At 52.4% G+C, this 55761-nt stretch carries 57 protein-coding genes; 28 read left to right on the forward strand and 29 right to left on the reverse strand.

The genetic code is table 11. The annotated features are described in order from the left end of the window. Positions 1 to 400 precede the first annotated feature (400 nt). Both KQI64_RS01760 and KQI64_RS01765 read right to left on the reverse strand, forming a co-directional pair. Positions 401 to 1546, reverse strand: coding sequence for a tyrosine-type recombinase/integrase (locus KQI64_RS01760; protein ID WP_216523056.1), 1146 nt, complete (start codon positions 1544 to 1546; stop codon positions 401 to 403). Next, positions 1530 to 2135: a helix-turn-helix domain-containing protein gene (locus KQI64_RS01765; protein ID WP_216523057.1), complete on the reverse strand. Its 606-nt coding sequence runs from the start codon at positions 2133 to 2135 to the stop codon at positions 1530 to 1532. Before KQI64_RS01765 ends, KQI64_RS01760 begins: the two co-directional genes overlap by 17 nt. A gap of 144 nt (positions 2136 to 2279) precedes the next feature. Here KQI64_RS01765 and KQI64_RS01770 point away from each other — a divergent pair, with 144 nt between their 5' ends. The 6 genes from KQI64_RS01770 (at position 2280) to KQI64_RS01795 (ending at position 4883) form a co-directional block, all read left to right on the forward strand. Then, positions 2280 to 2456 carry a hypothetical protein gene (locus KQI64_RS01770; RefSeq protein WP_216523058.1) on the forward strand — a complete coding sequence of 59 codons (177 nt, stop codon included), beginning with the start codon at positions 2280 to 2282 and terminating at the stop codon, positions 2454 to 2456. Between the two features lie 15 nt (positions 2457 to 2471). After that, on the forward strand, positions 2472 to 2708 hold the full coding sequence (locus KQI64_RS01775; protein ID WP_216523059.1) for a hypothetical protein: 237 nt from the start codon (positions 2472 to 2474) through the stop codon (positions 2706 to 2708). Then, positions 2692 to 3234: a hypothetical protein gene (locus tag KQI64_RS01780; protein ID WP_216523060.1), complete on the forward strand. Its 543-nt coding sequence runs from the start codon at positions 2692 to 2694 to the stop codon at positions 3232 to 3234. The genes KQI64_RS01775 and KQI64_RS01780 overlap by 17 nt, the downstream gene beginning before the upstream one ends. Before the next feature lie 101 nt (positions 3235 to 3335). Continuing rightward, positions 3336 to 3650 carry a hypothetical protein gene (locus KQI64_RS01785; RefSeq protein ID WP_216523061.1) on the forward strand — a complete coding sequence of 105 codons (315 nt, stop codon included), beginning with the start codon at positions 3336 to 3338 and terminating at the stop codon, positions 3648 to 3650. Beyond that, positions 3637 to 3990, forward strand: a complete 354-nt coding sequence (locus KQI64_RS01790) for a helix-turn-helix domain-containing protein (protein WP_216523062.1) — start codon at positions 3637 to 3639, stop codon at positions 3988 to 3990. The genes KQI64_RS01785 and KQI64_RS01790 overlap by 14 nt, the downstream gene beginning before the upstream one ends. Positions 3991 to 4163: 173 nt before the next feature. After that, positions 4164 to 4883: a hypothetical protein gene (locus KQI64_RS01795; protein ID WP_216523063.1), complete on the forward strand. Its 720-nt coding sequence runs from the start codon at positions 4164 to 4166 to the stop codon at positions 4881 to 4883. A 266-nt stretch (positions 4884 to 5149) separates the two neighbouring features. On the opposite strand, the gene rpsI is transcribed toward KQI64_RS01795, so the two are convergent. Both rpsI and rplM read right to left on the reverse strand, forming a co-directional pair. Further along, positions 5150 to 5551, reverse strand: a complete 402-nt coding sequence (rpsI, locus tag KQI64_RS01800) for a 30S ribosomal protein S9 (protein ID WP_216523064.1) — start codon at positions 5549 to 5551, stop codon at positions 5150 to 5152. 17 nt (positions 5552 to 5568) lie between these two features. After that, the gene (rplM, locus tag KQI64_RS01805; protein WP_201427664.1) at positions 5569 to 5997 is read right to left on the reverse strand and encodes a 50S ribosomal protein L13; all 429 of its coding nucleotides are present in this window, start codon (positions 5995 to 5997) and stop codon (positions 5569 to 5571) included. Positions 5998 to 6245: 248 nt separating this feature from the next. On the opposite strand from rplM, the gene KQI64_RS01810 reads away from it, so the two are divergent. Beyond that, complete coding sequence (locus KQI64_RS01810; protein ID WP_216523065.1) at positions 6246 to 6665, forward strand: hypothetical protein; 420 nt, start codon at positions 6246 to 6248, stop codon at positions 6663 to 6665. A gap of 188 nt (positions 6666 to 6853) precedes the next feature. Here the strand turns inward: KQI64_RS01810 and KQI64_RS01815 are convergent, their stop codons facing one another. The 9 genes from KQI64_RS01815 to hrcA form a co-directional block, all read right to left on the reverse strand. Beyond that, entirely contained in the window at positions 6854 to 11254 is a 4401-nt protein-coding gene (locus KQI64_RS01815) for a dockerin type I domain-containing protein (protein WP_216523066.1), read from the reverse strand. A gap of 181 nt (positions 11255 to 11435) precedes the next feature. Beyond that, positions 11436 to 11996 (reverse strand): DUF5684 domain-containing protein, encoded by a 561-nt coding sequence (locus tag KQI64_RS01820; protein WP_216523067.1) that lies wholly within the window; start codon positions 11994 to 11996, stop codon positions 11436 to 11438. 4 nt (positions 11997 to 12000) lie between these two features. Next, the gene (locus KQI64_RS01825; protein WP_216523068.1) at positions 12001 to 12651 is read right to left on the reverse strand and encodes an HAD family hydrolase; all 651 of its coding nucleotides are present in this window, start codon (positions 12649 to 12651) and stop codon (positions 12001 to 12003) included. Next, complete coding sequence (locus KQI64_RS01830) at positions 12644 to 13087, reverse strand: hypothetical protein (protein ID WP_216523069.1); 444 nt, start codon at positions 13085 to 13087, stop codon at positions 12644 to 12646. Before KQI64_RS01830 ends, KQI64_RS01825 begins: the two co-directional genes overlap by 8 nt. Positions 13088 to 13164: 77 nt before the next feature. After that, positions 13165 to 14094 carry a 50S ribosomal protein L11 methyltransferase gene (prmA, locus tag KQI64_RS01835; protein ID WP_216523070.1) on the reverse strand — a complete coding sequence of 310 codons (930 nt, stop codon included), beginning with the start codon at positions 14092 to 14094 and terminating at the stop codon, positions 13165 to 13167. 9 nt (positions 14095 to 14103) lie between these two features. Continuing rightward, the gene (gene dnaJ / locus KQI64_RS01840) at positions 14104 to 15237 is read right to left on the reverse strand and encodes a molecular chaperone DnaJ (RefSeq protein ID WP_216523071.1); all 1134 of its coding nucleotides are present in this window, start codon (positions 15235 to 15237) and stop codon (positions 14104 to 14106) included. A gap of 187 nt (positions 15238 to 15424) precedes the next feature. Next, positions 15425 to 17275 (reverse strand): molecular chaperone DnaK, encoded by a 1851-nt coding sequence (gene dnaK, locus KQI64_RS01845; protein ID WP_216523072.1) that lies wholly within the window; start codon positions 17273 to 17275, stop codon positions 15425 to 15427. A gap of 90 nt (positions 17276 to 17365) precedes the next feature. After that, complete coding sequence (gene grpE, locus KQI64_RS01850) at positions 17366 to 17917, reverse strand: nucleotide exchange factor GrpE (RefSeq protein WP_216523073.1); 552 nt, start codon at positions 17915 to 17917, stop codon at positions 17366 to 17368. Positions 17918 to 17937: 20 nt separating this feature from the next. Then, entirely contained in the window at positions 17938 to 18972 is a 1035-nt protein-coding gene (gene hrcA, locus KQI64_RS01855; RefSeq protein ID WP_216523074.1) for a heat-inducible transcriptional repressor HrcA, read from the reverse strand. A 263-nt stretch (positions 18973 to 19235) separates the two neighbouring features. Between hrcA and KQI64_RS01860 the strand changes: the two genes are divergently transcribed. The 7 genes from KQI64_RS01860 to KQI64_RS01890 all read left to right on the forward strand — a co-directional run bounded on the left by KQI64_RS01860 (position 19236) and on the right by KQI64_RS01890 (position 22302). Beyond that, positions 19236 to 19571: a hypothetical protein gene (locus tag KQI64_RS01860; protein WP_216523075.1), complete on the forward strand. Its 336-nt coding sequence runs from the start codon at positions 19236 to 19238 to the stop codon at positions 19569 to 19571. 157 nt (positions 19572 to 19728) lie between these two features. Then, the gene (gene rpsT / locus KQI64_RS01865; protein WP_216523076.1) at positions 19729 to 19989 is read left to right on the forward strand and encodes a 30S ribosomal protein S20; all 261 of its coding nucleotides are present in this window, start codon (positions 19729 to 19731) and stop codon (positions 19987 to 19989) included. A gap of 138 nt (positions 19990 to 20127) precedes the next feature. After that, complete coding sequence (locus KQI64_RS01870) at positions 20128 to 20277, forward strand: hypothetical protein (RefSeq protein ID WP_216523077.1); 150 nt, start codon at positions 20128 to 20130, stop codon at positions 20275 to 20277. A 59-nt stretch (positions 20278 to 20336) separates the two neighbouring features. Then, the gene (locus tag KQI64_RS01875; protein ID WP_216523078.1) at positions 20337 to 20621 is read left to right on the forward strand and encodes a hypothetical protein; all 285 of its coding nucleotides are present in this window, start codon (positions 20337 to 20339) and stop codon (positions 20619 to 20621) included. 157 nt (positions 20622 to 20778) lie between these two features. After that, complete coding sequence (locus KQI64_RS01880) at positions 20779 to 21483, forward strand: MIP/aquaporin family protein (protein WP_216523079.1); 705 nt, start codon at positions 20779 to 20781, stop codon at positions 21481 to 21483. A 115-nt stretch (positions 21484 to 21598) separates the two neighbouring features. Further along, positions 21599 to 21856, forward strand: a complete 258-nt coding sequence (locus tag KQI64_RS01885) for a TIGR03905 family TSCPD domain-containing protein (RefSeq protein WP_216523080.1) — start codon at positions 21599 to 21601, stop codon at positions 21854 to 21856. Between the two features lie 11 nt (positions 21857 to 21867). Further along, positions 21868 to 22302, forward strand: coding sequence for a MarR family winged helix-turn-helix transcriptional regulator (locus KQI64_RS01890; protein WP_216523081.1), 435 nt, complete (start codon positions 21868 to 21870; stop codon positions 22300 to 22302). Positions 22303 to 22392: 90 nt separating this feature from the next. Here KQI64_RS01890 and KQI64_RS01895 read toward each other — a convergent pair whose 3' ends face one another. From KQI64_RS01895 to KQI64_RS01905, 3 genes are all read right to left on the reverse strand, one after another. After that, positions 22393 to 24759, reverse strand: coding sequence for a glycogen/starch/alpha-glucan phosphorylase (locus KQI64_RS01895; protein ID WP_216523082.1), 2367 nt, complete (start codon positions 24757 to 24759; stop codon positions 22393 to 22395). A 2-nt stretch (positions 24760 to 24761) separates the two neighbouring features. Continuing rightward, a complete protein-coding gene (gene malQ, locus KQI64_RS01900; RefSeq protein WP_216523083.1) occupies positions 24762 to 26246 on the reverse strand; it encodes a 4-alpha-glucanotransferase in 1485 nt (494 codons plus the stop codon). Positions 26247 to 26632: 386 nt separating this feature from the next. After that, a complete protein-coding gene (locus KQI64_RS01905; protein ID WP_216523084.1) occupies positions 26633 to 28060 on the reverse strand; it encodes a hypothetical protein in 1428 nt (475 codons plus the stop codon). A gap of 328 nt (positions 28061 to 28388) precedes the next feature. On the opposite strand from KQI64_RS01905, the gene rsxC reads away from it, so the two are divergent. Genes rsxC through KQI64_RS01935 form a run of 6 tightly spaced genes read left to right on the forward strand, consistent with a single transcriptional unit; the run spans position 28389 to position 33252 of the window. Beyond that, the gene (gene rsxC, locus KQI64_RS01910) at positions 28389 to 29699 is read left to right on the forward strand and encodes an electron transport complex subunit RsxC (protein WP_253289152.1); all 1311 of its coding nucleotides are present in this window, start codon (positions 28389 to 28391) and stop codon (positions 29697 to 29699) included. After that, the gene (locus KQI64_RS01915) at positions 29699 to 30634 is read left to right on the forward strand and encodes an RnfABCDGE type electron transport complex subunit D (protein WP_330622925.1); all 936 of its coding nucleotides are present in this window, start codon (positions 29699 to 29701) and stop codon (positions 30632 to 30634) included. The genes rsxC and KQI64_RS01915 overlap by 1 nt, the downstream gene beginning before the upstream one ends. Then, complete coding sequence (locus KQI64_RS01920) at positions 30631 to 31146, forward strand: FMN-binding protein (protein ID WP_216523087.1); 516 nt, start codon at positions 30631 to 30633, stop codon at positions 31144 to 31146. Before KQI64_RS01915 ends, KQI64_RS01920 begins: the two co-directional genes overlap by 4 nt. Beyond that, positions 31146 to 31829: an electron transport complex subunit RsxE gene (gene rsxE / locus KQI64_RS01925; RefSeq protein ID WP_216523088.1), complete on the forward strand. Its 684-nt coding sequence runs from the start codon at positions 31146 to 31148 to the stop codon at positions 31827 to 31829. Before KQI64_RS01920 ends, rsxE begins: the two co-directional genes overlap by 1 nt. Next, entirely contained in the window at positions 31822 to 32412 is a 591-nt protein-coding gene (locus KQI64_RS01930) for an electron transport complex protein RnfA (RefSeq protein ID WP_216523089.1), read from the forward strand. Before rsxE ends, KQI64_RS01930 begins: the two co-directional genes overlap by 8 nt. A gap of 12 nt (positions 32413 to 32424) precedes the next feature. Beyond that, a complete protein-coding gene (locus KQI64_RS01935) occupies positions 32425 to 33252 on the forward strand; it encodes an RnfABCDGE type electron transport complex subunit B (protein WP_216523090.1) in 828 nt (275 codons plus the stop codon). Between the two features lie 49 nt (positions 33253 to 33301). Here the strand turns inward: KQI64_RS01935 and KQI64_RS01940 are convergent, their stop codons facing one another. Both KQI64_RS01940 and KQI64_RS01945 read right to left on the reverse strand, forming a co-directional pair. Then, entirely contained in the window at positions 33302 to 33439 is a 138-nt protein-coding gene (locus tag KQI64_RS01940) for a hypothetical protein (RefSeq protein WP_216523091.1), read from the reverse strand. A gap of 41 nt (positions 33440 to 33480) precedes the next feature. After that, positions 33481 to 34212, reverse strand: a complete 732-nt coding sequence (locus KQI64_RS01945; RefSeq protein ID WP_216523092.1) for an HAD family hydrolase — start codon at positions 34210 to 34212, stop codon at positions 33481 to 33483. A gap of 97 nt (positions 34213 to 34309) precedes the next feature. Here KQI64_RS01945 and nth point away from each other — a divergent pair, with 97 nt between their 5' ends. Both nth and KQI64_RS01955 read left to right on the forward strand, forming a co-directional pair. Continuing rightward, the gene (gene nth, locus KQI64_RS01950; RefSeq protein ID WP_216523093.1) at positions 34310 to 34957 is read left to right on the forward strand and encodes an endonuclease III; all 648 of its coding nucleotides are present in this window, start codon (positions 34310 to 34312) and stop codon (positions 34955 to 34957) included. Further along, entirely contained in the window at positions 34947 to 35762 is an 816-nt protein-coding gene (locus KQI64_RS01955; RefSeq protein WP_216523094.1) for an HAD-IIB family hydrolase, read from the forward strand. Before nth ends, KQI64_RS01955 begins: the two co-directional genes overlap by 11 nt. Here KQI64_RS01955 and KQI64_RS01960 read toward each other — a convergent pair. Then, positions 35754 to 36464: a DUF6062 family protein gene (locus KQI64_RS01960; protein WP_216523095.1), complete on the reverse strand. Its 711-nt coding sequence runs from the start codon at positions 36462 to 36464 to the stop codon at positions 35754 to 35756. The two genes, KQI64_RS01955 and KQI64_RS01960, sit on opposite strands and share 9 nt — an antisense overlap. Positions 36465 to 36542: 78 nt before the next feature. Between KQI64_RS01960 and KQI64_RS01965 the strand changes: the two genes are divergently transcribed. The 4 genes from KQI64_RS01965 to KQI64_RS01980 all read left to right on the forward strand — a co-directional run bounded on the left by KQI64_RS01965 (position 36543) and on the right by KQI64_RS01980 (position 40380). After that, a complete protein-coding gene (locus tag KQI64_RS01965) occupies positions 36543 to 37361 on the forward strand; it encodes a DNA-3-methyladenine glycosylase family protein (protein WP_216523096.1) in 819 nt (272 codons plus the stop codon). A 141-nt stretch (positions 37362 to 37502) separates the two neighbouring features. Beyond that, a complete protein-coding gene (locus tag KQI64_RS01970; RefSeq protein ID WP_216523097.1) occupies positions 37503 to 38870 on the forward strand; it encodes a DHHW family protein in 1368 nt (455 codons plus the stop codon). Between the two features lie 53 nt (positions 38871 to 38923). Continuing rightward, entirely contained in the window at positions 38924 to 39616 is a 693-nt protein-coding gene (locus KQI64_RS01975; protein ID WP_253289153.1) for a bis(5'-nucleosyl)-tetraphosphatase, read from the forward strand. Between the two features lie 128 nt (positions 39617 to 39744). Continuing rightward, positions 39745 to 40380 (forward strand): orotate phosphoribosyltransferase, encoded by a 636-nt coding sequence (locus tag KQI64_RS01980; protein ID WP_216523098.1) that lies wholly within the window; start codon positions 39745 to 39747, stop codon positions 40378 to 40380. 58 nt (positions 40381 to 40438) lie between these two features. On the opposite strand, the gene KQI64_RS01985 is transcribed toward KQI64_RS01980, so the two are convergent. The 8 genes from KQI64_RS01985 to KQI64_RS02020 all read right to left on the reverse strand — a co-directional run bounded on the left by KQI64_RS01985 (position 40439) and on the right by KQI64_RS02020 (position 48962). Beyond that, positions 40439 to 41083 (reverse strand): potassium channel family protein, encoded by a 645-nt coding sequence (locus KQI64_RS01985; RefSeq protein WP_216523099.1) that lies wholly within the window; start codon positions 41081 to 41083, stop codon positions 40439 to 40441. A 10-nt stretch (positions 41084 to 41093) separates the two neighbouring features. Further along, complete coding sequence (locus tag KQI64_RS01990; protein ID WP_216523100.1) at positions 41094 to 42437, reverse strand: TrkH family potassium uptake protein; 1344 nt, start codon at positions 42435 to 42437, stop codon at positions 41094 to 41096. 110 nt (positions 42438 to 42547) lie between these two features. Further along, entirely contained in the window at positions 42548 to 43027 is a 480-nt protein-coding gene (gene leuD / locus KQI64_RS01995) for a 3-isopropylmalate dehydratase small subunit (protein ID WP_216523101.1), read from the reverse strand. Between the two features lie 12 nt (positions 43028 to 43039). Then, positions 43040 to 44305 (reverse strand): 3-isopropylmalate dehydratase large subunit, encoded by a 1266-nt coding sequence (gene leuC / locus KQI64_RS02000; protein WP_216523102.1) that lies wholly within the window; start codon positions 44303 to 44305, stop codon positions 43040 to 43042. Positions 44306 to 44333: 28 nt separating this feature from the next. Then, positions 44334 to 45812, reverse strand: a complete 1479-nt coding sequence (locus tag KQI64_RS02005; protein WP_216523103.1) for a DUF4340 domain-containing protein — start codon at positions 45810 to 45812, stop codon at positions 44334 to 44336. Beyond that, the gene (locus KQI64_RS02010) at positions 45812 to 47296 is read right to left on the reverse strand and encodes a Gldg family protein (protein ID WP_216523104.1); all 1485 of its coding nucleotides are present in this window, start codon (positions 47294 to 47296) and stop codon (positions 45812 to 45814) included. Before KQI64_RS02010 ends, KQI64_RS02005 begins: the two co-directional genes overlap by 1 nt. A gap of 12 nt (positions 47297 to 47308) precedes the next feature. Then, positions 47309 to 48013: an ABC transporter permease gene (locus KQI64_RS02015; RefSeq protein WP_216523105.1), complete on the reverse strand. Its 705-nt coding sequence runs from the start codon at positions 48011 to 48013 to the stop codon at positions 47309 to 47311. Position 48014: 1 nt separating this feature from the next. Continuing rightward, entirely contained in the window at positions 48015 to 48962 is a 948-nt protein-coding gene (locus KQI64_RS02020) for an ABC transporter ATP-binding protein (protein WP_216523106.1), read from the reverse strand. Between the two features lie 158 nt (positions 48963 to 49120). Between KQI64_RS02020 and KQI64_RS02025 the strand changes: the two genes are divergently transcribed. Beyond that, positions 49121 to 49477: a SpoVA/SpoVAEb family sporulation membrane protein gene (locus tag KQI64_RS02025; RefSeq protein ID WP_216523107.1), complete on the forward strand. Its 357-nt coding sequence runs from the start codon at positions 49121 to 49123 to the stop codon at positions 49475 to 49477. Positions 49478 to 49569: 92 nt separating this feature from the next. Next, complete coding sequence (locus tag KQI64_RS02030; RefSeq protein ID WP_216523108.1) at positions 49570 to 50844, forward strand: dockerin type I repeat-containing protein; 1275 nt, start codon at positions 49570 to 49572, stop codon at positions 50842 to 50844. 121 nt (positions 50845 to 50965) lie between these two features. On the opposite strand, the gene nifJ is transcribed toward KQI64_RS02030, so the two are convergent. Both nifJ and KQI64_RS02040 read right to left on the reverse strand, forming a co-directional pair. Then, positions 50966 to 54526 (reverse strand): pyruvate:ferredoxin (flavodoxin) oxidoreductase, encoded by a 3561-nt coding sequence (gene nifJ, locus KQI64_RS02035; RefSeq protein ID WP_216523109.1) that lies wholly within the window; start codon positions 54524 to 54526, stop codon positions 50966 to 50968. 229 nt (positions 54527 to 54755) lie between these two features. After that, positions 54756 to 55706, reverse strand: a complete 951-nt coding sequence (locus KQI64_RS02040; protein WP_216523110.1) for an ROK family protein — start codon at positions 55704 to 55706, stop codon at positions 54756 to 54758. Positions 55707 to 55761 lie beyond the last annotated feature (55 nt).

The following is a 55761-nucleotide window of genomic DNA, read 5'->3' on the forward strand; positions in this document are numbered from 1 at the left end:
CGGAGCGGTCAGCCTGCCGATTATGTGAAGGGCAAACACATACCATACCGCCTGCATTCCCGGGAACATTACCCACGTCAGGTGGTCAATCGTCATCGCGATAATCGCGATGAGCTTGAGCTGATTGCCGTTGAGGTGTTTTTTTGCCAATGTCATTTCTGATCTCCTCCGGTTCCTCTTACAAGATGTTTATAAAAAACAAGGCTTCCCATAACGGAAAGCCTTGATAAAGTCAATAACGCGATGATTATCTCTTGGAGTGATAAACACATTGTTTATCTACGTTTAGCAATGTTCAAAAAAGTCAGATTTTATGCGGTTTTTCCAACTTCATTATAACATATCGTTTTATAAAATTCAATAGTAATAAACATCATTAAACATCAAATAAACATCAAATTTAAGCCAATCTCAGGGCGATTGTTTCAGCCATTTTGCGTTTGCTTTCCTCAATAACATCAGCGTAAATATCGCCTGTGGTTGAAATGTTAGAATGACCGAGGTGACCAGAAACCAGCTTTATATCATAGCCCTGCATAATTAGCAAGGTTGCATTTACATGACGTAAAGTATGGAGCGATATATAATTAAAATCCGTATTTTTAATAAAGCGTTTGAACTCTTTAAGAAGTCCCGAACGGTCTTTGAATCCACCTGTTGCAGAGGTGAAAACCATATTAAGAGGATTGTAACCTTTGCCCATTTTATCCATATTTACAGATTGCCTAAATTTCTGATTAAGCAAAATATTTTTCAAATCTTCCGACATAGCAATGCAACGCTTTGATTTTTTAGTTTTAGGTGTATCAAGCCAAGTGTCTTTGCCGTCATAAACGAGGTTGTGGTTAATATAAATAAGATTTTGGGTAAAATCAATATCTTTCCACTGCAAGCCTAGGCACTCGCCTGAGCGCATACCGGTATAAAGCAGTGTCAAAATGATTGCAGAAAACTGAGTATTTGCGACATCTTCACTTTTTAGCATTTTCACAAGCTCGTCAATCTGCTCAAATGTCATTGCAGTTTTTTCATTTTCTGCTTCCTTTGATTTCGGAAGAATCACGTTAACGCAGGGCGATTTTGTTAAAATATTCTGATTAACCGCGAAAGTAAAAATTGATTTTAATATAGTGTAGAGCTTGCGGCAACTGGCAGGATTTAACTCAAGATCGGCAAAGAAATTTGTAAAGCGCAAAGGCGTGAATTTTTTTAGTTTAACGTTAGCAAAGGCAGGCAATAAATACTTTTCGATTTGTAGGTCGTAGGTGTATTTCGTAACCGCTTTTAGCTCGTTCGGCATATAACTTTTGCGGTAGCGTTCAACCAATTCCGCGAAAGTTATGTTTTCATCAAGCGAGGCGTAGCCCTCGCATTTTTTCTGAAACTGAATAGCAAACTCTTTCGCGAGCTTTTCAGCTTTTTTTGGTGTCGTGCCCTCGGGCGGCACAAAAGTTGTTGTTTTTCGGATTTGTTTGCCGTTTTTGTCGTAGCCAAGCGAAGCGATAATTTGAAAGTTTCCGTTTTTGCGTTTAGAAATCTGAGCCATTTTCATTCTCCTTTTTTAGATTAACAAGGTCATTTTGAATTAGAGATACTAATACCGCTTTAATGTCAAGGGTGTTTAATGCGTATTCAGTTTTTCGATTCGGGTTGTAGAGGCTGAGGTTTTCTTCAAGCTCATTGCCTTTATATCGTAATGTGACATCATCAAAGAGGTAGTCCGAGAGATGATGAAGAAATTGTTTTCCTGTTTCGCTACAAAGCAGGAAGTCCACAACAACACCGAAATCAGGATAATTATTCTTAGGTATAGGGAAAAGTCCTGTTGTTTCTTTTCTCAGCGTTTTTATCGCTTTTGGTGAAAGCCCTGTGATTTCTGAAATCTTTTCAACAGCGGCACTTTGTGCGTCATATTCGCCAAGCAGATAACCGATATCGCAATTAAATAATTCAGACAATTTAATCAAGTGTGAAAGATTGAGCCGTTTATCCTTTCCGCTTTCCATTTTTGAAATTCTGTCTCGGCGAACCGAGAGTTCGTTTGCTAAATCCTCTTGCGTGAGTTTTGCAGTTTTTCGGGAATTTTTAATTCTTTCACCAATTGTTTTTAGGTCATAAATTGTATTGTTCTCCATTCGGTATCATTTCCTTTCTGGTCATAATCAAATCTGTGCTCGATTTGTTCTTGTTTCGGTGTCTTTTTTGTGTTAAAATTGTAACACGAAATCAAACAGTTGTCAACTTAATTTCGCAAAAAATAAAAATTGGAGGCAGAATCAATGGAAAAAAACAAAAAAATCGAATTTTTAACGATTCGTCAAACCGCTGCACGAGGTATTTTGCCCGAGCACGCACTCAGAATTTTATCAAAACAAAACAGGCTGCCCCAAATCAAAATCGGCAATAAAATTTTGATAAATTTTCCAAAGCTCATCGAGCAGTTGGAAAATGTATAGGAGGGCGATTTTGATTTGAGCTTTTTAACAACAAAATTTGGAAAAATTCCGCTCGTTCATCTCATCAATGTCACAAATGACGAACTGCGCACCATTTACGGCTTGCTGGAAGGTCTTGAATCCGTCGGCGTGAAGCTTGCAGTTGTCAAACCTTGTAAAACTGGACTTGCTGTTGAGCCGTTCAATCTGACAGAAAAAGAAGCTCAGGCAGCTTTGCGCGCGACAAAGATAATTTATGGAAATCAACATTGACGCTGTTCGGCGCTACACGCTGAGCGCCCCTGAACACTCAGAGCATAATTTTCAAATCGTTCTATCAGCACGAGAAAAAGACACCAATCTTCTGCCGGAAGCAACGGCTATTCGCCAATTTCTCGCCCGACAGCGGAAAATTTTTCCGCATTTAGTCTGGTATATGGGGTTGTCAAAAACAGAGTCGCGAGGTTATTGCGTGAAAACCTCATTAAAAACCGGCAGCAAAGGGCGACCAAAAACTACTGTTAAAGGGCGTCGAGCAATTCCGCATTTGCACATTTTTTTATTGAGTCGTAGCAAAACCATATCAGCCGAACCGTCTTTTGAAAATTTGAAAAAATTTATAATCAAACGGCGGCTCAGATTTCCGAACACAAAAACCCCGAAATACTCAAAAGTACACGGCTGCGGATTTGTGCCGTACATCTATCGTCAGAGCGAACACATTTTCGCAACGCCTGATTTTGATTTTGAGTATTTTCGCTCGCCTTACTATGACGATTCGCCCAGTATTTTTGAGTAAATTTTGCATGAAAAAACCCAGTAATAATCAGGGGTTTTAAGAATTGTACGTATTATATATATTATATTATATTTAGAGTATCTTATATAGGAGTTGATTAAATGACTAAAAAAACCGAATATGAACAAATCGTTAATGAAGATTTGTCATATCTGCAATATCATTATCTGATCTACGCGCTGGCGTTAAAAAAGCAAACACTTGTTTCAGTGACTATCATTAACAACCCGACTTCTGACACTGTAACATTTATTTTTTTCAAAGAATCCCGAAGCGGAGCTGTTTCAACAAAAACTTTTTACGTTCCAAAAGGCGAAGCGCCGTTTTTTAACGGCTGGATTTCGAGAGATTTTCCTGAGCTTGAGCGAACAGTTATCAACGGAAAAAAGAAGGCTGTTTCAAGTGAAAATCAGTGACGAGGAACTTTGCGCCGTCTTTCTTCAATGCGGCGGCAACCAAGCAGAAACAGCACGCACCCTCGGTATTTCAGCCCCGACTGTCTGCAAGCGATTGAAAAATCCAAAGGTTAAAAAGCTAATCTTTCAACAGCGGCGAAAAATTCTTGAAGCAAGCTCAAACAAACTGATTTCTCTCAATCTTGAAGCGGTCAACACTATAGAAAAACTTCTCAGAACAGCGGAAAGCGATTATATTAAAATGTCAGTTGCATTAAAAATCCTTTCATTCTCTAAGGACTTTTTGACGATCGAGGACATTATAAAACGGCTTGATAAGATAGAAGCAAAACAGCAGTAAATTTCTTTTAATGAATTTTAACACTTTCAGGGTATGATTTATTTTAACGAACTAAAGCGAGCCGAACAGCGGCTCAAAAAACTTGAAAACACGGCGATTGAGAACGAATTGGAAATAAAAATATATTTCCGTAGTGGAAAAATAAAAACAATTATAATAAAGGGGAAAATCTAATGACTAACGTCTATATTTCAAATTACAAGGAATTTTTGAAAAAATTTTACACCAAAATGACAGAGTATCACGCCGAGCGTGAACGAATTTCCGAACAGTATGCGCCGGAATTTGCAAAGTCAGCACTTTCAGACCTCGACCGCAAAGCAAATCGCGAACTCAAAGAATTGAAAAAGAAAATCCGCGAAATGCACAATCAGATTTGCGAACTTCTTTCTATTTCGTCCATACCTACGGTTGAAAGTTTGACCGCTGACAGGCTGTTTTTTGACGGCTCCGCAAAAGTTGAACTGACACCGGAAATTGTCGCGGTTTTCGTTGAGCGTTACAGCGAAAACCCGACAATGCTTAGCTTGATTTCTAAATGGATTGAGACAAAACATAAAAACGACACAAATTTTATCGCAGTGAAATCTTGCATTTGCACACCAAGAGAAAAAGCAAAGACTTACAAGGAGTTTGCCGATTCCGCGCTTTCACTTTGCGGAAAAATTTTCAGTGGCGATACCTCAGAACTTGAAATTGCTAGCTACGCAGACCCGACTTTTTCCGCTGACCTTTACACAAAAATCGGCTCCGGCTTGAACCTTGCAGACTACAAAAATGCGCGTGTTCCCGAACAAGCAAAACACCTGCTTGATGATTTCAAAATTGTCAGCGGCGAAAATCCGTTTGATTTCCATTTCAAATCAGTCAATCAGCGCACGGGCAGTGTCTAAAATGCCGAGAATTAGCTTGTATCGCGATTTATACTATTTGTAATATAATTACTATACTATGTGTATAAGTTGAATACAGGGCGATTCTGAGCGTTTTATAGGCTATTCCTTTTTAGGCAAAACAAAAAGCAAGCTGGACATAAAATCCAACTTGCTTTTGAGCCTTTATAAACATCTTTTTTGCCCAATAAACATCAAATAAACATCTTTTTGCAAGCTCGAAGTCGCAAAAACGTGATAAACACTGAGCAAATGGGGTGTTTTGATTATCTCTTTGAGAACTGCGGCGCACGGCGTGCGGCTTTGAGACCGTACTTCTTACGCTCTTTCATTCTCGGGTCACGGGTCAGGAAGCCTGCCTTCTTGAGCTTGCCGCGGAGGTTCTCGGTGTCGTACTGGAGCAGAGCTCTGGCGATGCCGTGACGGATAGCGCCCGCCTGGCCTGTTACGCCGCCGCCTGCAACACGGCATACAACGTCGAACTTCTCGTCTGTCTCGGTGAGAGCAAGAGGCTGTCTTACGATGAGCTTGAGTGTGTCAAGACCGAAGTAATCGTCGATGTCACGGTCGTTGATTGTGATCTTGCCGGTGCCCTGATAGAGTCTTACGCGGGCAACGGAGCTTTTTCTTCTACCTGTACCGTAGAAATAAGGTGTCTTGTCGTACATTCTGTTCTGCCTCCTTCTTATGCTTCAAACGGCTGGGGCTTCTGAGCCTCATGCTTGTGCTCGGCGCCCTCAAAGAGTCTGAGTCTTAACAGAGCGTTTCTGCCGAGTGTATTCTTGGGAAGCATACCCTTTACAGCGAGCTCCATAGCCTTGGTGGGCTTTGTAGCCATGAGGGTATCGTAACGGGTTTCCTTGAGGTGGCCGATGTAGCCGGTGTGGCGCTGCCACTTCTTCTGGGTGAGCTTGCTGCCGGTGAGAACAGCGTCCTTGCAGTTGATGATGATTACGTGGTCGCCGCAGTCTACGTTGGGTGTGAAGGTGGGCTTGTGCTTGCCTCTGAGGAGCACTGCCGCCTGTACTGCGACTCTGCCGAGGGGCTTGCCCGCAGCGTCGATTACATACCAGCTGCGTTCAACTTCGCTTTTCTTAGCTAAATATGTTGACATATTTATTCCTCCTAGTCTTTATTCGTGCCCTATGATTATATATCAATAAAACCGCGTTGTCAACACTTTTTTCGAAAAATTTAATTTACACCCTAGCTTGCTCCTGAATACTGCTTTTTCCTCTTATATCCTCTGTTTTACTCACAAGCGATTTTCAGAAATTTTTCACTGATAATTCACATAAGCAATATATTTTAAACATATTCGGGTTGTATGATATAGTCACAGTAAAGAAAGGAGGTGCTAAGATGTACAGCATGAAGCCGTCCATCCTCGCCTGCGTCACAGGTCAGTACGATTGTGACCGAATTATTGAAACAGCCGCGGCAATCGCGGAAGAACAGGAATGTGAGCTCAGGGTACTCAGTGTGCTCAGACCCACGGAAGATTATACTAAAGTAGCCGGAGTGCTCGAATACCTTCACTCGGTATCGAAGGAAAACGGCGCGGACATGACCGTTATTTTCAGCGACTACGCACCTGCGGCAGCAGCGCAGTTTGTGAACGACAACAACGTAGGACGCATCGTTACGGGTATGCACGACGGCGGCAATGAGAGCTTTTTGGTAATGTTCAACCAGTTCGCTCCCGGCGTATCAATCACAATGGTCGCCAAGGACAACGCGGTGTACAGCATGGAAGCTGCACACGCCTCAGTCCGTTATTGAACGTTTATATAGATTTTCTCCTTTTTACATTTTCTCATTTTAATTTTTTCTCCTCTATATATTACAGCAAGGGACGAAAGTCCGTCATATAGATATTCCTTTCTTATAAAATAATCTCTCTAAAACAGTGACAGCCCCGGGGTAAGCACCCGGGGCTGTTGCTGTTATTTTTTTAAGTTTTTAAGATGTCAGCTCTTGGGACCGAGGTGGTGGATTATCTCGGCAAGGTACTTCTGGATCTCGGTTGCATCGACGATCTTGATCTGACCGTCGCCGTCGGTATCAGCCGCGCGCTTCTGAGCGTCGTTGAGGGTGATCATCTCGGCGAGGTACTTCTGCAGTGTGGTTACATCGTCTACCGTGATCTTGCCGTCCTGGTTGACGTCGCCGTACATAATGGGCTCGGTGGTGGGAGCGGCTGTTGTAGGAGCAACTGTTGTAGGTGCAGCAGTTGTGGGAGCAACGGTTGTCGGAGCCGCAGTTGTGGGAGCCGCAGTTGTCGGAGCCGCTGTGGTGGGAGCTGCAGTTGTCGGAGCCACGGTTGTCGGAGCTGCTGTGGTGGGAGCTGCAGTTGTCGGAGCCACGGTTGTCGGAGCTGCTGTGGTGGGAGCAACTGTCGTGGGCTCGGGCGGCTCGGTGGTGGGCTGCTCGATTTCCTTAGCAATTACGGTGAAGGTCGCGCCTGTTCTCTTTTCAGCGTCCCATTTTGTGAGGTCGAGACGGATGGTGAGGTCGAAGTAATCATTAATAGACTCGTAGTTGACGACGATATTTCCGCCGTCGAAGTGCGCCTCTGTGGGAGTATCAAAGGCAACGTCGCCTGTGTAGCCCCAGTTTTGTACCCAGCCGCCGTTAGCTGCGAACTTGAACTGGAGGTCGGTGTTCGCGTCTACTTCCTCATAGGTTATCTCGTAGACGTTGGGCGAAACCATTGTCAGTCTGTTGGACTCCTCTGTGGGATCCCAGTTTACGCCGTTGAGGAAGTTGCCGTAGCCGCTGCCTGCCGCTGTTACGTACTCGAGCGCGTAGCTGGGCTCGGTAACGCCTGCGCCGGTAACTGTGATAGCCTTGGTATTGGGATCATAGGTAACGGTTACGTCGCAGTCCTTGCTGAGACCGAAATCGACGTTGCCGTCGCCGCCGTCCTTGCCGTGCCAGATCGGATTTTCGGGGTCGCCGCCGACGAACTGAACGACCTTGACCTGATAGATCTCGCCTTCGATTGCGGTAACGGAGGGAACGGTGATCCTGTAGATACCGTCGCTGCCCTTTGTCATGACGTAATCGTCGGGAGTGGGTTCCCATGCGGTATCGATGAAGTTTGAGGTGCCGGCGAGAGTGTAAACGTCGTCGGTGGTTACGGGCTTTGTGGTGGGAGCAGCGGTTGTAGGCTCGGGCTTTGTGGTTGTGGGGGCGACTGTGGTAGGCTCGGGCTTTGTGGTTGGAGCCGCAGTTGTCGGAGCTGCCGTGGTGGGTTCGGGCTTCTCGGTGGTGGGCTGCTCGATTTCCTTCGCGGTTACGGTGAAGGTCGCGCCTGTTCTCTTGTCAGCATCGTATTTCGAGAGGTCGAGACGGAGGGTGATATCGAAGTATGTATTCTGTGACTTGTAGTTCACAACGATATCCGCGCCGTCAAAGTGCGCGTCGGTGGGTGTGCCGAAGGTTACAGCGTCGTTGTAGCCCCAGTTGAGAACCCATGCGCCGTTTGCGGTGAACTTGAACTTGAGGTCGGTGTTCGCCTTGACTGAGTTGTATGTGATTTCGTAAACGTCTTTGGAAACCTCGGTGAGCTTGTTGGATTCCTCGGTGGGATCCCAGCTTACGCCGTTGAGGAAATTGCCGTTGCCGACGCCTACCGCGGTTACGTAGTCGAACTTGTAGCTGGGTTCGGTAACGCCTGCGCCGGTTACGGTGATCGCCTTTGTGTTGGGGTTATAGGTAACGGTTACGTCGCAGTCCTTGCTCAGACCGAAGTCAACGTTGCCGTCGCCGCCGTCCTTGCCGTGCCAGATCATGTTTTCGGGATCGCCGCCGACGAACTGAACTACCTTGACCTGATAGATCGCGCCGTCTACCGCCTTGACGGAAGGAACGGTGATCTTGTAGCTGCCGTCTGCGGTCTTTGTCATAACATAATCGTCGGGAGTGGGTTCCCAAGCAGTGTCGATAAAGTTGGAGGTGCCGGCAAGGGTGTAAACGTCGTCGGTGGTTACGGGCTTTGTGGTGGGAGCAGCGGTTGTAGGCTCGGGCTTTGTGGTTGTGGGGGCGACTGTGGTAGGCTCGGGCTTTGTGGTTGGAGCCGCTGTTGTGGGTGCTGCCGTTGTGGGTTCGGGCTTCTCTGTGGTGGGCTGCTCGATTTCCTTCGCGGTTACGGTGAAGGTCGCGCCTGTTCTCTTGTCAGCGTCGTATTTCGAGAGGTCGAGACGGAGGGTGATATCAAAGTATGTGTTCTGTGACTTGTAGTTCACAACGATATCTGCGCCGTCGAAGTGCGCGTCGGTGGGTGTGCCGAAGGTTACAGCGTCGTTGTAGCCCCAGTTGAGAACCCATGTGCCGTTTGCGGTGAACTTGAACTTGAGGTCGGTGTTCGCCTTGACTGAGTTGTATGTGATTTCGTAAACGTCTTTGGAAACCTCGGTGAGCTTGTTGGATTCCTCGGTGGGATCCCAGCTTACGCCGTTGAGGAAATTGCCGTTGCCGACGCCTACTGCGGTTACGTAGTCGAACTTATAGCTGGGTTCGGTAACGCCTGCGCCGGTTACGGTGATCGCCTTTGTGTTGGGGTTATAGGTAACGGTTACGTCGCAGTCCTTGCTCAGACCGAAATCGACGTTGCCTTCGCCGCCGTCCTTGCCGTGCCAGATCATGTTTTCGGGGTCGCCGTCTACAAACTGAACTACCTTGACCTGATAGATCGCGCCGTCTACCGCCTTGACGGAGGGAACGGTGATCTTGTAGCTGCCGTCAGCGCCCTTTGTCATAACATAATCGTCGGGAGTGGGTTCCCAAGCGGTGTCGATAAAGTTGGAGGTGCCTGCGAGTGTGTAAACGTCGCCTGCGGGCTTGGTTGTGGGCGCCGCCGTTGTGGGTGCAGCAGTTGTCGGAGCAGCTGTGGTAGGCGCAGCAGTTGTGGGAGCAGCAGTTGTGGGAGCAGCTGTTGTCGGTTCCCCGCTGTCCTTCGCGATCACGGTGAACTTCGCGCCCGCAAGGGTATTTGCGTCCCAGTTTGTCAAATCGAGCTTGAGTGTGAGGTCAAAGGTCGATTTTGCCGATGTGTATTTGAACTTGATATTTTTGCCGTTATAGTGCGCGTCCATAGCTGTGCCGGAAGTGACTGCTGCGTCGTTGCCCCAGCTCAGCGCCCACGCGCCGTTCGCTACGAACTTGAATTCGAGGTCCTTGTTCGCCGCTACGCCCTTGTAGGTGATCTCATATACGCTGCCTGTCGCGGTCATCTTGTTGGCTTCCGCTGCGGGATCCCAATCCTTGCCGTTTACGAAGGAGGGAACGTCCTTGCCGTTGCCCGCTACGGTGACAAAGCTTACGTCGCTGCTTGCTTCACCGACGCCGTCGCCGGTGACATTGATCTCGCCGGTGTTGGGGTTATAGGTAACGGTAACGTCGCAGTCCTTGCTGAGACCGAAGTCTACGTTCGCGCCTGTGCCGGGCACGCCGTGCCACTCGACCCACTCGGGATTGCCGCTGTAGAACTGTACAACCTTTACCTCGTAAACCGCGCCGCTTACCGCCTTGACTGACGGAACGGTGATTTTGTAAATTCCGTCGCTGCCGAGGGTCATGACGTTGGTCGTGGGAGAGATTGTCCAGCCTGTTGAAAGGAAATTCTCGCTGCCGGCGATAGTGAAAATATCACCTGCCGCAACCGGCTCCTCGAATGTTCCCGCGTAAACCGCAGCAGGAGTCTCAGGCTTATACGATACGCTTGAATCGGCGATCTCGGAGTGCTTTACAAAGTAGTGCTCCTCTTTTTCGTTCTCGCCGACGATCTGCATGATCTCGACATAGAGATTGACGTCGGTAACGCCGGAAGCGCCGCCTATGGGATTAAAGGTCACGGAAGCAAAGGGAACCTTGCCGTTTTCACCGGTGAGGGTGCTGCCGCTGAGATTTACGGCGTTTACCTTGATGCTCGCGTCGTTGTTTTCCTCGCCCTCAAGGAAACCGCTGTCGGAGTGGTTCTCGTGCTTCTCGAGGTACGTCTGGTCGGGAGAGTAGTTGGTAACCGTGCCCTCGCCGTCGGTGACGCGGAGAATGCGGTCAACTCGCTTTCCGTCGACGGTGCTGAAGTTAACGCCCTCGGTCATGTCTACTTCGAGCTTTGATCTGTCATAGGTTATGACGCACTGAGTGTTGATCATGTCTGTGTCGGGCACTTCCATCCACCATGTGACGGTAAGCTGGTTGGTACCCGGCTCAAAGTCCTGAGTAACTGTTTCGAAAAGGTTTGAGTTTGCCCGGACTGTCAGCTTTTTATCCGCCGCGGACGCCGAGAAATTCAGCGCCGTGAACGCGGACATCAGCATCAGTGTTGACAACAGTACGCTGACAACCCGTGTGAGCTTTTTCATAAAAAATCCTCCTTGTAATAATAGTGTACGATTCCGGAGCCGCGCCAAAAAGCGCAAACTTTCACATCTAAATTCTACCACATATATTTTTACATCGCAATCCAAACTTTAGGGCACAGTTTTGTGTACTTTGTACATTTTTGAGCAAAAAAAGAACCGGCTCAAGCGAGCCGGCGCTTAGTTACATTATTTGCCGTCCGATGTAGTAAGATTTGTCGAACGCGAGGATCAGATCGAAAATCGGCGAGAGGAATGTAAGTCCCGCCGCAAAGCCCGTAGACTTGCCGAAAGCCTTTGCGAGACGGTTGTTGAGCTTGAAGGTGATCACAAGAGCGAATACAAGATATCCGAGCGTGAGCAATCCGAAGAACGCTATTGCAATGATCGGTATTACCGCCGCCTGTCCGATAGCTTGCGAGCTTTGCGCACCTGCCGCGAGCACCGCGAATCCCATCATACCTATGAATGTGCCGAATATGCTCACAACCGCGTACACTCCGGCGCTGATGACGTATACCCAGAACATCTTTGTCGTCCACAGCTCACGGAACAGAAGGTATTCGCCGTAGTAAGGGATAATGCCCTTCCAGCCGGGCATGCCCATTTTTTTGAAGATGAACCAGCGCGAAATGTAGGCCGCCGCGACTATTCCGAAAATCACCAGTATGTAAATCATAGTGAAAATCATTATGAAAATCGCCAGAGCCGGGTCTCCGGATGAATAATGATAACTGTAACTCATAAGCTTACTCCTTTTCCATAAATAATATACTTTGCTCAAGGCTTGCGCACAGGCAGTCTATCATCGGGCGTATCTCGTCGGTCGGCTCGAGAAAATCGGGCACCATTACCGTTTTCATACCCGCCGCGTGAGCCGAAATAATGCCGTTTATGCTGTCCTCAAAGGCTATGCAGTTTTTCGGGCTCTCGCCGAGAGCCTTTGCCGCCGTCAGGAAAACCTCCGGGTGAGGCTTGCCGTTCTTTACGTCGCCGCCGCAGACAAGAGCGTCGAAATACTCCGTCACACCCGCGCTTTCGAGGTTGAACTCAGCCGTCGGCCGCGAGGTAGAGGTCGCAAGCGCGATTTTGCAGCCCTTTTCTTTTAAATAGGAAAGCGTTTCGTACAGTCCCGGTTTGACGGGAATACCGTCGCGCTTTACCTTGTCGACATACATTTTCTTGCCGCGCTCCGACAGCTTCCAGTACGGAAAATCTTCGCCGTACTTGCCGAAGTAGAAGTTCTGAACCTCAGCCTTGCGCCTGCCGACGGTCTGCTTGAAGTCCTCGATGCTGTAGGGATATCCGCCCTCGTCCATCATCTGCTGCCAGTTGTCGTAAACCAGCCGCTCTGTGTCGAACATCAGACCGTCCATGTCAAAAACCGCCGCCTTAAACATTCCACACCTCGATTTTCCAGTTGACAGAGGAATCCGCGTCCGGTTTCAAGGTCGAGGCTGTGAATACCTCGCCGTCAAGCTTTTTCGCGGGCTTGAGCTGCAGACCGAAGGCAACAGGTCCGTCGGCTTCCTCGGTGTAGATATCCGAATAGCTCTCGTCAAAACCGATCACTAGCCGTTCGCGGTCAAAGTCCGCGGGAGTTACGCGGCACCATATCTGCTCGACCGCGACGTCCGGACGGAGATTATACTCGTCTATCAAAAGCGCGTCGATATCCGCGACGGATTTGCTCACACAGTCGAGAAGCTCAAAGGTGTAGAGAGCGCCGGTATAGCGGTCTCGGAACAGAAAAATCCTGCCGAGGTCGTCTGACGTAAAACGCGCCGCGGTGTAAAAATCAGGCGCGTGGCTGTGTTTATGCTTGTGCCCCATCATATCACTTCCTTTTTGTAAGGTATATTATAGTATATTTATATTTATTTTGCAAGGGCGGGAAAAAACAAAAGCGCAGCTTAAGCTGCGCTTTTTCTCTTGGCTGCTAGGCACACCCAGCCGCCGTCGAGGTGTTCCTCTATAATATCAAAATACTTCGAGACCTCAGCCTTTACTTCATCGGCGCGGGTGTCGATAATTCCGCTCATAACGTAGACCGCGCCGTCCTTCATGAAGTCGCTGACTCCCTTTGACAGGAAGATGATCGCGTCGGCGACGATGTTCGCAAGAACTATGTCGAACTTGCCCTTGACCTTCTCGGTGAAGCTGCCGCAGATCGCCGTGAAGCGGTCGGATACTCCGTTAATCTCAGCGTTTTCTGCCGCAGTGCGCACGGCTGTTTCGTCGATATCGACGCCTACCGCCTCTGACGCGCCCATAAGCAGCGACGCGATACCGAGAATTCCGCTGCCGCAGCCAACGTCGAGCACGCTGTCGCCCTGCTTCATGTACTTCTCGCACATTTCAAGGCAGAGTCTGGTGGTCTCGTGGCCGCCTGTTCCGAACGCAAGCCCCGGGTCGATGCTGAGCGGGATCCTGCCCTGTGTATCGACGTTCTCGTACCAGCTCGGAACTATCATAATTTTCTCGCCGACCGCTAGAGGTGAAAAATACTTCTTCCAGTTGTTGCGCCAATCCTCCTCGGCGCAGTCGAGCAGCTCGATGCTGTGCTCAATTCCCTCAGCCGAGTAGCGCTCGCTCAGAAAGGCGACCGCCTCAGCCGGAGATACGCCCGGCTCGAGATAGATATGTACATACGCGCGGCTCCTGTCCTTTTGGAGCAGATCCTCGTCGATCAGGTCGACGTGCGCGATGTCCTCGACCGTCTGCTCGAGGTTGGTGTAGTCCTCGATATATATTCCGTACGGAACGACGACGTTTGCGATGTCTCCCGCGCGGTCGACGTCCTTCGCGTTTACGGTAATTTTTATTTCAGTCCATGTGTTCATAGCCGCACCTTAACCGAACATCTTCTTGAGCTTTTCAAAGAAGCCGCTGCGCTTCGCGTAGTTTCTCTCCGAGGTGGAGCGGTCAAACTGCGTGATAAGATCCTTCTGCTTCTGGTTGAGGTTCTTAGGGATCTCAACGACTACGCGGCAGTAGTGGTCGCCTCTGCCGCGTCCGCCGAGGTGTGTAAAGCCCTTGCCCTTGAGTTTGAATATGTCGTTGGGCTGGGTGCCCTCGTGGATAGTGTAGCGAGCCTTGCCGTCGATTGTGGGAACGGTGACCTCCGCTCCGAGTGAAGCCTGCGCGAAGGTGATGGGAAGGTCACACCATACGTCGTCGCCCCTGCGCTCAAACAGCTCGTGCTTTCTGACGTTGACATAAACGTGCAGATCGCCCTTGGGACCGCCGTTTACGCCCGCGTTGCCGTGACCGCCGACGTTGAGTATCTGCGCGTCGCGGATACCGGCGGGAATGCTCACGTCGACCGTGTGAGCCTGTCTGTATCTTCCAGAGCCGTTGCAGCGGCGGCACGGATTGTCGATTATCTTACCTCTGCCGTGGCAGGCGTCGCAGGTGCGCTGGGTCTGGATAACGCCGAGCGGTGAACGCTGGTTTATAGTGACCCTTCCCGAGCCGCCGCAAGCCGAACAGGTCTTGGGCTGAGAGCCTGCCGCCGCGCCTGTGCCGTGACAATCCGTGCAGGTGTCCACGCTGTTGTAGCTGACCTTCTTTGTGGTGCCCTTGGCGCTCTCCTCAAAGGTGATCGTAACGCTCGTCTCAACGTCGCCGCCGCGCTGCGGAGCGTTTGCCGCGCGTCTGCCGCCGAAGCCGCCGCCGAATATGCTCGAGAAGATGTCGCCGAAGTCCATGTCAACGCCGAAGGGACTGCCGCCGCCCGCGCCCGCGCCGTAGTTGGGGTCTACGCCCGCGTGGCCGAACTGGTCGTAACGCGCGCGCTTCTCACTGTCGGAAAGCACCTCGTAAGCCTCATTGACCTCCTTGAACTTCTCCTCGCAGTCCTTGTCGCCGGGGTGAAGGTCGGGGTGATATTTTTTGGCGCTCTGACGGTACGCCTTTTTTATCTCGTCCTCGCTCGCGCCCTTCTGGACGCCGAGAACCTCGTAGTAGTCTCTCTTGTCTGCCATTATTTCTCCTCCGCGTAGATAAGTCGGGCTTTAATTTTTCGTCGGTTGCCCGCGTCAATCATCGGGATAAAATTTTTGCTGTGGGTATTCTCTATCTGTGGTTTTCTGCTGTAGATACGCATGACAGGAAAGGTCTGATTTTCATCAAACCTTTCCCGCAAAACGTGAATTAATGTTTTATTTATTCTCAGTTATTGTCAACGTCGGTGAAATCAGCGTCGTATACGTTGGGGTCGCCGCCGTTGTTGCCCTGCTGAGCGCCGCCCATGTCGGGAGCGCCCTGAGCCGGGTTGCCCTGCTGAGGAGCTGCCTGCTGATAGAGCTTCGCGGAAACCTCGTAGAGGGACTTCTGCAGATCCTCCTTTGCGGAGTTGATCAGCGAGATGTCGTTCTTCACGATAGCATCCTTGACAGCCTGAACCTTGGTGGTGATTGTGTTCTTGTCGTCTGAGGCGAGCTTGTCGCCGTTCTCGTTGACAAGCTTCTCAGCCTGATATGCGAGGTTCTCAGCCTCGTTCTTTGCGTCAACCTCCTCGCGGCGCTTCTTGTCCTCAGCCGCGTACTGCTCGGCGTCCTTGACAGCCTTGTCGATGTCCTCCTTGCTCATGTTGGTGGAGGAGGAAATTGTGATCTTCTGCTCCTTGCCGGTGCCGAGATCCTTAGCGGAAACGTTAACGATACCGTTAGCGTCGATGTCGAAGGTTACCTCGATCTGCGGAATGCCGCGCATTGCGGGAGCGATGCCTGTGAGAGCGAACAGACCGAGCTGCTTGTTGTCGCGTGCGAACTCGCGCTCACCCTGGAGAACGTTGATCTCAACCTGAGTCTGGTTGTCGGCAGCGGTGGAGAAGATCTGGCTCTTCTTTGTGGGGATAGTGGTGTTTCTGTCGATGATCTTGGTCATTACGCCGCCCATGGTCTCAACGCCGAGGGAAAGCGGAGTAACGTCGAGGAGAAGAAGTCCGTCGACCTCGCCGCCGAGAACGCCTGCCTGGATAGCCGCGCCGATTGCAACGCACTCGTCGGGGTTGATGCCCTTGAAGGGTTCCTTGCCGATGAGCTTCTGAACAGCCTCCTGAACGGCGGGGATTCTCGAAGAACCGCCGACCATGAGAACCTTGTCGATCTGACCGATCTGCAGACCTGAGTCTGAGAGAGCGGAACGAACGGGACCCATTGTAGCCTCTACGAGGTCAGAGGTCAGCTCGTTGAACTTAGCTCTGGTGAGAGTGAGGTCGAGGTGCTTGGGACCTGTCTGGTCAGCAGTGATGAAGGGCAGGTTGATCGAGGAGGTGGTTACGCCCGAAAGCTCGATCTTAGCCTTCTCAGCAGCCTCCTTGAGACGCTGCATAGCCATTTTATCAGATGAAAGGTCGATGCCTGTTTCTGTCTTGAAGGAAGCTACCATCCAGTCGATAATGCGCTTGTCGAAGTCGTCGCCGCCGAGACGGTTGTTACCCGCTGTAGCGAGAACCTCCTGTACGCCGTCGCCCATTTCGATGATACTTACGTCGAAGGTGCCGCCGCCGAGGTCGTATACCATGACCTTCTGGTCGTTCTCCTTGTCAACGCCGTAGGAAAGAGCAGCCGCTGTAGGCTCGTTGATGATTCTCTTTACGTCAAGACCCGCGATCTTGCCGGCATCCTTTGTAGCCTGACGCTGAGCGTCGGTGAAGTATGCGGGAACGGTGATGACAGCCTGAGTTACGGTCTCGCCGAGGTAAGCCTCAGCGTCAGCCTTGAGCTTCTGGAGAATCATAGCGGAAATCTCCTGGGGAGTGTAGCTCTTGCCGTCGATGGATACCTTGTAAGCGGAACCCATCTCTCTTTTGATAGAGGAAACGGTTCTGTCGGGGTTGGTGATAGCCTGGCGCTTAGCGACCTGACCTACCATTCTCTCGCCGTCCTTAGAGAAAGCTACGACTGAGGGAGTTGTTCTTGAGCCTTCCGCGTTGGCGATAACTACGGGCTCGCCGCCTTCGATTACCGCTACGCATGAGTTTGTTGTTCCTAAATCTATACCGATTGTCTTTGCCATAATTAATACCTCCGTTGGTTGTTATTAGTTTGTTAGTTGGTAGTGGGTAGTGGGTAGTTAGTAGTTGGTAGTTGAAAAAACTCTCAACTCTCAGTTAGCAACCTGTACCATTGCATGTCTTATGATTTTGTCGCCGATCTTGTAGCCCGTCTGGAACACGGCGGCGATGTGATTGGACTCTATATCTTCGCTGTCAACCATCGAAACCGCGTTGTGCAGGTTCGGATCAAATTCGTCGCCTGTTTCTCCGTAGCTCTCGATTTTGAGCTTTTCGAACGAGCGGTCGAGCTGACTCTTTATCAGCTCAACGCCCTTGATGATTTCGGGGTCGCTGTTTTTGAGGTTCTCAAGCGCCATTCTCACGCTGTCGGCAACGGGAAGAAGCTCCGTTACCGCCTTCGCCGTAGCGTCGTCGTAAATGCCGAGCTTTTCGTTGGCGGTGCGCTTGCGGTAGTTGTCGTACTCCGCCGCGAGCCTCATGTATTTGTCCTTCTGCGCGGCGACCTCCGACTCGAGCTGCTTGATTTTCTCGTCGCGCTCATCGGGAATGTCCTCCGCGTCAACCGCCTCGGCTTCAACCTCCTCGACGGTTTCCTCAGCCTCGAGCTCCTCGGGAGTCTCAGCCTTTTTCTTCTCTGACATTTTATTCATCTCCTTCAGGGTTAATCTGTCGTTTCAATAAGCTCCTCCATCAGCTCTCCCGCGCACTGTGCGACGCATTCGATTATCGCGATGTTCCTCGCGTAGTCGGTTCGCTGCGCCGTGATTATCGCGAGCACTCCCGACGGTGTGCCGTCGATGCTGTAGCGTGTCGAGAACACCGCGCTTTTACTTAGCTCCACGCGCCTGTTCTCTGTGCCGATGGTGACCGCCGTGTGCTGCGGTCTGCGGCCGAGCATTGCCGCAACGTCGCGCTCGTTTTGCAGAAAGTCGATAAACTCCCTGCTCACCGACGCCGACGCACCGTAGTTGAATATCAGTCTGCTCAGCTTGCTGTGCTTCACGCTTACCTTCGCCGCCTGCTGTGCCGCTTCCATTATCGCGATAAGCGCCGGCGGCATGAACAGCGACAGCTCGCCGAAGCGTACCGCTGCGGACTGAATGAACGGCTGTCCTATCACCCCGACCTCGATGCCCGCGAAAAGCTCGTTGAGCGACTTGTCGAACATTGTGATGATCTCGGGTGTGATAACGAACGCGCAGCGGAAAAGCCGCGTGCGGATAACGCCGTTGGAGCAGATGAGCACTGCCATTGCGGTATGTCTGCCCGTCTGCACAAAGCTGAGCTGCCTTACCCGGCAGTTGTCTGCGGCGGGTGTTGTGGCGAGCGCAACCGAGCCGGTCAGCTGTTCGGTGAGGTCTGCCGCTCCCTGCAAAATCGCTTCGGGAGAATCGGCAAGCTTGCCGAGCGCGTCGCGTATATAAGCCGCCGCGACCTGAGCTAATGGAGTTACGCGCATCACGTTGTCGACGTAGTAGCGGTACCCCAGAGCGGTGGGAACGCGTCCCGCCGAGGTGTGCGGCTGCGCAAGATAACCCTGAGCTGTGAGCTCAGCCATGTCGTTGCGCACGGTTGCCGAGGAAACCTTAAGCCCTGTTCCGCCGAGCAGCGCCTTTGAGCCTACAGGCTCGCCGCTTTGGATAAAGCTCTCGACGATCGCGGCGAGAATCGTTTCTTTTCTCGCGGCAGGGGTCATGTTTTTTCCTCCTTGTTTTTAGCGTTTAGCACTCTGGGTGGTTGAGTGCTAATTGACTTTATCATTACTATACCCCCAAAGTCAGAAAAAGTCAAGCATTTTTAAAAAATATTTTCCAATTTGCAAAAGTTTCACGCCCCGTTCACAATCCCACTTGATTTTAGGCGCGGTTTATTATACAATTAATTATAGTTAGTAGTTTCGGGTCGCTTTGCTCCGAGTTATGTTTTATCTATCTCCACACTCACCGAAAGGAGCCGCTTATGCCTTTTATTCAATATTTTTACGTATTTCTCTGGGCAGCGCTTGCCGTGCTCTGCTTCCTTATCGGGCGCAGACAAGGACTGACCGGCTATCTGCTCTCGCTTTTCTTTGCTTTCATGACGATATGGTACGGACTGAGGGCATTCGGCGGACTGCCTGTCTTTGACGGGATTTTGGGTCATGTGTTCAGAGGCGTGCTCATCGTCTTTCTTCTCGTTATCGTGTTCATCTGGTACCGCGGAAGAAAAGCCCGGCTCTCGTCGGAAAACAAGACCGTGCCTCACGCCGAGGACTGTCACTGCGAGCACTGCGAGGACGGACGAGAAGAAAACTGAACCACATATAGACGCAGTCCTGCTCCATGCCGCAATATCTTGTTGCGCATCAGACAAACTGCGAAAAACCATACTTTTTTTGAAAAAAAGCTTGATTTTTAGCCTATTGTATGCTACAATATCACTTGTATGACTGCTATTTTAAGGAGGTGGGACAATGCCCAACATTAAGTCAGCTAAAAAGCGCGTAAAGGTAATCGCTTCTAAGACAGCCCGCAACAAGGCTAACAAGTCCGCTCTCAGAACCGCTATCAAGAAGGCGTTCTATGCAATTGATACCAACGCGGACAACAAGCAGGAGGCAGTTCGTCTTGCTACAAAGAAAATCGACCAGGCAGTTGCCAAGGGAATTCTTCACAAGAACACTGCAGCCAGAAGCAAGTCAAATCTCGCGAAGCGCCTGAACGCTTCCGCGTAAGAGCAATCATGATACGATAAAGGCAGAGATTTTCCTCTGCTTTTTTTGTTTTTCTGTTGACTTTTTATAAAAAAATGTTTAGAATAGAAGTATACACAGCTTGATTGTAAATACTATCTATATTGGAGGTCAATAATTATGAAAAACAGAAGATTCTTGTGGATTATCGGCATCATCTCATTTGTTGCGGCAGCTTCCGCAGCTATCACAGCTTTCCTGATTGTCAAGGACAAGCAGAAGAAGGACGACGAAGAGCTGATGGAGTATCTCGACAACTCTATCGAATAATTGCAAAAACCAAAGGCGGTATCATTTGTACCGCCTTTTTATTTTTAGGAGGAATTTATATGATAGAGCTTGAACTTGAGCGCCTGCTCAAAAACGCCAAGGCTGACGGCGCGCTGAAATCCGCTCTTTTAAAAACGCGCGAAAGCGAAAACCCCGTTGAGGACTTCTGCGCGTTCTGTCAAAGCAAGGGCTATGACATTACCGCGGGCGAGCTGTTCACCGTCGGCATGACCGCGAGCGACGCGAAGCTGCGCAGCGTGAACGGCGGCGGAGTCAACGCTATCGACGGCTGGGACGACGCCTACGAGCAGTTTTTCGCCGAGCTGATTTGGACGCAGCGGTAATAATTGAAAAATACACTCCGATTTTTGATTACTACCAACCAAAAAAGCAACACCCTTTACTAATATTTTATACAAATCTTATTGCTTTTTCCGAATTTATGTGATATATTGTAATTGGCTTAAATTCATAGCAAATTATAAAAGGAGGAAAAAATCTATGAATTCGGTTAAAAAGTACATTGCTGAGTTCATCGGCACCATGGTGCTCGTTGTTCTCGGCTGCGGCACGGCGATGCTCGTCGGCTGCGACGCCAAAAACGGCGGCGGCTACATTCTGACTGCTCTCGCGTTCGGTCTTGTAATCGTCGGCATGGCTTACTGTGTCGGCAATATCTCGGGCTGTCACATCAACCCCGCGGTATCTCTCGGCGTACTGCTCTCAGGCGGAATGAGCGCCGTTGATTTCATCGCCTACATCATCTCCCAGTGCCTCGGCGCGTTTGCTGGCGCGGGCGTTTTGGCGGCAATCTTCGGTCTCGGCGGCGTAACCGACCAGACAGGCGGCTTCGGCTCCAACGGTCTCGCGGGCGTTAACGGCAGCGCAGTTGCGGGTCTTATCGTTGAGTGCTTCCTGACCTTCGTATTCGTTCTCACCATTCTCGGCGTCACCTCGAAGAAGGCAGGCCACGGCAGCTTTGGCGGTCTCATCATCGGTCTTACCCTCACCCTCGTTCACATTCTCGGCATCGGTCTGACAGGCACCTCTGTCAACCCCGCGCGCAGCTTCGGCCCCGCGCTCGTTGCCATGATGAACGGAAACGCGGAGCCCATGGGCGCTCTGTGGGTATTCATCGTAGGTCCCTTCGTAGGCGCGGCTCTCGCTGCAGGCGTTTACAGGTTCCTCGAGGGCAAGAAGGATTGATAATCCGGATTTTTGAATTTTTGAGAGGTCGGTTTCCGGCCTCTCTTTTTTTATATTGACAAAAAGTGTTTGATTGCGTATAATTAAATTGTATTCAATTAAAAGGAGTGTTTTTATGCATTACACGTATCATCCGCGCGGAGTTTGTCCGCTCGAAATCAATTTCAATATCAACAACGGCGTCGTCACGGATATCCGCTTCACCGGCGGCTGCAACGGCAACCTCAAGGCGATCTCCAAGCTCGTCAACGGCTGGACAGCCGAGCAGATAGATGAGAAGCTCAGAGGAAACACCTGCGGCAGACGTCCGACCTCCTGTGCCGACCAACTCGCGAGAGCTGTCCGCGAAGCGAGCCTTGCCGAAAAAAGCTGACGGAGCGCTGTATGGACAATACTGAATACGACGCGCTCAGGCTTGAAAACCAGGTCTGCTTTCCGCTTTACGCAGCCGCGCGTGAGGTGACGAAGCTCTACAGACCTCACCTCGACGCGCTCAACCTTACATACACTCAGTACATCACGATGATGGTGCTCTGGGAGGAAAACTCGTGCAGCGCAAAGCTCCTCGGCGAGAAGCTGTACCTCGACTCCGGCACGCTCACACCCGTGATCAAAAGCCTTGAACAGAAGGGCTTTGTCAAACGCTCGCGTTCAAGCGCGGACGAGAGAGTTCTTATGGTCGGTCTGACGGACAAGGGTGCTCAATTGCGCGAGGAAGCGAAATCTATCCCGCAGAGAATGGCGGCGTGCACCAAGCTCACCCCCGAGGAAGCTCAGACGCTCTACAAGCTTTTGTATAAGGTTTTGGGAGAGAGCTAAAACCGACTACCAACTACCAACTACTCAACTTCCAACTACCAACTAAAAAATATCGGGCAGTCCAACCGGACTGCCCGTATTTTTTACATATTATTTCTTATATGAGGTGTGCCAGATTTCCTTCGCGTACTCGAGGATCGAGCGGTCGGAGGAGAACTTGCCTGCGTTCGCGACATTGAGAAGGCACTTCTTGCCGAATTCCTTTCTGTCGGCGTAATCGGCGTTAGCCTTGATCTTCGCGTCAACATAGAGCGGCAGATCGTAGAGCAGGAAGTAGTGGTCAGCTACCTGCCATGAGGTACCAACGAGCAGAGCGTCGTGGAGCTCCTTGAAGCTGCCCTCGCCCTGAGCGCCGTCGTCATCGAAGGTGCCGTCGATAAGGGTGTCGATAACCTTCTTTGTCTCGGGATTTGTATCGTAGAGAACTCTGGGGTTGTAGCCCTCAGCCTTGAGACGCTCGATATCCTCGACTCTCGCGCCGAAGATGTACTCGTTCTCAACACCCGCGCACTCGGCGATCTCAATGTTCGCGCCGTCCCATGTACCGAGGGTAACAGCGCCGTTGAGCATGAACTTCATGTTGCCGGTACCGGAAGCCTCGAGGCCCGCGGTAGAGGTCTGCTCGGAGATATCAGCCGCAACAACGATCTTCTCAGCGTAAGATACGTTGTAGTTGGAGATGAAGTAAACCTGGAGCTTGTCCTTGGTGTCGGGATCGTTGTTTACGAGGTTGGCGATCTCGGTGATGTACTTGATGATAGCCTTGGCTCTCGCGTAACCGGGAGCAGCCTTTGCGCCGAAGATGAAGGTGGTAGGAGTCCAGTTGGGCAGCTTGCCTTCCTTGATGCGGAAGTAGATAGTCATGATCGAGAAGGCGTTGAGGAGCTGTCTCTTGTACTCGTGGAGTCTCTTTACCTGTACGTCGAAGATAGTGTCGGGATTTACATCATAGCCGTCCATCTTCTTGATGTACGCGGCGAGCTGTTCCTTCTTCTTGTGCTTGATCTCGTTGAACTTGTTGATAGTTCTCGCGTCGCAGCAGTCGTTGAGCACTGCGAGCTTGGAAAGATCGGTGAGCCACTCGTCGGAGCCGACCTTCTTGGTGATGAGCTCACTGAGCTCTGGGTTGCACAGACCGAGCCAGCGGCGCTGTGTGATACCGTTTGTCTTGTTGAGGAAACGCTCGGGATAAACCTCGTACCACTCCTTGAGAAGATCTCTCTTGAGGATCTCGGTGTGGAGCTGTGCTACGCCGTTTACATAGGTGCCGGCATAGGTAGCGAGTCTTGCCATATGTACGACGTTGCCGTCGATGATGCGCATCTTAGCCTTCTTGTCCTCGGAAACGCCCTTAGCGGTGAGCTCCTCCTGGCACTTGTTGGCGATAAGCGCGATGATGTCGTAAATTACGGGGATAACCTGGTTCATCAGGTCTGCCGGCCACTTCTCGAGAGCCTCGCCGAGAACGGTGTGGTTGGTGTAGGAGCAGGTCTTTCTCGCGATCTCGAAAGCCTCGTCAAAGGTCATGCCCTCGTTCTGGAGAAGTCTTACGAGCTCGGGAACGCAGGATACGGGGTGTGTATCGTTGAGCTGGATAGCGTTCTCCTGAGCGAAGAAGCTGAAATCGTTGCCGTGCTTAGCCTTGTAGCGGCGGATGATATCCTGGAGTGAAGCGGAGCAGAAGAAATACTGCTGCTTGAGTCTGAGAACCTTGCCCTCGTACTTGTTGTCGTTGGGATAGAGAACCTTGGAGATATTCTCAGCGTCATTCTTCTCCTTAACGGCGAGGTCATAAGCGGTGTTGTTGAACGCGCTGAAGTCGAAGTCGTTGATAGCCTCAGCCTGCCAGAGACGGAGTGTGTTGATGTTGTTGGTCTTGCAGCCGATAACAGCCATATCGTAGGGAACAGCCTTTACCTTCTGATCCTTGAAGGCAACGATTACTGTCTCGTCCTCACGGCGGATGCACCAGGGATCCTCAAAGCGCTGCCAGTTGTCGGCGACCTCTACCTGATAGCCGTCCTGAATAAGCTGCTTGAAAAGACCGTACTTATAGCGGATGCCGTAACCGTCGAGGGGTACCTCCTGGGTAGCGGCTGAATCAAGGTAACACGCTGCAAGTCTGCCCAGACCGCCGTTGCCGAGAGCCGCGTCGTCGATATCCTCGAATACGTTGATATCGATGCCCTTCTTGGCGAGGAGCTTCTTGACCTCGTCGAGAATTCCGAGGCAGTAGAGGTTGTTGTACATCATTCTGCCCATCAGGAACTCCGCGGACATATAGTAAGCGCGTCTTTCACTGTCGTGTTTTGCCTTGCTTTTTGCCCAGTTGGGAGCGATTTCGCCCATTACCGCCTTGCCGAGAGCAAGGTGAAGCTCGGAAGCTGAAAGCTCCTCAATCTTCTTGCAGTACATTGACTGAGCGGTAAGCTCGAGCTTTTCCATGATTTTTGACATTATTAATCCTCCAATCGTCCGCAATTAACAGACATTGTTTTTAATTTTTCCGCCAATTCCTTAGTGAGAGCTTCCTGCGTAACTCTCCAAGTCCAGTTGTCGCCGAGAACCGACGGTGTATTCATCCTCGCTTCCTTGCCGAGTCCGAGCAGATCCTGCATAGGTACGATCGCCATGTCAGCCTTGCTTTCATAGGCGGTGCGGATCAAGCCCCAGTTAAACGGCTCGTCAGGAGGCATTTTGCAATATTCTCTCGCGTATTTAACATCCTTGGGGTCGGCGGTCTCGAGCCAGCCCATGAGGGTGTCGTTGTCGTGAGTACCTGTATATACGACGCAGTTGTTGGTGTACTTGTGAGGCAGATAGTCGTTCTCCTCGCCGCTGTCAAACGCAAACTCGAGAACCTTCATGCCGGGATAGCCGGTCTGCTCCATGAGCTCGGTAACGTCGGGAGTGAGAGTGCCGAGATCCTCGGCTACGATTTCGAACTTGCCGACAGCCTCCTCCATCATCTGGAAGAACTTGATTCTCGGTCCCACTACCCACTCGCCGTTGATAGCGTTCTCGGCGGGATACGGGATCGAATAGTAGCTCGCGAAGGCGCGGAAGTGGTCGATACGGGTGATGTCGTAGAGCTTTGAAGCCGCCTTTACGCGCTCAAACCACCACTCGTAACCGGTCTGCTCGAGGTAATCCCAGTCGTAGAGCGGGTTGCCCCAGAGCTGTCCTGTTGCAGAGAAGTAATCCGGCGGGCAGCCTGCCACAGCGATCGGGTCGCCGTCGTCATAGAGCTGGAAGATTTCGGGATTTGCCCAGGTGTCGGCGCTGTCCATTGCAACGTAAATCGGCATATCGCCCATGATCTTGATGCCGAGGCCGTTTACATAGGCGCGGAAGCTCTCCCACTGCTCGTAGAACTTGAACTGAACGAACTTCCAGAAGGAAACGTCCTTTCTGAGCTTGCGCTCATAGCGCTTTACCGCGTCGGGATCGCGCATCTTGATGTCCTCGGGCCACTCTACCCAGGACTTCATGTCAAAGCTGTTCTTGACCGCCATATACAGCGCGTAGTTCTTGAGCCACTTGCTGTTCTTGCGGGTGAACACGCGGAACTTCTTCTGATCCTTTTTTCTGAAATTCTCGTAAGCGATTCTCAGAACCTCGTATCTGTTGTTGTAGATCTTCTCGTAGTCAACGTGCTGAGGATCGCTGCCCCAGTCGCGGCTGTCGAGATCTTCCTTGGCGACAAGACCCTCCTCGACCAGAGTGTCGAGATCGATAAGGTACGGGTTGCCTGCATAGGTAGAGAATGACTGATACGGCGAGTCGCCGTAGCTTGTCGGGCCAACGGGGAGAATCTGCCAGATCGTCTGACCTGCCTCCTTGAGGTAATCCGCGAATTTGCGGGCCTCTTTGCCGATGGTGCCGATTCCGTAGGGGGAAGGAAGCGAAGTGATGGATAATAATACGCCTGCGCTTCTTGCCATAAATTATCAACTCCATTCTGACGGATAATTAAAAATTTTCTATGTCCTCGCCGATTTCCTCGTTTAGGCACACGGGCACATAGCTTCAAGCTTATTTTATCACAAAAAGTGTGCCTTTTCAAGTATTTTGGGAGTCATTCATCAACTTTTTTTGTAAATGTTAGCGAATCAAGCCGCTGATAACGCGCACCGATTTGGTAAGTCTGTGCACCGGTGGGTGCTTTCTCCGCCTTTTTAAAGGTTCATAACTGCTTAAAAGTTCATCAACGGCGGGTCAGGCGTTCTGCTTTCGGCAGGCGCAGCTGTCTCTGTCATGCTTTTGCGGTAAAAAAACGGGGCAGAAAAGCGTTTGCCTTTCTGTCCCGAAGGAATATTAATTCAGATTATTACTTAGAGTACTTTCTTCTGTAGAAGTAGACAGCTCCGACTCCTGCAACGAGAGTGAGCAATACGGCGATCGCGGGGAATGCCTCTCCTGTCTTTACAGTACCGTTAGCCTGGGACTTTGTAGCCTCAGACTTGGTCGCCTCGTCCTTAGTAGCGGCGGTTGTTGGCTGTACGGTTGTGGGAGCAACGGTAGTCGCCTCAACAGTGGTAGGCTCAACGGTTGTAGGCTCAGCTGTGGTGGGCTCAGCTGTTGTCGGCTCAACGATGGGCTCTGCGCCGTTGATTGCGGGGATAGTGTAGGAATAAATTATGGGCTCGACCTCGCCTGTCTCCTTGGACTTGGCGTTGATCAATACTGTGACTGTTCTCTCAACAGGTGAGGGAGCTGCGGTAAGAGTCCATGTATTCTGCTTCTCGCCTCTTACGGGGAGATCGCCTGCGTTGAATACGGTATTGTCGGCTGTTACACCGGCGGGAAGTACGAGAGACATCTCAACGTCGCTGAGCTGAACGGTGCCGCTGTTGCTGACGTAAGAGGTGAGTCTGACGGGATTGTAGCTGTTGCCGTCCTCAGAGATGGTGAAGCTGCCGTCGATCTTGGTCGCGCCGAGCTTGAGCTCGCTACCTTCACTGACGTCGATATAGCCGAGACCGTAGTAGGTCGTGAGTACACGGGTTTCGCCGGGTGCAAGCTCGCGCTCGAGCCAGATAACGTTTACCGCGCTGTCGCCGATTTCCTCCGACGTATCGATCTCGGGAACAAGCGGATATCTTGAGTCGCCGAAGTTTCTGAACTGCACAACGTCGGGCTTGCCCGCGCCTGTAGCGAAGGTGCCTGTGCCGATCGTCTTGGGGCTCTGGAGGCTGTCGAACGCCTGGAAGGACGCAGGAATGTTGTCGCCCTCAAACTGGGTCTTTGTGCTGATCGCGCCTACGCCCGCAACACGGAAGGGTGCATGGTCGTTGCCCTCGACCATGGTGTCGAGGAAAAACTTGCCGCCGACGTTCTTTGTTGTGTCGGTGTTGTTTGTGAGTGTGAGTGAAAACTCGGCGGTATCCAGCGCGCCGTTGGTGTTGTTGCCGATAATGCGGATCGTTCTTACAACATCGATGCCGTAAACCATTGTTGTGCCGGTGAGCGTTAGGTTCTGGGTATCGACAACGTCGTTAGTAAATGTCGGAATGGTCATGCTTTCGTTTACACTGACATACGGACGCGAGGTAGCGTCGGCTGTGTCGCCGTATCTGTTTATGAACGAGAACAGGAGGTTGCCGCCTTTTGTGCTGAACATATCCATTCTGTCATCGCTTGTTCTGATAATAAGGTTTTCATTCTCAACTCTCGCCGCGGAAACGCTGATAACGGCAGTTGCCGCGAGAACCGCCGCAGCGCCTAAAGCCGCGACTTTTTTCATTATCTTTCTCATGATAAAATAATCTCCTTTCAAAATCCATGCGGATTTTCCAGGATAAATATATCATCAATCTCCACTAAAGTCAATACTTCCCTGAGCGAACAAAGTATTTTTGGATTTTTGTCTATCCATTATTTTTTGCGTTTTTTCGAATTGTGCACCATGCACAACGATACAAAATAGTTTTCATTGAATACCTACAAAATAAAATGCCTGTACTTTTTGTGAAACTTTGATAAATTCAAATCTGTTTTTCTGACAAAAATCACATATACAAAGTCCATTTAAAATGGTATAATAATTGTATATGCGCTTAAATACCCATATGAGGAGGAAATATATGAAACTACACGGTATTCATGTGCCGCACCGCAAGAACACGGCGCAGCTGCCGCCGGTGCGTATCGCGCCGCCAAAGACCGTGGTTATTCCTATGTCGATGCACATAGGCAGACCCGCGAAGCCCGTCGTCAAGCGCGGCGACGAGGTAAAGGTCGGCACGCTTATCGCTCAGGCGGACGGATATATCTCCGCGCCTATCCACTCGAGCGTCTCGGGCAAGGTGCAGAAGATAGACGAGATCACAATAATGAACGGCTCCAAGGTGCCCTGTATCCTTATCGACAGCGACGGACTGCAGACTCCCGACGAGAACATCACTCCACCGGAGGTTCACGACCTCGACAGCTTCATCGACGCGGTGAAGAACAGCGGCTCCGTCGGACTCGGCGGCGCGGGCTTCCCGACGTTCGTGAAATTCGTCACAAAGGATCTCTCGGTTTTCAAGTACGTCATCATCAACGCCGCGGAGTGCGAGCCGTACATCACCTCGGACACGCGGACGATGCTCGACCGCACGGACTCGATAAAAAAAGGAATTGAGGCTCTGAAAAAGTACCTCGGCGTAAAAACCTTCATCATCGGCATTGAGGACAACAAGCCCGAAGCCATCGCGAAAATGAAGGAGCTTGCCGCAAATACTGACGGAGTGAGCGTGAAGGTTCTGCCTGCGATGTACCCTCAAGGCGGCGAGAAGGTGTTGATCTACAACTGCACCGGAAAAATCGTTCCCAAGGGCGGCTTGCCGCTTGACGTCGGCGCTATTGTTATCAACGTCACGACTCTCGCGTTCATCGCGGAATACCTCGAGACGGGCATGCCGCTCGTTGAAAAGTGCGTGACCGTCGACGGAAGCGCGGTAAAGGAGCCGAAGAACGTGATAGCCCCGATAGGCACGACATTCGCCGATCTGCTCGAGGCAGCAGGCGGCTGCAAGGAAGATCCCGCAAAGCTCCTCTACGGCGGTCCGATGATGGGCATAACCGCTCCGTCAGCCGACAGCCCGATCATGAAAAACACAAACGCGGTCATCGCTATGGGCAAAAAGGAAGCCAAGCCGCCGAGAACTACGGCGTGCATCAACTGCGGCTCGTGCATCAACCACTGTCCGCTCAGGCTCGACCCGCGCGAGATTGCTCTCGCCTACAAGACTAACGACGCCGAAGCGCTCGAAAAGCTCTGCGTCGACCTCTGCATGGAGTGCGGCTGCTGCTCGTACATCTGCCCGGCGCACAGACCGCTGGTACAGACGAACAAGCTCTCGAAGCTCGTGCTCAGACAGTATCAGAACAGCAAAAAGGAGGGCAAATGATGAACAAGCTGATCTCAACCGTTTCGCCCCACTTTCACACAAGCCGCAGCACTCAGATGATAATGCTCGACGTTATCATCGCGCTCGCTCCCGCGGAAATCGCCGCCGCGATCATCTTCGGCTGGCGCGCTCTGCTCATCGTCGCGGTATGCGCAGGCACCTGCGTGCTCTCGGAGTTCCTCTTTGAGAAGCTCTGCAAAAAGGAAAACACGATCTCTGACCTCTCGGCGGTCGTTACGGGAATGCTGCTCGCTTTCAATCTGCCGGTTACTATCCCGATATGGCAGGCTATGCTCGGAAGCGTTATCGCGATCATCGTAGTCAAGCAGCTGTTCGGCGGCATAGGACAGAACTTCGCGAACCCCGCTATCACCGCCAGAATAATCATGCTCGTCGCGTTCTCGGGAGATATGACAAAGTGGATCGCTCCCGGCGGCTTCTTTACCGACGTCAACGCCTCGACAAGCGCGACTCCTCTTGTCGCAATGACTAACAGCACGGATATGCCGTCCTACCTCGACCTCTTTCTCGGCAACTGCGGCGGCTCCCTCGGCGAGACCTGCTCGCTGGCGCTTATCCTCGGCGGCGGCTACCTGCTCGTCCGCCGCGTAATAAGCTGGCACACGCCCGTTGCGTTTATCGGCACCGTCGCACTGATGTCGCTCGTCTGCGGCAAGGACGTTCTCGGTCAGGTGCTCTCGGGCGGTCTGCTGCTCGGCGCTTTATTCATGGCTACCGACTACGCCACCACTCCCAACACTAAATGGGGCAAGATAATCTTCGGCGTGGGCTGCGGTCTTATCACGATACTTATCCGCTTCTGGGGCAACTACCCCGAGGGCGTGAGCTACTCGATACTCCTTATGAATATCCTCACCCCGTACATCTCAAAGCTGACGCGGTCAAAGCCGCTTGTGGGAGGTGTTGAGGAATGAAGGACATAATCAAACCCATCGCGGTGCTCGGTGCGATCTGCCTTGTTGTCACCGCACTGCTCGCCTACATCAACTCAGTCACCTCGCCGATCATTCTCGCCGCCGAACAGAAGGCTGCCGAGGAAGCAAGGCTCGAGGTCATGCCCGAGGCGACAAGCTTTGAGAAAATCGACTCTGAGCTTCCCGAGGGAGTTACGGAAGCCTACCTCGCCGACAACGGCGGCTATGTATTCATGCTCACCACAAAGGGCTACGGCGGCGACATCAAGCTCAGCTGCGGCATTATCGACGGCAAGCTCACTAAAATCAAAACCCTCTCGCACAATGAGACGAGCGGAATAGGCTCAAAGGTCGTCGCAAGCAATTACGGCGATAATTATATAGGAAAAAGCGAGGACGATTACTCGGACGTCGACTCGATAACCGGCGCGACTATCTCCTCAAAGGCTTACAAAAAGGCGATCGGCAACGCGTTTGCCGCTTACGATGAACTGACGAAGGAGGCGAAGTGATGAACACCCTGCAAAATTTCTCTAAGGGTCTTGTCAAAGAGAACCCCGTTCTCGTTCTCGTTCTCGGCACCTGCCCCACTCTCGCCACCTCGACGAGCATTTCAAACGCGCTCGGCATGGGCTTGGCGGCTACCGTCGTTCTGCTCTGCTCGAACATTGTCATTTCCGCCCTGCGCAAGGTCATTCCCGACAAGGTGCGCATTCCCTGCTACATCGTGCTTATCGCGGGCTTCGTGACAATGGTCCAGATGCTCGTCAAGGCGTTCGCTCCGGCACTCGACGCGGCTCTCGGAATTTATCTGCCGCTGATCGTCGTCAACTGCATTATCCTCGGACGCGCCGAGATGTTCGCTAACAAAAACAAGGTATTCGACTCGGCTGTCGACGCTCTCGGAATGGGCGCGGGCTTTACCCTCGCGCTGAGCCTTATGGCGCTTATCCGCGAGGTTTTCGGCAACGGAACCTTCTTCGGTCTGCCTATCCCCGTGCTTTATGACAACCACATTTCCATTCTCACAATGGCTCCCGGCGGCTTCTTCGTTTTCGGTCTGCTCATAGCGGCGGTCAACAAGTTCTCCGCAAACAAGCCCAAGAAACAGGAATTCGGCTGCGCGGGCTGTCCGTCGGCTGAGGTCTGCTCGCACTCCTGCGCAAAGAGAGAGGAGGCTGCGGCTAATGACTAAGCTCATCATTATCCTGCTCTCGGCGGTATTTATCAACAACTACGTGCTCTCGCGCTTCCTCGGTATCTGTCCGTTCCTCGGCGTATCAAAGAAGCTCGACTCCGCAACGGGAATGAGCCTCGCGGTCATCTTCGTAATGCTCATGGCTACCGCCGCTACGTATCCGATACAGATGTATCTGCTCAACCCGAACGGTCTGGGCTATTTGCAGACGATAGTATTCATTCTCGTCATCGCGGCTCTCGTACAGCTCGTCGAGATCGTACTAAAGCGTTACATTCCGTCGCTGCACAAGTCGCTCGGCGTTTACCTGCCGCTTATCACCACCAACTGCGCGGTGCTCGGCGTTACTATCCTCAATATCGACGAGGGCTACACCTTCCTTGAGGCGATGGTAAACTCGCTCGGAAGCGGTCTGGGATTCTTCCTCGCGATGGTCATGTTCTCGGGCGTGCGCTCGGTGCTCGAAAAATCCGACGTGCCCAAGAGCTTCAAGGGTCTGCCGATAACGCTGGTCGCGGCGGCGATAACCTCGCTGTCCTTCCTCGGCTTCGGCGGCGTTATTGAAAATCTGTTCGCGTAAGGAGGTAATTACATGGAAGCGATTCTCACGGCGGTCATACCCGTCGTAATCATCGGCGTGATCTGCGCCGCGGTGCTCGTTATCGCCGCAAAGGTCATGGCGGTCAAGGAGGACGAGAGGTTCCCCGCGATCAGGGAATGCCTGCCCGGCGCGAACTGCGGAGCCTGCGGCTTTGCCGGCTGCGACGGCTACGCCAAGGCTCTCTGTGAAAACCCCGACACTCCGGCTAACCTCTGTATTCCCGGCGCGGACGGAGTTTCAAGACAGCTCAGCGAGATACTCGGCGTTGAATTCGCCGACGTAGTCGAGCAGGTAGCGGTCGTCCACTGCTCCGGCGACTGTGAGCACACTCAGGACAAGGTTGAATATCAGGGCATTGAAACCTGCGCCGCGGCAAAGCTTATGTACGGCGGCAAGGGCAGCTGCACCTACGGCTGTCTCGGCTTCGGCGACTGCGCTAAGGTCTGCCCGCACGATGCTATCTGTATTGCGGACGGAGTCGCCCGCGTCAATACAAACGACTGCGTGGGCTGCGGACTCTGCGCGAAGGCTTGTCCGAACCGACTTATCTCTCTCGTCGCGGACGTTGAAAGGGTCGTTGTTATGTGCAGCAACAAGGACAAAGGCGCTGTCACAAGAAAGGTCTGCTCTAACGGCTGTATAGGCTGCAAAAAGTGCGAGAAGGTCTGTCCTCTCGGCGCGATAAAGGTCACCGACAACGTGGCGGTCATCGACTACGATAAGTGCGACAACTGCCCGGACTTCGCGGTCTGCGCGAGAAGCTGCACCACAGGGTGCATAATGACGGCTGACCTGAGCGGAGTTCACAGAGTCAAGTAATTTAATAGCACAGGGCGGAGACGAAATCAATCGCCTCCGCCCTTTTCATTTAAAGCTCCTCGTCGTCCTCGGCGTAATCCTCATCGTCGGGGTTCGCGGGAATCCTGCCCGTCATCTCGTTGGTGTACACCGTATTCATTTCGGTGATGGGCGTGTCGTCGGACTTCTTTTTCTTTTTCTTGCTCATAAAAAATCACCTCGGGGTTATTATGCCCGGGGTGAAATTTTTTATTCTTTTACTATCAATTTTTTGATTTTATAAACGTCGCCGTCCATTACGGTGTACTGACTGCGCAGCTCGCCCTTTATCTCGGGCGAAATGCTCTGGTGGACATACAGGCTGTCGATTCCGAAATCAGCCGCTCCGCCAATATCGGAAATATAGTCGTTGCCTATCATTATGCTCTCCTCTTTTTTGAGCCCGTAGCGGTCAAAAAGCGCCTGATAATAATGCGCGTCGGGCTTTGATGTCTCCTCGTCGGAGCTGATGCAAACGCCGTCAAAATACTTGTCCAGACCGAACATATTCAGCTCGTTCTCGGTGAACACGCGCTGGGCGTTCGAGAGGAGATATATCTTCTTGCCGTGGGCTTTGAGCGTGTCGAGCAGATCGAGAACTCCGTCGTAGAGCTTGATATACTTCGTCGAATAGCAGCGGAACGCCTCAGCAATGAACTCGACGCGGCTCTTTGTCGCCTTGACGCCCTTCTGTGTGAACAGAGCCTTGAACACCTTCTCGATTTTGATATCGATGACGGTGAATTCGGGGTGGCGGCGGCGAACTGACGCCTTCTCTTTTTCGACGAGCCTGCCGTACTCGCGCTTTATCTCCTGCGGGGTGTACTGAGCGCCGTGGTAGGAGTAGAGAATTTGCAGCGACTTCCAGAGCTTTGCCTGCCACTCGTCGGTGTTGATGTCGATAAGGGTTCCGTATAAATCGAAAATGTAGTTTTTATACATTGTATCTCCTCCGTTTCTTATACCATTATATATGGAAAAATCTCCGATTGCAATAGCTTTGAAAATATGTTAAAATTTTTTCATAGAAGGTGGTTTTATGACGAAAAAGGAAATCGCGCTCTCGGCTGTCGAGGCGCTTAAAAACGAATATCCCGACGCGAAATGCTCGCTAGACTACGAAACGCCGCTTCAGCTGCTTGTCGCGACAAGACTCTCCGCCCAGTGTACCGACGCGAGAGTCAACCTCGTAACGCCCGCGCTGTTTGAGCGTTTTCCCGACGCGGAGAGCTTTGCCGCCGCACAGCCCGAGGAGGTCGCGGAGTATATCAAATCCTGCGGACTGTACAAGACAAAGTCGAAAGACCTCGTTGCCATGGCGAAAATGCTCGTCAGCGACTTCGGCTCCGTTGTGCCCGACAATATCGACGACCTGACAAAGCTCCCCGGCATTGGCAGAAAGACGGCGAATCTCATCTGCGGCGACGTTTACGGCAAGCCCGCCATCGTCGTCGACACCCACTGCATAAGAATCACAAAAAGGCTCGGTCTGCACAAGGAGACCGACCAGAGAAAGATCGAAAACGCCCTGCGCAAGCTTCTGCCGCCCGACGAGAGCAACAACTTCTGTCACCGCCTCGTGCTGCACGGCAGAGCGGTCTGCACGGCTAGGAGTCCGAAGTGCCGGGACTGCTGCATGAACGGCTTTTGCCGTATGGGAGTAAAGGAGCTGAAAAATGGAGATTAAGCTACTCGCTCTCGACCTCGACGGCACCGTCCTGCGCACCGACAACACTCTCGCTCCCGAGGTCAGGGACTCGATAATTCAGGCGATAGACAGCGGAATCGAAGTCGCCGTCGCAAGCGGCAGACCGTTCTCGTCAATGCCGGAGGATGTGCTCGCAATAGACGGCATACGCTGGGTCATCGCATCAAACGGAGCGGCAATTTATCAAAACGGAGTAAGGACGCATTCCGACACCCTCGACGAAGCGGACGTCCTCCGCGTTCTCGAGCTGACAAAGGAGCATGACCTCATCTGGGAAGCCTTCCTCGAGGGCGAGACCTGCACTGACAAGAGATATTACGACGACCCGATAAAATACGGCTGCACCGAGGCTTATGTCGGTTACGTCCGCGGCTCCCGCGGCTGCTGCTCCGATATGCGCGGCTACATCCGCCGCAACCGCAAAAATCTCGACAGCATTGAATTCGTCAGCACCGACAGAGAGCTTCGCGAAAGGCTGTGGGCAATGCTCGAGAGAGAGCTGCCCGGCGTGTATATAACCTCGTCGTCGAAGAACTTCGTCGAGCTGATGAACGCCACCGCGACAAAGGCGAACGCGCTGAAACGGCTATGCGGATTGCTTGATATCGATATAAAAAACACCGCCGCTGCCGGCAATGCCGACAACGACGCCGATATGCTCGCGCTCGCGGGGTTCTCAGCCGCCGTGAGCAATGCAACTCCCGCCTGTCTGGAAGCCGCTTACGCGGTCATTCCCTCAAACGACGAGGGCGGAGTTTGCGAGCTTATTAATATGTTACTCTGATTTTTCCGCTACTGTCGGCTTCTCGCCCGTGAGGAACTCGATGCTGCGCTCAATAGCGTCGGTCGAGGTGCCCCAGTCCTTGCCGCGGTTGCGGTAGTCGAACATGGAAACAAAGTGCTTGATGTCGCCGTAGAGCGATTCGAGGTAGTTCTTTGTGAGAGCGGCAGTCTCAGCATGGAAATCGCCGAGAAGCTTTGACGGAACTCCGCCCTTGCCCATCGCGGCGGTCATGATGAACTGATAGTGCTTGAGACAGATGAACGGCTGCTCGCTGTAGGTCTTGCGGAACTCTCCGCCCTTTGCCCACTCAGCGAAAACAGTGGCGACGAGGTGGAACATATCCGCCTCTACCCTGTCGCAGACGTAGCAGGAATTCATCGTCTGACGGATAGCCTCGAGCTTCTTCTTGTCAGGCTTGCCGCCTAGCTTCTTGGGCATGAGCTCGTCCCTGATTACCTCTAGGTGGGTTTCGAGAATAAGCGCGTTGGGCAGCTTCTGTCCGAGCTGAGTCATCCGCGAGAAGTGACGGTGACAAAAGCCCTTCTTGTTTGTCGCGACGCGGACGCTCGGCTCCATCATAGCGTCGCCTGTGATGAAGGTCACGTACTGCTCCTCGAGCATTTCCTCCATGCGGCAGAGAGGACAGCCGCACTTAGGCGCAAAGAGGTCGTTGATAGGTATGGTAACAATGGTCTCTTTCATGGCAAAAACTCCTAAATCAGTTGATATTCACATTGTACCACATAATAATTAATTGTGGAAGTTCGGAGAGAGATATTTATGAAAAAGTTTTTAAAATTCGAAAACGTCACCGACCTCGACCTTGCCCAGACGCTGGACTGCGGTCAGAGCTTCCGCTGGGTCGAACGCGAGGACGGAAGCTTTGACGGCGTGGCGTTTGGAAGAAGCGTGAACGTCAGGCTCGACGGCACGGATTTATATATAGAAAACGCCGATGAAGCCGACCGTGAGCTGTGGCACAGCTACTTTGACCTCGGACTCGACTACGGCAGAATACGTGAGGAGATCAGCACAATCCACCCTGTGTTAGCCGACGCCGCGAAGTACGCCCCGGGTATCAGGATTCTCAGGCAGGAGCCTTTTGAAGCGCTGTGCACCTTCATCATCTCGCAAAACAACAACATCAAGCGCATAAAAGGCATCGTTCAGCGGCTCTGCGAGACCTTCGGAGATGAGCTGCCCGACGGCAGCTTTGCCTTTCCCGATGTCGAAAAACTAGCTGAACTGACCGCCGACGATCTTGCGCCGCTGAGGGCGGGCTTTCGCAACCGCTACCTTGTGGACGCGGCGAGAAAGGTTGCCGACGGCGACGTTGACCTCGAAAAATGCCGTACCTGCGGCTACGAGGAAGCGCGGCGTGAGCTTATGCAGATAACGGGAGTAGGCACGAAGGTAGCCGACTGCACCCTGCTGTTCGGCATGCACAGGATCGAGGCTTTTCCGCTCGATGTGTGGATGAAGCGCGCAATGGCGGCTCTGTTCCCCGGAATGACCGCGGAGGACTTCGGACAGTACGCGGGAATCGCACAACAGTATATTTTTCACTACAGCAGAATGAACCCCGGGCTTTTTGAATGAGCAAAGCCTGTCGGATTTTTTGCGTAATACCCTAAAAAATCTGAAAAAATCTGTTGTTTTTATTGTGATTATGTTGTATAATAGATATATATGTTTTGCGCAGGCAAAACTTTTATCCAAAATACTACGGAGGTGTGTGAATTGGTATCCCGCGAAGACCTCGACAATTTTGACGACAGCCTGGACCGGCGCAGACGTTCATCAGGAAGCCGTCCGCAGCAAAGCGGCGCCCGTCCGCAGCGAAACAACTCATATCCCCGAAACGCTTCTCAGCAGCGCCGACCGAACAACGGAGCGAGCGGACGACCCGTTTACCGCAACGCGAGCGCGCGCAGAAGGCGTGAGGCTCAGCGCAAGCGCAGGCTCAGGAACCGCGCGATAATAATCGGAACCGGAATTGCGATCCTCATTCTGATAATCGTGCTGTTCTCACTCATGATACGCGGCTGTTCATCGGGCAGCGGCGACAAGAACAAGGTTTCGACCGACACTATCGCGCAGCAGGGCGGCACCACAGCCGCGACTCAGGACGAGCCGTCAAACTCCTCGCTGGCGCAGGATTTGTCACCGACCTACTTCAAAACGCCCGTTATCAAGGACGACAATACCAACGGCGAGCTTTACTACTCGATCTACGTCTGGAACAAGACAGGCTACGAGCTGTTCGGCGGCGACGACGATCACTCCAAGACCTACGCCAACACCATCAATACCCTCGCTTCAAAGCTGCCGGGTATCAAGGTGTACGACATGATCATTCCGAACCACACCGAGTACGGTCTGCCCGAAAGACTCAAGTCTGGCGACATTGTTTCGACCTCTCAGGCCGAGAGCATCAAGACCGCTTACGCCGCTATGGACAAGAACGTCACGCCTATCAACATCTACAACTACCTCGCAGATCACAACGAGGAGTACATCTACTTCAAGTCCGACCACCACTGGACGGGTCTCGGCGCGTACTACGCCTACAAGGCGTTCGCCGACACCAACAACATGCCCGCCCTCAAGCTCGAGAGCTGCACCGAAAAGACTATCGACGGCTTCACCGGCAGCTTCACAAACTCCGCTCCGAGCCTTGACAGCGACACCGTTCACTACTGGGAGTTCCCCTACGGCACCGAAATGACGCTGACCTATGACGGCGGAGCTACCGAGACCTACGACAGCCCGTACTACACCGGAGCCACCGAGGGCTCGCTGACCTACGGCGTGTTCATCTTCGGCGACAATCCGCTGACTGTCATCAAGTCGAAGTCCGAGAACGCCGAGAAGGGCAAAAAGATCGTTATCGTCAAGGAGAGCTACGGCAACGCGCTTGCTCCGTACTTTACAAACAACTACGAGGAGGTTCACGTAGTCGATTTCCGCTACTTCTCCTCAACCGTCGGCAAAACTCTTCCCGCATACTGCGTGGAGAACGGAATCACCGACGTGCTCTTTGCCAACGGCGTTATGAGCGCTAACACTCAGCTCCAGCTCGACAGCATGTCGGGCATGTTCAACTGAGTGACGGCAAGTCAGCACTGAATCTGTAATCAATAATGAAAGGAGGCGGCAGAATGATCGCGGAAAATGTCAAGGTATCGCTGTTCGGAAGCATCAGCGACGGGCTCTACTCGGCGCGTATCGGCACGGGCGGAGCTATGAACAAGAGCGCCTACGTTGTATCGCATAAAAAAGTCAGAGAATACTTTGACGGCGTAGTCATTGCTGTCGCCGAATTCGACGGACTCGACGGAGAACGTCCGATCGTATCGACCTACGGCGAGGTTTTCTACGAGCCCGAGCTGCGCAGGATACTTTCGCGGCTGCGGAACATCAGGCTCAAGTCTATCCGCTGTCTTTACGAGAAATCCTGCGGCGGCATAATCTTTTACAAGACGCGGCAGAACACGAAGATCCTTCTCGTCAAGAACAACAACGGCAGATACTGGAGCTTTCCGAAGGGTCATATCGAGGATGGCGAGACCGAACAGGAGACCGCTATCCGCGAGATAAAGGAGGAAACCGGACTGGACGTAACTCTGGTTCAGGGCTTCCGCGAGATCAGCGAGTACAGTCCGTTCGGAAAGATACGCAAGAGAGTCGTGTTCTTCCTCGCCCGCGCCTTCACCGACAACGTGAAGATCCAGGAGGAGGAAATCGACAGCTACATCTGGGTCGATCTTCAGCAGGCGAGAAAACTCTGTTCCTACGACAACGACCTCCGCATTATCGAAAAGGCGGAGCTCACGATCCACTTAAAGGGGTAATAATGAGGAGAGGTTTGAATTTCAGACCTCTCTTTTTTCCGCGCAAAAAAGCCTTGCTTTTTTTGTCAGAATGTTGTAATATTAATTATATAAGAAAAAATTTTTATGAATTTTTCGGGAGGGCGCTTATGTCACGCGAATATAAAATCAGAACCAAAAACAAAAACGTATTTCTCCGCGTTAAAAAGGGTCATTTTGCGACCATGCACTGCCACACGAACTACTACATTGACGTGACGACTCAAAAGACCCGTCTGTCCGAGGCGGAGGCTGTCGCGAAGGAAATGGTTGCCGCGTACCGCGCTTCCACGATCGTCGACACGATCATCTGTCTTGACGGCACCGAGGTCATCGGCGCCTGCATAGCGCGCGAGCTGACTGCGGACAACTTCGTCAACATGAACGCTCACCAGACGATCTACGTTGTCAGCCCCGAGTTTATCGGCGGCGGTCAGATGATTTTCCGCGACAACCTGATTCCCATGGTTCACAACAAGCACGTCCTTATCCTCGCCGCTTCCGTCACCACCGGAAAAACCGCTCTCGCGGCTGTCGACGCGATCAAATACTACGGCGGTATCGTGGTTGGTATCTCGGCGATTTTCGCCACCGTCGAGGAATGCGACGGCCACCCTGTTCACACGATTTTCGACCCCAACGACCTCGGCGACTACCAGAGCTACAAGCCGCACCGCTGTCCGATATGTCAGCGCGGCGAAAAAATCGAGGCGCTCGTCAACAGCTACGGCTATTCGGCGCTTTAACTTATTAAAAAAAATTCCCGGCAAGACCGCTGAGTCCTGCCGGGATTATTTTTTATCATTAAATTCTGAGCGCTCTCTTTACGTCCTCGAATTTTCCGAGCACAAATGCGATATCCTCGGACTTGACCATGGTGTCCGCCGAGGGAATCAGCACCTCGCCGCCGCGCTTTATCGTCAGAATATTGAGGTTGTAGTTCTTGCGCGCGTCGATCTGAACAAGCGTTTTTCCGTGCCACGCCTTCGGGACCTTCAATTCATAGATATTGTATTCCTGCTCGAGGTGGAAATAATCCAGAATGCTGTCCGACGCGTACTTTGTAGCGATACGGAGCGCCGTCTGCTTTTCGGGATAGACGACCTCGTCCGCGCCGTTGCGGAGCAAAAACTTCATCTGCACGTCGTTTGTAGCTCTCGAAATCACCTTTCTCGCGCCGAGTTCGCTGAGCAGTGAAGTCGCTTCAAGCGAGCTCTGGAAGTGGCTTCCGAGGGTGACGAAGCACACGTCGTAGTTGTCGACGCCGAGTGTGCGGAGAAATTCCTCGTTAGTACCGTCGCCGATAGTGGCGTTAGTCACATAGGGAGCGATATCGTCGATAGTGTCCTCGTTGGTATCAACGATCATAACCTCGCAGCGAAGCTCCTCCATTCGCATTGCAATCAAAGTGCCGAATTGTCCGGCGCCTATTACCAAAACCGATTTCATAATTACTCTCCTATCCGATTGAAATTTTTTCAAGTGGCAGACGCGACTTGGTATTGCCCGAAGATGGCAGCGCCGCGTAAATCAGCGTCAGTCCTCCGACTCTGCCGAAGAACATCAATACCATTAGTATTATCCTCGACATCAGTCCGAGCTTTGTGGTGATACCGAGCGTAAGACCTACCGTGCCAACGCCCGAGCTTGTCTCAAACATGCAGGTGAGCAGCGGAATGTGCTCAACCTGACTGATAACTACCGCGCTGACAAAGCAGAGAGCAAAATACATAAACAGAATAGCGCCCGCATTTCTTACCGCGTCGTCGGCGATTCTTCTCTTGAAGGTCTGGATATCCTTTTTTCTTCCGAATACCGCGACTGCTGCGAGGAAAAGCACGGCGATGGTTACGGTTTTCATTCCGCCCGCGGTTGAGCCCGGCGAGCCGCCTATCAGCATAAGAATTATCATGACCGCAATACCCGATTCGCTCATCTGCGTCAGGTCGGTCGAGTTGAAGCCCGCCGTTCTCGTCGTTACCGACTGGAAGAACGAGCTGAGTATCCTGTCGGACATATTCAGATTGCCGTATTCGCAGAAGAAGAAATAGATCGCCGGAACAACTATCAGAAACAGCGTCGTGATAAGCACGACCTTTGTCTGCAGCGAATAGCGCTTGAAGCGGAAAAGATTTGTTTTCAGGTCGCCCCATACGAGGAAGCCGATACCGCCCGCGATGATCAGCAGCATGATTATGGTGTTAAGGTAGATATTGCTGCCGTAGGTTGTCAGCGACGAGAACTGCCCGCGCACTCCCAGCAGATCGAAGCCCGCATTGCAGAACGCTGAGATCGAGTGGAAGAACGAATACCAGATTCCCTTGAGAACGCCGAAATCACGGCAGAATACGGGGAACATCAGCGCCGCTCCGATAAGCTCGATAAGCAGCGAGGTTTTTATTATAAATCCGCTGTAGCGGACCATTCCGCCGACAGTGTGCGCCGAAACGGACTCCTTCATCATGCTTCTGTGCCACAGACCGATCTTCATTCCCGACGCGCGCATTATCGTCAGTCCGATCGTGATAACGCCCATTCCGCCTATCTGGATAAGCGTGATAATGACCGCCTGTCCGAAAAACGACCAGTATGTAGCCGTATCCCTCACTATAAGTCCGGTTACGCAGGTCGCCGAGGTCGCGGTGAACAGAGCGTCGGCAAACGGCGTGAACACGCGCTCCCTCGAGGATATCGGCAGCATCAGCAGCAGCGTTCCCACCATGATAAGCGAGAAGAAGCTGAGGATAATAATACGGAACGAGGACATATTTTTCCGTTTTTTCTTTTTGATTTGTTCTTGCATTATGATACCTCTTAATATGATTTATATCATTTCAATGGTAACACAAAAATCTGCAAATGTCTACATAAAAATATCCGGGACTGCCGCAAATGCGACAGCCCCTTGATTTTTTAAAGTATAGAGTTGATAAGTCCGCCCTTTTGAATAATGTTCTGAATGAACTCCGGGAAGGGCTCAGCCTGATAGGTCTTGCCTGTGGTCTCGTCGGTGATAACGCCGGTGTTGAAATCGACCGAAACGGTGTCGCCGTCCTTGATCTCCTTTGCCGCCTCGTCGCACTCAAGGATCGGCAGACCGATGTTGATCGAGTTGCGGTAAAAGATGCGCGCGAAGGTCGACGCGATAACGCAGGAGATTCCGCTCGCCTTGATAGCGATCGGAGCGTGCTCACGCGATGAGCCGCAGCCGAAGTTCTTCTCGGCTACCATGATATCGCCTTCTTGTACCTTATTAACAAACTCCGCGTCGATATCCTCCATGCAGTGAGCCGCAAGCTCCTTGTGGGAAGCGGTGTTGAGATAGCGCGCGGGAATAATTACGTCGGTGTCGACGTTGTCTCCGAATTTATGTACTCTGCCTTTTGCGTTCATGTTATTTCCTCCTTAAACCTTTGCGGGGTCGACGATGTAGCCCGCAACTGCGCTTGCCGCCGCGACTGCGGGGCTTGCGAGATATACCTCGCTGTCTACGTGACCCATTCTGCCGACGAAGTTGCGGTTGGTGGTCGAAACCGCTCTCTCGCCCGCCGCGAGAATACCCATGTGACCGCCGAGACAGGGACCGCAGGTCGGAGTTGAAACGACCGCTCCCGCCTCAACGAAGATATCGAACAGACCCTCGTGCATAGCCTGCAGCCAGATTTTCTGTGTGCCGGGGATAACGATGCAGCGCACGCCCTTGGCGAGCTTTTTGCCCTTGAAAATCTCAGCCGCTGCTCTGAGGTCGGAAATTCTGCCGTTTGTGCAGGAGCCGATCACGCACTGGTCGATTTTTACCTCGCCCGCGGCGATCTCGTCGACGGTTCTGGTATTCTCGGGAAGGTGCGGGAATGCGACTGTCGGGCGGATATCGCCGAGGTCGATCGTGTACTCCTCGTCGTAAACAGCGTCCTCGTCGGCGGTGTACTCGACGGGAGTTCCCTGATATCTGCCGTTGCAGTATTCTCTTGTCACGTCGTCGACCGGGAAAATGCCGTTCTTCGCGCCGGCTTCGATAGCCATGTTCGCGATGCAGAGCCTGTCGTCCATATTCAGCTCAGCCACACCCTCGCCGGTGAATTCCATAGACTTGTAGAGAGCGCCGTCGACGCCGATCATTCCGATGATGTGAAGGATAACGTCCTTGCCGCTGACATAGCCCTTGGGCTTGCCGACGAGATTGAACTTTATCGCGGACGGAACCTTGAACCACGCCTTGCCGCTGATCATTCCGGCAGCCATATCGGTTGAGCCTACGCCGGTCGAGAACGCGCCGAGCGCGCCGTAGGTGCAGGTGTGGGAATCCGCGCCGATGCACAGGCAGCCGGGTCCTACAAGACCGATTTCGGGCAGAAGCGCGTGCTCAATGCCCATCATACCTACGTCCATAAAGTTCTTGATGTCGTACTTGTTAGCAAAGTTTCTCGTCTGCTTGACGAGAGTCGCCGCCTTGATGTCCTTGTTAGGCGTAAAATGGTCCATGATCATTGCGATCTTGGTGTTGTCGAACACGGCTGTCGCGCCGTTCTGCTCGAAAACGTTGATTGCGACAGGTGAGGTTACGTCGTTGCCGAGAACCATGTCGAGCTTCGCGTTGATAAGCTGACCCGCCTTTACCTCCTCAAGCCCCGCGTGAGCCGCGAGGATTTTCTGGGACATTGTCATACCCATAATTGTATCACTCCAATTTTTAAATATGTTAATTAAACTTTTCAAGACCCTCGAGGGCTCTTGTGATATCCGACTTTCTCGCGTGACCCATGACCTTTCCGTTTACAACGGCGGTGTAGAGCGTGTCGGTGTCGGGATAGAACGCGACCTCGTCGGAATCGCCGTCCTCGTATGTGTATTTAACAGTGAGCGTCGCGTCGCCGCCTGTGCTGCCGTCCTTCGGGTCGGCAAGCTCGATCATTCCGACGTCTGAGCAGAAGCCCGAGAAGTTCTCGATCTGAATCTCCTCGTCGCCGAGGAATACCGTAGTTACATAAGAGGTATTCTCGTTGCCCTCGTCGTCGGTGGTGTGCGACTCGCGTGTGCTGAGCTTAAACGCCTTATCGTTTACCTCGAAGCCTGTCAGCGCCGTCATCTTGGGATAGAGCACGTACTCGCTGCAGAGCTTTTCGTAGGTCGTCTCGATCCACGGAACCTTCTCCGCCTTTATTGTGTAGACGACGTTCCTGCCGTCGAGCATGAGATATGCCTCGCCGTCGGAATCGGGCTTTGAGGCGTAGAGCTTAACGGTCGTGTCGGGATAATCAGCGCTCAGAGTAGCGTAGGGCTGTGAAAGACCCGCGTCGGAGAGCTGTGAATCTGAGGGATTGACGTACGCAACGGAGTCCGCGTACAGTCCGCGTATAGCGCCCTCGATCTTGCTGGACTCAATCTCGCTTGCGAATCTCGTCATCGGCTCTGTGAGGTAGTAGGTAGACGAGAACTTCACGCCGCTGTACCTCTCGAGGGTAACTGACTCTCCGTTCGATGTCACGCTTATCGTCTGCGCCTGACCGCTCTCGCCGTCGTCGGCGGCGTTGTTGATCGTCAGACTTATCAGATCATTCACTCCGAGGAGGAAGTTGTTGGCGGTATCGGTCTCTATAACGTAAATGTCCTTGCCGTCGCCGAACTTGATATATGTTCCTCTCGCCTGAGGAGCGTCCGCGCCGACGGTGATGACTTCCTTTGTGTCGTCCGTGAAGGTGATCTCTGCCACAGAACGCGGCTTGTCAAAGCCGAAGTCGCTGCCGCCGTCGTCCTTGCCCGCTATTCTGGTGAACGAGAGTGTAGCCGCGGCGTTAGCGATCCTGTCGGCGACGCCGGACTGCTTGTCGAACTCCTCGAAGCCCACGAGGGTGTACTCGGTAGCCTCGCCCTCGGGTGTGTAGGCGGTGATGTCGATAGTGCCCTTTTCGTTCTCGATGTGCATTGACTTGATGTCGGCGGGCACGTATTCCATCAAAGTGCCGTAGCCGTTCTCAGCGCCGCCGGTCTTGCCTATGACCGCCTGGTGAACGCCGTTTGAGTCGGTGCTGAGCGAGATATCGGCGGGCTCGTCGGGTGTGGCTGTATCTGCGTCGGTTCCGCCGTCCTTTGGCAAAAGAAGCAGGAGAACCATAACTCCCGCGAGAATGACCGCTGCGGCGAGTATCGCGATAACCGTTATTTTTTTACTTTTACTCATTACATATGCCTCCTGCGCAGCCATACTACTATGCCGATAACAAGTATCGCGACGGGAATCACGCCGATAAAGATGATGTTCATCGCGCCGGTCGTGGTGATGTCGGTAACACCGAGCTCGTTGTTCTCGAGCTTTTTGCCGGTGATCGTAACGCTCTCGTCAGACTTGTCGGAGACCGTGTTGAGCACGCTCATGAAGAAGTCGGCGTTGTTGAGGCTGTTCATCGTCATGAAATCCGAGGAAAACATTCTGTCCGAACCGAAGATGATAAGCCTTGACTCAGCGCCTGACCCGCTCTTGACTCCCTCGGCGGCAACCGCAATATTCTTGCCGGTTATTCCGTCCTCGGGCTTGAAGCTGTCGTCCGCGTCGAGCGGGAATATGCCCGCGCGGTCGGAAGCGTTGAGCAGACCGTGAGCGGTGTTCTCGTCGGTGATCTCAATGCCGCGGGTCTGGTAAACCATGACGGGAATCTCCTTGTTCTTGAGCCCGTCGGTGTAGTAGTCGTTGTAGTCTGTGATGAATACGAACATGTCGGAGCTGCTGAGAAGGTGATCCTCGCTCGTCTCGTATACAAAGCCGTCGGTGAGCTTCATGCCCCACTCCTCGATCAGCGACTCGGCGTTAGGCGTCTCGGCGTTTTCGGGAGCCGGAATGTAGATGAGGTTCCTGCCGTATTTGCCGTCGTTGTCGAGCCACTTCTCGAGCTTTTCGACTGCCTTTGCGTCGAGGTCGACCTTCGGCGCGTAAATTATCGCGAACTGCGCGTCGTCGTCGAGGTCGTCAGTGAGGAGCGAAACCTCGCGCACGTCGTAGGCGTTGTTGGAAATCAGGGATTTGAGCGCTGTGTAGTCGCTCTCCTGATTGCCGGTGATGAAGTCGACAACGACCATATTCTCTGTCGTTACCTTCATCGCAGCGGTGACTGTCGCCTGCTCGATAGTCGTGCCGTTTACCTGGTGGTAACCCGCCGCGAGGTACTGCTCGTCGTAGGTGAAGCAGTCGTCTGTCTTGACGCCCTGATAGCGGTCGCCGCACTCCATGACCGCCATTGTGTTGTTGGAGCTCCAGTCGATATTCTTATATTTATTGGTAAATGAAGGATTTGAGGTGGTATCGACGTAGGATACGGTGAATTTTCCGCCTGACGCCGCCTCCATTTTTTCGAGCAGGTTCTTTGCCTGAACGAAGTACTCGCCGTTGCCGACGAAGGAGTTCTCGGGACTGAGAATGTACATATTCACATCGTCGTCGAGGTGCGCCATGAAATCTTCAGCGTCGCTTGAGAGAGCGTAAGCGCTGTTTGCGGTCAGATCCATTTTGAGGTTCGGGAAACGCTCTACGAGCAGTCCCACTACTATGTTGAGCACCACGACGAGAGCGACTGCCGAAACAACAAGTACGGCGGCAATACTGCCGTGGCGGGCTTTTCTCGATTTGAGGAACGCCTTGATGCCTTTGGAGGATTTGTTTTTCTTTTCCATATATATACCTCCTTAGCTCCAGCGTCTTTTCTCAAGCGCTCTGACAGTGAAGAACAAAAACAGCGCCGTCACGCTCAGGAAGAATATCACATCGGTAATACTGAGAATACCGTATGTGAAGTTTTCGTAGTAATTCATGAAGCTGATCTTCTCGATAGCAGTTGATATCCAATCGACGCTGATGTTGTTCACGAAGTAGCTCATCATGCTGATAAGAAGTCCCGCGCCCATTCCGAGGACAGCGGCGACAACCTGACTCTCCGTCAGAACGGAAATGAACACGTTGATCGCTATCATCGAGCTGCCGAGGAGGAGCGTTCCCAGCAGAGTGCAGAGAATCACCGACCACTGAGGCTGTGCGAAGAACGAGATCACCACTGCGTAGACGAGGAAGATCACGTTGCACATCGCGAACATGATGAACGCCGCCAAAAACTTGCCTAGCACTATCTCCGTGAGCGAACAGGGCGAGGTCAGCAGCGCCTGGTCGGACTTCTGCTTCTTTTCCTCCGCGAACGACTTCATCGTGATGATCGGAATAATAAACATTATTATGAAGAACATGCTTGAGAATACATATGTCAGGCTGGTGGAGTTCTGCGCGAATACGTAGAAATTAAAGAACATACCCGAGAAGAAAAAGAACACCGCCATTACGACGTAAGCCGTCGCGGAGCTGAAATACGCGCTCATTTCGCGCTTTAGTATCGCGCCCATATCATTGACCTGCCTTTCCCGCGTCCTGAGTCAGCTTGAGGAACATGTCCTCAAGGCTCTCGTTGCCCGACTTCATCTCGAGAATCGGAGCGTTGATACGCGCCATCGCGCTGAACACCTCGCGCCGGATATCGAAGTCGTTGCCGTATTCCACGCTGTAAACCGCGGTTTTTTCGCCGAGCTCGCGCACCTTCATGTACTTCTTTACGCCGGGTATCTTCTTGATCTCGCCGATGATCTCAGACGGACTGCCCTCAACGGTGAGCGAGAGCTTCTGGGTGTCGGCGAGCGCCTTTGAGAGCTCGTCTGCCTTTGAGTCGGCGACAAGCCTGCCCTCGGAAATTACGATTATCCTGTCGCAGGTCGACGATATCTCGGAGAGGACGTGCGACGAGAAGATCACGGTGTGCTTCTTGCCTAGACTGCGGATAAGCTTGCGCACCTCGATGATCTGCTTGGGGTCAAGACCGACGGTCGGCTCATCCAGAATCAGCACAGGCGGATTTCCGAGCAGCGCCTGACCGAAGCCCACGCGCTGACGGTAGCCCTTGGACAGGTTCTTTATCAGCCTGTCAGCCTTGTCGGAAATGCGCACCAGACGCATGATCTCGTCAATGTGCTCCTTTTTGGGCAGCCTGACTTTTTTGAGGTCGAACATAAACTCAAGGTACTTGCGCACCGTCATCTCGGGATAGAGCGGCGGAATCTCGGGAAGATAGCCGATTTTGCGCTTTGTTTCGCGGGGGTTCTCGAGAATCTCGGTTCCGTCAACCGTGACGGTTCCTGAGGTAGACGATATGTAACCCGTGATGATATTCATGGTTGTGGACTTGCCCGCGCCGTTAGGCCCAAGGAAACCCAGAACCTCGCCCGTATCGACGGTAAAGCTGATGTCGTCAAGAGCCTTGATGTCGCCGTAGCGTTTGGTAAGGTTTTTCACCTCAATCATGTGCTTCACTCCTTGTATATTTATAAAACACCGATAATAATATTACCACAAAAAACGCCGTTTGGGTAGGGCTTTATAAAAATTTTCAACGGAATTTCACATTCACGTATGATTTGTGCGTCAACGGACAAACTATACTCATTGAAAGGAGAATTTCCATGCAATACATTTACGCTTTTCTTGTCGGCGGAGCGATCTGCCTTATCGGGCAGCTGCTTATCGACAAAACAAAGCTCACACCGGCAAAAATCCTGACAGGCTTCGTTGTAGCGGGAGTCGCGCTGAGCGCTCTCGGTCTGTATCAGCCTCTCGCTGACTTTGCGGGCGAAGGCTCCGCCGTACCAATAAGCGGCTTCGGCAACCTTATGGCTGAGGGAATGAAGGACGCCCTGCGCGAGGACGGCGCTCTCGGAATTCTGACGGGCGCTCTCAAAAGCGCCGCTGCTGGTATCGGCGCGGCTATCATTTTCAGTCTGTTAGGAGGATTGTTAGGAAAGGCTAAGGGCAAGGACTGAGGTTTGTATAATTTTGCCGTGGTATATGCGGAACATTTGTGTTATAATGGAGAAAACGCGCCTTCGCGAAAATATGAAAGGAAGTTTTATCTATGAAAAACACAACAAAGCAGCTGCTCGCGGTGCTTTTGGCTCTCGTTTTGACCGTTTCGTTCATGACGGCAATGGCGGTCAGCACCTCGGCGGCAACAACCCCTGTTCCCGTCGGCACAAACGGCGACATCCAAGGCGGCACCAACCACTGTGAGGAATTCAGCACGACCTATCCGGATGACCCGATGCCTCCCGTCTTTGAGGTGATCCCCAAGCTCGTCATCTCCCAGCCCGAGCTCGACTATCCCGCCATGCCCGAATACGCCATGACGCAGACCGGCAGCTCGGATGATCTCTATTTTTATGAGACCCTGACGCTCAAAGCGTCTCCTTATCCCTATGAGTGCAACGTCGCGCTGTATTCCGCCATCTTCCCCGCCAATCCTCCCGAATACTGCGAAGAGGATAACATCGCGTTCTATGTGAGGAAGGACACCGAGGTCACCTTCCGCTACCACGCCTTCACCGACACGCTCACGGTTGAGCGGAACGTTGATCTCGAAATGACTGACAGCGAGTACACGCTGCCATATGAAGAAACTCCCACCACCATGGAGCCCACCTCCGAACCGATCGGTGAAACGCTGGAGCTCTACTGCATTCTCAAGATCTACCGTCCCGACGGCGCGGTAATGGAAAGCGGCATGTATCAGGCTGTCATGGGCTTCTCCCCCACGTTCACCGCAGACATCAGCGATCTGCCTGTTTTTGACACACCCTATAAGGCAACACTCAATGTTTATTCCTGCATCTGGCCGGATGAACTCGTTTTCAGCAGCGACGAATGGTTCTATGTGCGCAGCGAGGGCACCGTCAGCTTTAGGGCATACGCTCCCTCAGCTTCTCTTGACGTCAGCGGAAAGGGTATTGAGCTTACCTCAGGTCCCGACGTTACTTATCCGACCACCATTCCCGTATGGACGACCGAGCCCGACGTGACTACGCTTCCCCCGGTGTGGACGACAGCTCCCGACGTGACTACGCTTCCTCAGGTTTGGACGAGCACTCCTCAGGAAACTACCATCCCCGCGCCTATTGCCGAGTATATGATCGGCGACATGAACATGGACGGAGATCTCTCTGTCGACGACGTTACACTGATCCAGCGCGCGGCTGCCGAACTGATAGCTTTGAATCCGTCTCAAAAGCTCCTCGCGGACGTCAACAACGACGGAATAATCTCCGTTCTCGACGTGACCTGCGTTCAGAAGCACCTCGCGGAATTCACCGAGGGCACAGGTAATACCGGTATGCTCGTAATTGTGACCGGCTGACAGTAAAATAGATAAAATTATTACAGCCGTCAGGTTTCCTGACGGCATATTTTTATGCAGACAAAAGCAGGGCTGCCGCAAAAGCGACAGCCCTTTATTATTTGTATTGATTTTTGTTAAATCAGGTCGCGTCCTCGAAGCTTGCGATTCTGGAGAGATGCGCGTACTTCTGCTCAGCGAACTTCTCAGCCTCGGTGAAGAGCTTCTCTGCTCTTTCGGGGAACTTGCGGGTGAGAGCGTTGTAACGAACCTCGCCCATGATGAAGTCGCGGTAGGAAGCTGTGGGAGCCTTGCTGTCGAGCTGGAAGGGATTCTTGTTCTCAGCAGCAAGTCTGGGATCGTAACGGAAGAGGTTCCAGTAGCCTGCGTCAACAGCCTTCTTCTCCTCGAGCTGAGCGATGCCCATGCCGCCCTTGATACCGTGGTTGATGCAGGGAGCGTAAGCGATGATCAGCGAAGGACCGTCATAGCTCTCAGCCTCTACCATAGCCTTGAGTACCTGGTTGTTGTCGGCGCCCATAGCTACCTGAGCGGTGTAAACATAGCCGTAGCTCATTGCGATAGCGGCGAGGTCCTTCTTCTTAACGCCCTTACCGGCAGCTGCGAACTGTGCAACAGAGCCGATAGGAGTAGCCTTGGAGGACTGACCGCCTGTGTTGGAGTAAACCTCTGTGTCGAATACGAGAATGTTAACGTTCTCGCCGGAAGCGATTACGTGGTCGAGACCGCCGAAGCCGATATCATAAGCCCAGCCGTCGCCGCCGAAGATCCACATGGACTTCTTGGCAAGCTCGTCCTTGTCAACGAGAGTCTTCTTAACGAGCTCGCCGACCTTAGCGTCGTCAACAGCCTTCTCGAGCTCTGCGATAAGAGCGTCGGTAGCGGGACGTGAAGAGGTGGAATCTGTGATAGTGTCGAGATAACCCTCGCAAGCTGCCTTGAGGTCAGCGTTGTCGGTGGTATCCTTGATCTCGGTTACATAACCAACGAGTCTGTTGCGGATAGCCTTCTGTCCGAGAGCCATACCGAGACCGAACTCAGCGTTGTCCTCAAACAGGGAGTTCATCCACGCGGGACCGTAGCCCTTCTTGTTGGTGGTGTAAGGAGTAGCAGGTGCGGAAGCGCCCCAGATAGAGGAGCAGCCTGTAGCGTTGGCGATGAACATTCTGTCGCCGAAGAGCTGTGTAACGAGCTTAGCGTAAGGAGTCTCGCCGCAGCCTGCGCACGCGCCGGAGAACTCGAGCAGGGGCTGCTTGAACTGGCTGCCCTTGACGGTTGTGAACTTGAACTTCTCGCCTACCTCGGGCTTCTCGTCTACGGTCAGACCGTAATCAAAGAGAGCCTGCTTGGGTCTCTGAGAATCGATGGGCTTCATAACGAGAGCCTTCTCGCCCTTCTTGCCCGGGCAAACCTGAGCGCAAGCGCCGCAGCCTGTGCAGTCGAGGGTGGAAACGGTCATAACGAACTTGAGTTCCTTAAGGCCGATCATCGGGATAGCCTCTGTTCCCTCGGGAGCAGCCGCAACCTCGGCGTCTGTCATGGGAACGGGACGGATAACAGCGTGAGGACATACGATCGCGCAGCGGTTACACTGGATGCAGTTAGCGCTCTGCCACTCGGGAACGTCTACCGCGATGCCTCTCTTCTCGAAAGCAGCGGAGCCGTTGGGGCAGGTACCGTCGATGTGGTCAACGAACGCGGATACGGGGAGCTTGTTGCCCTTGTAAGCGTTAACGGGCTTGAGGATGCCGTTTACGTACTCTACAAGAGCGCCCTGTCCGTCAGCCTTGTCAGCTACGGCGTCGTCAGCGGCGTTAGCCCAATCAGCGGGAATCTCGACCTTCTTGAGGTCTTCCATACCGCGGTCGATAGCGGCATAGTTCATGTCTACGATAGCCTGACCCTTCTTGAGGTAGGACTTCTTCGCAGCAGCCTTCATGAATTCCTTAGCTTCCTCAGCGGGAATGATGTCGGCGATCTTGAAGAACGCGGACTGAAGAACGGTATTTACACGGCCGCCCAGACCGATTTCCTTACCGATCTGAATAGCGTCGATGGTGTAGAAGTTGATCTTTCTCTCGGCGAGGATTCTCTTCATCTTGCCGGGGAGACGCTTGGTGAGCTCATCAACGTCCCAAGCGCAGTTGAGCAGGAACGAACCGCCTTCCTTGAGGTCGTCAACGATGTCGTACTTGTCAACATATGAGGGGTTGTGGCAGGCTACGAAGTCAGCCTTGGAGATGTAGTATGTAGATTTGATCGGTGTGTTGCCGAAACGCAGGTGGGATACGGTAAGACCGCCGGACTTCTTGGAGTCGTAAGCGAAGTAGCCCTGAGCGTACATGTCGGTGTGGTCGCCGATGATCTTGATGGAGTTCTTGTTAGCACCGACGGTACCGTCCGCGCCGAGACCCCAGAACTTACAGCTGTGGGTGCCTGCGGGAGTGGTGTCGGGATTCTCAACTACGGGGAGTGAGAGGTTGGTAACGTCGTCTACGATACCGATAGTAAAGCGCTTCTTGGGAGCGTCGGACTCAGCGTTTCTGTAAACAGCGATAACGTCGCCGGGTGTGGTGTCCTTGGAGCCGAGACCGTAACGGCCTGCATAAACCTTAACGCCTGCGAACTCGGAATCATTGAGAGCTGCGAGAACGTCGAGGTAGAGAGGCTCGCCGATGGAGCCGGGTTCCTTTGTTCTGTCGAGAACGGAGATAGTCTTGACAGTCTTGGGAAGCTCATCGGTCATGTACTTGCCAACGAACGGACGGTAAAGTCTTACCTTGAGCAGACCAACCTTCTCGCCTGCAGCGTTGAGGTAGTCAACAACTTCCTCTGCGCAGTCGCAGACAGAACCCATAGCTACGATTACGTGCTCAGCGTCAGCCGCGCCGTAGTAGTTGAAGGGCTTGTAGTCGGTGCCGATCTTCTCGTTGACCTTGTTCATGTACTCGATAACAACCTCGGGAACAGCGTCATAGTACTTGTTGCACGCCTCGCGAGCCTGGAAGAAGATATCGTCGTTCTGAGCGGTTCCGCGGGTTACGGGGTGCTCGGGGTTGAGTGAACGTCTGCGGAATTCCTCTACAGCGTCCCAGTCGAGCATGTCGGCGAGGTCAGCGTAGTCCCACTCCTCGATCTTCTGGATCTCGTGAGAGGTGCGGAAGCCGTCGAAGAAGTGCAGGAAGGGAACTCTGCCCTTGATAGCGGTAAGGTGAGCAACGGCGCCGAGGTCCATACACTCCTGGGGATTGTTGGAGCAGAGCATCGCATAACCTGTCTGACGGCAGGCGTAAACGTCTGAGTGGTCGCCGAAGATCGAGAGTGCGTGGCTGGTGAGAGCACGTGCCGATACGTGGATAACGCCGGGGAGCAGCTCGCCCGCCATCTTGTACATATTAGGAATCATCAGGAGCAAGCCCTGAGAAGCGGTGTAGGTGGTGGTGAGCGCACCTGCCGCGAGAGAGCCGTGAACCGCGCCTGCAGCGCCGCCCTCGGACTGCATCTCAGTTACCTGAACTTCTCTTCCGAAAAGGTTCTTAAGGCCGTTAGCCGAGTACTGGTCGGTAAGGTCAGCCATTACGGAAGAAGGTGTGATGGGATAGATAGCCGCAACGTCGGTAAACGCGTATGATACGTGAGCAACCGCGCTGTTGCCATCCATGGTTTTCATTTTTCTTGCCATGGGATTTCGTCCTCCTTTTTTATCAAACGGCTTTAGGTGAATTGATAGAAAGCCGCAACGTGTAGATAAACACACGTTTCATCACCCTATATTTTATCACTTTTGACAAGACTTGTAAAGTATTATTTTTAAAACGTGTACTAAAAGTTTGTTGATTCTGCACATTTCCTTTTACGCGAAAAAAGGGAGCCCGCAAGGAGCTCCCCTGAGATGTAAATTTAACTTTTTATTAATCCAAAAACGCCGCGCCGATGATTCCTGCGTCGTTGCCGAGAGTGCAGGTGCAGAGGAGAGTCTGCTTGTCGTTGTGCTTGGTGTAGCGCTCCTCCTCGATGATCTTTCTCAGCGGACGGAGCAGGTTCTCGCCCTGATTTGAGATACCGCCGCCGATGCAGAGTACGTCGGGCTGGAAGATGTTGATGATGTTTACAAGACCCGTCGCGAGGTAGCCGAAGTAGGTGTTGAGAACCTCCTGCGCGTCGTTGTCGCCTGCCGCAGCCGCGTCAAACGCTGTCTTGCCGTTGACCTTGTTGATGTCGCCGTCGGCGAGCTTGAGCATGTAGCTGTAGTCGAGCTTGTCGGAGAGGATCTTTTCCTTTGTCAGGTTGATAAGACCCGTCGCGGAGGAATAAGCTTCCCAGCAGCCCTTTCTGCCGCAGCCGCACTCCTTACCGTCCTTGACGATAACCATATGACCAAGCTCAGCGCCCGCGAAGTTGGAGCCGCTGTAGATCTTGCCGTTAATGATGATACCGCCGCCGACGCCTGTGCCGAGGGTGATAGCTACCGCGTTCTTAGCGCCCTTTGCGGAGCCTGCAAGAAACTCGCCGAGAGCCGCCGCGTTTGCGTCGTTCTCAATGAGAACCTTTTTGCCCAGACGCTCCTGCATCATCTTCACAACCTCCCAGTTGTGGAAATGAAGGTTTGCGGAATACTCGATAACGCCGGTCTTGGGGTTTACCGCTCCGGGTACGCCGATGCCGATGCTCTCGACCTCGTCGAGAGAAACGCCCGCCTTTTCGCAAGCCTTCAGAGCGACCTCAGCCATGCTGTCGCAGATAGAGCTTTCAGGACGCGGAACGTTTGTCTTGCACGAAGCCTTCGCCACGATTTTGTAGTCCCCGTCGACCAAACCCGCTACGATATTGGTGCCGCCGAGGTCAATTCCCAGTCTATACATTTTAAACACTCCCTGTATTTAAATTTTATAGCTTTATCATACCACAAAAATACAG

Source organism: Lachnoclostridium sp. MSJ-17 (genome assembly GCF_018918205.1).
Lineage (GTDB): Bacteria > Bacillota > Clostridia > Oscillospirales > Acutalibacteraceae > Ruminococcoides.

What these genes read in the sequence shown, in the direction of transcription:
- KQI64_RS01760 (WP_216523056.1), bottom strand. Translation starts at nt 1,546, where the DNA reads ATGGCTCAGATTTCTAAACGCAAAAACGGAAACTTTCAAATTATCGCT.
- KQI64_RS01765 (WP_216523057.1), bottom strand. Translation starts at nt 2,135, where the DNA reads ATGGAGAACAATACAATTTATGACCTAAAAACAATTGGTGAAAGAATT.
- KQI64_RS01770 (WP_216523058.1), top strand. Translation starts at nt 2,280, where the DNA reads ATGGAAAAAAACAAAAAAATCGAATTTTTAACGATTCGTCAAACCGCT.
- KQI64_RS01780 (WP_216523060.1), top strand. Translation starts at nt 2,692, where the DNA reads ATGGAAATCAACATTGACGCTGTTCGGCGCTACACGCTGAGCGCCCCT.
- KQI64_RS01785 (WP_216523061.1), top strand. Translation starts at nt 3,336, where the DNA reads ATGACTAAAAAAACCGAATATGAACAAATCGTTAATGAAGATTTGTCA.
- KQI64_RS01795 (WP_216523063.1), top strand. Translation starts at nt 4,164, where the DNA reads ATGACTAACGTCTATATTTCAAATTACAAGGAATTTTTGAAAAAATTT.
- rpsI (WP_216523064.1), bottom strand. Translation starts at nt 5,551, where the DNA reads ATGTACGACAAGACACCTTATTTCTACGGTACAGGTAGAAGAAAAAGC.
- rplM (WP_201427664.1), bottom strand. Translation starts at nt 5,997, where the DNA reads ATGTCAACATATTTAGCTAAGAAAAGCGAAGTTGAACGCAGCTGGTAT.
- KQI64_RS01810 (WP_216523065.1), top strand. Translation starts at nt 6,246, where the DNA reads ATGTACAGCATGAAGCCGTCCATCCTCGCCTGCGTCACAGGTCAGTAC.
- KQI64_RS01815 (WP_216523066.1), bottom strand. Translation starts at nt 11,254, where the DNA reads ATGAAAAAGCTCACACGGGTTGTCAGCGTACTGTTGTCAACACTGATG.
- KQI64_RS01820 (WP_216523067.1), bottom strand. Translation starts at nt 11,996, where the DNA reads ATGAGTTACAGTTATCATTATTCATCCGGAGACCCGGCTCTGGCGATT.
- KQI64_RS01825 (WP_216523068.1), bottom strand. Translation starts at nt 12,651, where the DNA reads ATGTTTAAGGCGGCGGTTTTTGACATGGACGGTCTGATGTTCGACACA.
- KQI64_RS01830 (WP_216523069.1), bottom strand. Translation starts at nt 13,087, where the DNA reads ATGATGGGGCACAAGCATAAACACAGCCACGCGCCTGATTTTTACACC.
- prmA (WP_216523070.1), bottom strand. Translation starts at nt 14,094, where the DNA reads ATGAACACATGGACTGAAATAAAAATTACCGTAAACGCGAAGGACGTC.
- dnaJ (WP_216523071.1), bottom strand. Translation starts at nt 15,237, where the DNA reads ATGGCAGACAAGAGAGACTACTACGAGGTTCTCGGCGTCCAGAAGGGC.
- dnaK (WP_216523072.1), bottom strand. Translation starts at nt 17,275, where the DNA reads ATGGCAAAGACAATCGGTATAGATTTAGGAACAACAAACTCATGCGTA.
- grpE (WP_216523073.1), bottom strand. Translation starts at nt 17,917, where the DNA reads ATGTCAGAGAAGAAAAAGGCTGAGACTCCCGAGGAGCTCGAGGCTGAG.
- hrcA (WP_216523074.1), bottom strand. Translation starts at nt 18,972, where the DNA reads ATGACCCCTGCCGCGAGAAAAGAAACGATTCTCGCCGCGATCGTCGAG.
- KQI64_RS01860 (WP_216523075.1), top strand. Translation starts at nt 19,236, where the DNA reads ATGCCTTTTATTCAATATTTTTACGTATTTCTCTGGGCAGCGCTTGCC.
- rpsT (WP_216523076.1), top strand. Translation starts at nt 19,729, where the DNA reads ATGCCCAACATTAAGTCAGCTAAAAAGCGCGTAAAGGTAATCGCTTCT.
- KQI64_RS01870 (WP_216523077.1), top strand. Translation starts at nt 20,128, where the DNA reads ATGAAAAACAGAAGATTCTTGTGGATTATCGGCATCATCTCATTTGTT.
- KQI64_RS01875 (WP_216523078.1), top strand. Translation starts at nt 20,337, where the DNA reads ATGATAGAGCTTGAACTTGAGCGCCTGCTCAAAAACGCCAAGGCTGAC.
- KQI64_RS01880 (WP_216523079.1), top strand. Translation starts at nt 20,779, where the DNA reads ATGAATTCGGTTAAAAAGTACATTGCTGAGTTCATCGGCACCATGGTG.
- KQI64_RS01885 (WP_216523080.1), top strand. Translation starts at nt 21,599, where the DNA reads ATGCATTACACGTATCATCCGCGCGGAGTTTGTCCGCTCGAAATCAAT.
- KQI64_RS01890 (WP_216523081.1), top strand. Translation starts at nt 21,868, where the DNA reads ATGGACAATACTGAATACGACGCGCTCAGGCTTGAAAACCAGGTCTGC.
- KQI64_RS01895 (WP_216523082.1), bottom strand. Translation starts at nt 24,759, where the DNA reads ATGTCAAAAATCATGGAAAAGCTCGAGCTTACCGCTCAGTCAATGTAC.
- malQ (WP_216523083.1), bottom strand. Translation starts at nt 26,246, where the DNA reads ATGGCAAGAAGCGCAGGCGTATTATTATCCATCACTTCGCTTCCTTCC.
- KQI64_RS01905 (WP_216523084.1), bottom strand. Translation starts at nt 28,060, where the DNA reads ATGAGAAAGATAATGAAAAAAGTCGCGGCTTTAGGCGCTGCGGCGGTT.
- rsxC (WP_253289152.1), top strand. Translation starts at nt 28,389, where the DNA reads ATGAAACTACACGGTATTCATGTGCCGCACCGCAAGAACACGGCGCAG.
- KQI64_RS01915 (WP_330622925.1), top strand. Translation starts at nt 29,699, where the DNA reads ATGAACAAGCTGATCTCAACCGTTTCGCCCCACTTTCACACAAGCCGC.
- KQI64_RS01920 (WP_216523087.1), top strand. Translation starts at nt 30,631, where the DNA reads ATGAAGGACATAATCAAACCCATCGCGGTGCTCGGTGCGATCTGCCTT.
- rsxE (WP_216523088.1), top strand. Translation starts at nt 31,146, where the DNA reads ATGAACACCCTGCAAAATTTCTCTAAGGGTCTTGTCAAAGAGAACCCC.
- KQI64_RS01930 (WP_216523089.1), top strand. Translation starts at nt 31,822, where the DNA reads ATGACTAAGCTCATCATTATCCTGCTCTCGGCGGTATTTATCAACAAC.
- KQI64_RS01935 (WP_216523090.1), top strand. Translation starts at nt 32,425, where the DNA reads ATGGAAGCGATTCTCACGGCGGTCATACCCGTCGTAATCATCGGCGTG.
- KQI64_RS01940 (WP_216523091.1), bottom strand. Translation starts at nt 33,439, where the DNA reads ATGAGCAAGAAAAAGAAAAAGAAGTCCGACGACACGCCCATCACCGAA.
- KQI64_RS01945 (WP_216523092.1), bottom strand. Translation starts at nt 34,212, where the DNA reads ATGTATAAAAACTACATTTTCGATTTATACGGAACCCTTATCGACATC.
- nth (WP_216523093.1), top strand. Translation starts at nt 34,310, where the DNA reads ATGACGAAAAAGGAAATCGCGCTCTCGGCTGTCGAGGCGCTTAAAAAC.
- KQI64_RS01955 (WP_216523094.1), top strand. Translation starts at nt 34,947, where the DNA reads ATGGAGATTAAGCTACTCGCTCTCGACCTCGACGGCACCGTCCTGCGC.
- KQI64_RS01960 (WP_216523095.1), bottom strand. Translation starts at nt 36,464, where the DNA reads ATGAAAGAGACCATTGTTACCATACCTATCAACGACCTCTTTGCGCCT.
- KQI64_RS01965 (WP_216523096.1), top strand. Translation starts at nt 36,543, where the DNA reads ATGAAAAAGTTTTTAAAATTCGAAAACGTCACCGACCTCGACCTTGCC.
- KQI64_RS01975 (WP_253289153.1), top strand. Translation starts at nt 38,924, where the DNA reads ATGATCGCGGAAAATGTCAAGGTATCGCTGTTCGGAAGCATCAGCGAC.
- KQI64_RS01980 (WP_216523098.1), top strand. Translation starts at nt 39,745, where the DNA reads ATGTCACGCGAATATAAAATCAGAACCAAAAACAAAAACGTATTTCTC.
- KQI64_RS01985 (WP_216523099.1), bottom strand. Translation starts at nt 41,083, where the DNA reads ATGAAATCGGTTTTGGTAATAGGCGCCGGACAATTCGGCACTTTGATT.
- KQI64_RS01990 (WP_216523100.1), bottom strand. Translation starts at nt 42,437, where the DNA reads ATGCAAGAACAAATCAAAAAGAAAAAACGGAAAAATATGTCCTCGTTC.
- leuD (WP_216523101.1), bottom strand. Translation starts at nt 43,027, where the DNA reads ATGAACGCAAAAGGCAGAGTACATAAATTCGGAGACAACGTCGACACC.
- leuC (WP_216523102.1), bottom strand. Translation starts at nt 44,305, where the DNA reads ATGGGTATGACAATGTCCCAGAAAATCCTCGCGGCTCACGCGGGGCTT.
- KQI64_RS02005 (WP_216523103.1), bottom strand. Translation starts at nt 45,812, where the DNA reads ATGAGTAAAAGTAAAAAAATAACGGTTATCGCGATACTCGCCGCAGCG.
- KQI64_RS02010 (WP_216523104.1), bottom strand. Translation starts at nt 47,296, where the DNA reads ATGGAAAAGAAAAACAAATCCTCCAAAGGCATCAAGGCGTTCCTCAAA.
- KQI64_RS02015 (WP_216523105.1), bottom strand. Translation starts at nt 48,013, where the DNA reads ATGGGCGCGATACTAAAGCGCGAAATGAGCGCGTATTTCAGCTCCGCG.
- KQI64_RS02020 (WP_216523106.1), bottom strand. Translation starts at nt 48,962, where the DNA reads ATGATTGAGGTGAAAAACCTTACCAAACGCTACGGCGACATCAAGGCT.
- KQI64_RS02025 (WP_216523107.1), top strand. Translation starts at nt 49,121, where the DNA reads ATGCAATACATTTACGCTTTTCTTGTCGGCGGAGCGATCTGCCTTATC.
- KQI64_RS02030 (WP_216523108.1), top strand. Translation starts at nt 49,570, where the DNA reads ATGAAAAACACAACAAAGCAGCTGCTCGCGGTGCTTTTGGCTCTCGTT.
- nifJ (WP_216523109.1), bottom strand. Translation starts at nt 54,526, where the DNA reads ATGGCAAGAAAAATGAAAACCATGGATGGCAACAGCGCGGTTGCTCAC.
- KQI64_RS02040 (WP_216523110.1), bottom strand. Translation starts at nt 55,706, where the DNA reads ATGTATAGACTGGGAATTGACCTCGGCGGCACCAATATCGTAGCGGGT.